At 67.5% G+C, this 56,946-nt stretch carries 53 protein-coding genes, 1 tRNA gene and 3 pseudogenes (2 of these 57 running past the window's edge); 32 read left to right on the top strand and 25 right to left on the bottom strand.

All coding sequences use genetic code 11. From position 1 onward, the window contains the following. Positions 1 to 783 carry the 3' portion of an ArsA family ATPase gene (locus J2X34_RS17345; protein WP_114721121.1) on the top strand. It extends 357 nt beyond the left edge of the window, so 783 of the gene's 1,140 nt are visible here — the last part of the coding sequence; its start codon lies beyond the left edge, outside the window; its stop codon occupies positions 781 to 783. A gap of 126 nt (positions 784 to 909) precedes the next feature. On the opposite strand, the gene J2X34_RS17340 is transcribed toward J2X34_RS17345, so the two are convergent. Beyond that, positions 910 to 1,233, bottom strand: coding sequence for a WhiB family transcriptional regulator (locus J2X34_RS17340; RefSeq protein ID WP_114721123.1), 324 nt, complete (start codon positions 1,231 to 1,233; stop codon positions 910 to 912). Positions 1,234 to 1,549: 316 nt separating this feature from the next. Here J2X34_RS17340 and J2X34_RS17335 point away from each other — a divergent pair, with 316 nt between their 5' ends. From J2X34_RS17335 to J2X34_RS17320, 4 genes are all read left to right on the top strand, one after another. Further along, entirely contained in the window at positions 1,550 to 3,856 is a 2,307-nt protein-coding gene (locus tag J2X34_RS17335; protein ID WP_429518658.1) for a penicillin-binding protein, read from the top strand. A 97-nt stretch (positions 3,857 to 3,953) separates the two neighbouring features. Next, positions 3,954 to 4,109: a DUF6131 family protein gene (locus J2X34_RS17330; protein ID WP_181818738.1), complete on the top strand. Its 156-nt coding sequence runs from the start codon at positions 3,954 to 3,956 to the stop codon at positions 4,107 to 4,109. Between the two features lie 66 nt (positions 4,110 to 4,175). Next, entirely contained in the window at positions 4,176 to 4,817 is a 642-nt protein-coding gene (locus tag J2X34_RS17325) for a DUF2231 domain-containing protein (RefSeq protein ID WP_114721125.1), read from the top strand. After that, positions 4,814 to 5,377: a type 1 glutamine amidotransferase domain-containing protein gene (locus J2X34_RS17320; protein ID WP_114721127.1), complete on the top strand. Its 564-nt coding sequence runs from the start codon at positions 4,814 to 4,816 to the stop codon at positions 5,375 to 5,377. Before J2X34_RS17325 ends, J2X34_RS17320 begins: the two co-directional genes overlap by 4 nt. Before the next feature lie 3 nt (positions 5,378 to 5,380). Here the strand turns inward: J2X34_RS17320 and J2X34_RS17315 are convergent, their stop codons facing one another. Together J2X34_RS17315 and J2X34_RS17310 are read right to left on the bottom strand one after the other, a co-directional pair. Further along, entirely contained in the window at positions 5,381 to 6,166 is a 786-nt protein-coding gene (locus tag J2X34_RS17315; protein WP_114721384.1) for a hypothetical protein, read from the bottom strand. Positions 6,167 to 6,264: 98 nt separating this feature from the next. Beyond that, positions 6,265 to 6,741, bottom strand: a complete 477-nt coding sequence (locus J2X34_RS17310) for a GatB/YqeY domain-containing protein (RefSeq protein WP_114721129.1) — start codon at positions 6,739 to 6,741, stop codon at positions 6,265 to 6,267. Positions 6,742 to 6,805: 64 nt separating this feature from the next. Between J2X34_RS17310 and J2X34_RS17305 the strand changes: the two genes are divergently transcribed. Further along, positions 6,806 to 7,786: a metallophosphoesterase gene (locus tag J2X34_RS17305; protein WP_114721131.1), complete on the top strand. Its 981-nt coding sequence runs from the start codon at positions 6,806 to 6,808 to the stop codon at positions 7,784 to 7,786. 54 nt (positions 7,787 to 7,840) lie between these two features. Beyond that, a tRNA-Pro gene (locus J2X34_RS17300) sits at positions 7,841 to 7,914 on the top strand. Between the two features lie 48 nt (positions 7,915 to 7,962). Here J2X34_RS17300 and J2X34_RS17295 read toward each other — a convergent pair. Beyond that, positions 7,963 to 8,191: pseudogene (locus J2X34_RS17295) on the bottom strand (tyrosine-type recombinase/integrase); the annotation flags it as partial. A gap of 248 nt (positions 8,192 to 8,439) precedes the next feature. Here J2X34_RS17295 and J2X34_RS17290 point away from each other — a divergent pair. The 9 genes and pseudogenes from J2X34_RS17290 (at position 8,440) to J2X34_RS17250 (ending at position 14,488) form a co-directional block, all read left to right on the top strand. Continuing rightward, the gene (locus J2X34_RS17290) at positions 8,440 to 8,664 is read left to right on the top strand and encodes a hypothetical protein (RefSeq protein WP_429518603.1); all 225 of its coding nucleotides are present in this window, start codon (positions 8,440 to 8,442) and stop codon (positions 8,662 to 8,664) included. 159 nt (positions 8,665 to 8,823) lie between these two features. Further along, positions 8,824 to 8,967: a hypothetical protein gene (locus J2X34_RS17285; protein ID WP_174907836.1), complete on the top strand. Its 144-nt coding sequence runs from the start codon at positions 8,824 to 8,826 to the stop codon at positions 8,965 to 8,967. Between the two features lie 196 nt (positions 8,968 to 9,163). Further along, on the top strand, positions 9,164 to 9,469 hold the full coding sequence (locus J2X34_RS17280; protein WP_429518601.1) for a hypothetical protein: 306 nt from the start codon (positions 9,164 to 9,166) through the stop codon (positions 9,467 to 9,469). After that, positions 9,470 to 11,164, top strand: a complete 1,695-nt coding sequence (locus tag J2X34_RS17275) for an alpha/beta hydrolase (protein WP_429518599.1) — start codon at positions 9,470 to 9,472, stop codon at positions 11,162 to 11,164. After that, positions 11,161 to 11,724, top strand: a complete 564-nt coding sequence (locus J2X34_RS17270) for an LppA family lipoprotein (RefSeq protein ID WP_429518598.1) — start codon at positions 11,161 to 11,163, stop codon at positions 11,722 to 11,724. Before J2X34_RS17275 ends, J2X34_RS17270 begins: the two co-directional genes overlap by 4 nt. A 65-nt stretch (positions 11,725 to 11,789) precedes the next feature. Further along, a complete protein-coding gene (locus J2X34_RS17265) occupies positions 11,790 to 12,188 on the top strand; it encodes a YbaB/EbfC family nucleoid-associated protein (RefSeq protein ID WP_429518596.1) in 399 nt (132 codons plus the stop codon). Between the two features lie 28 nt (positions 12,189 to 12,216). Next, positions 12,217 to 12,750 (top strand): annotated as a pseudogene (locus J2X34_RS17260) (integrase core domain-containing protein); the annotation flags it as partial. A 357-nt stretch (positions 12,751 to 13,107) separates the two neighbouring features. Beyond that, positions 13,108 to 14,148, top strand: coding sequence for an ABC transporter substrate-binding protein (locus J2X34_RS17255; protein WP_429518594.1), 1,041 nt, complete (start codon positions 13,108 to 13,110; stop codon positions 14,146 to 14,148). Between the two features lie 64 nt (positions 14,149 to 14,212). Continuing rightward, positions 14,213 to 14,488 carry a hypothetical protein gene (locus J2X34_RS17250; RefSeq protein ID WP_114721138.1) on the top strand — a complete coding sequence of 92 codons (276 nt, stop codon included), beginning with the start codon at positions 14,213 to 14,215 and terminating at the stop codon, positions 14,486 to 14,488. A gap of 170 nt (positions 14,489 to 14,658) precedes the next feature. On the opposite strand, the gene J2X34_RS17245 is transcribed toward J2X34_RS17250, so the two are convergent. The 3 genes from J2X34_RS17245 to J2X34_RS17235 form a co-directional block, all read right to left on the bottom strand. Continuing rightward, a complete protein-coding gene (locus tag J2X34_RS17245) occupies positions 14,659 to 15,093 on the bottom strand; it encodes a MepB family protein (RefSeq protein WP_429518591.1) in 435 nt (144 codons plus the stop codon). A 131-nt stretch (positions 15,094 to 15,224) separates the two neighbouring features. Then, positions 15,225 to 16,979: a cholesterol oxidase substrate-binding domain-containing protein gene (locus J2X34_RS17240; RefSeq protein ID WP_429518589.1), complete on the bottom strand. Its 1,755-nt coding sequence runs from the start codon at positions 16,977 to 16,979 to the stop codon at positions 15,225 to 15,227. A gap of 185 nt (positions 16,980 to 17,164) precedes the next feature. Continuing rightward, positions 17,165 to 17,980, bottom strand: a complete 816-nt coding sequence (locus tag J2X34_RS17235; protein ID WP_174907824.1) for a metal-dependent hydrolase — start codon at positions 17,978 to 17,980, stop codon at positions 17,165 to 17,167. A 166-nt stretch (positions 17,981 to 18,146) separates the two neighbouring features. Between J2X34_RS17235 and J2X34_RS17230 the strand changes: the two genes are divergently transcribed. Genes J2X34_RS17230 through J2X34_RS17220 form a run of 3 tightly spaced genes read left to right on the top strand, consistent with a single transcriptional unit; the run spans position 18,147 to position 22,062 of the window. Continuing rightward, positions 18,147 to 19,517, top strand: a complete 1,371-nt coding sequence (locus J2X34_RS17230; protein ID WP_174907823.1) for an MFS transporter — start codon at positions 18,147 to 18,149, stop codon at positions 19,515 to 19,517. Then, a complete protein-coding gene (locus tag J2X34_RS17225) occupies positions 19,517 to 20,980 on the top strand; it encodes a pyridoxal phosphate-dependent decarboxylase family protein (protein ID WP_429518587.1) in 1,464 nt (487 codons plus the stop codon). Before J2X34_RS17230 ends, J2X34_RS17225 begins: the two co-directional genes overlap by 1 nt. 47 nt (positions 20,981 to 21,027) lie before the next feature. Further along, on the top strand, positions 21,028 to 22,062 hold the full coding sequence (locus J2X34_RS17220; RefSeq protein WP_429518585.1) for a hypothetical protein: 1,035 nt from the start codon (positions 21,028 to 21,030) through the stop codon (positions 22,060 to 22,062). Positions 22,063 to 22,247: 185 nt separating this feature from the next. On the opposite strand, the gene J2X34_RS17215 is transcribed toward J2X34_RS17220, so the two are convergent. Together J2X34_RS17215 and J2X34_RS17210 are read right to left on the bottom strand one after the other, a co-directional pair. Then, positions 22,248 to 23,714, bottom strand: coding sequence for a catalase (locus tag J2X34_RS17215; RefSeq protein ID WP_114721155.1), 1,467 nt, complete (start codon positions 23,712 to 23,714; stop codon positions 22,248 to 22,250). 19 nt (positions 23,715 to 23,733) lie between these two features. Further along, complete coding sequence (locus J2X34_RS17210; protein WP_429518583.1) at positions 23,734 to 24,264, bottom strand: Fur family transcriptional regulator; 531 nt, start codon at positions 24,262 to 24,264, stop codon at positions 23,734 to 23,736. A 373-nt stretch (positions 24,265 to 24,637) separates the two neighbouring features. Between J2X34_RS17210 and J2X34_RS17205 the strand changes: the two genes are divergently transcribed. Further along, positions 24,638 to 24,844 carry a hypothetical protein gene (locus J2X34_RS17205; protein WP_147283496.1) on the top strand — a complete coding sequence of 69 codons (207 nt, stop codon included), beginning with the start codon at positions 24,638 to 24,640 and terminating at the stop codon, positions 24,842 to 24,844. 30 nt (positions 24,845 to 24,874) lie between these two features. Then, a complete protein-coding gene (locus J2X34_RS17200; RefSeq protein ID WP_429518581.1) occupies positions 24,875 to 25,261 on the top strand; it encodes a TraR/DksA family transcriptional regulator in 387 nt (128 codons plus the stop codon). Between the two features lie 32 nt (positions 25,262 to 25,293). Here the strand turns inward: J2X34_RS17200 and J2X34_RS17195 are convergent, their stop codons facing one another. Next, positions 25,294 to 25,731: an SRPBCC family protein gene (locus tag J2X34_RS17195; protein ID WP_114721161.1), complete on the bottom strand. Its 438-nt coding sequence runs from the start codon at positions 25,729 to 25,731 to the stop codon at positions 25,294 to 25,296. Between the two features lie 52 nt (positions 25,732 to 25,783). Then, complete coding sequence (locus J2X34_RS17190; RefSeq protein WP_429518579.1) at positions 25,784 to 26,413, bottom strand: TetR family transcriptional regulator; 630 nt, start codon at positions 26,411 to 26,413, stop codon at positions 25,784 to 25,786. Positions 26,414 to 26,535: 122 nt separating this feature from the next. Here J2X34_RS17190 and J2X34_RS17185 point away from each other — a divergent pair, with 122 nt between their 5' ends. Then, a complete protein-coding gene (locus tag J2X34_RS17185) occupies positions 26,536 to 27,312 on the top strand; it encodes an SDR family oxidoreductase (RefSeq protein WP_429518577.1) in 777 nt (258 codons plus the stop codon). Positions 27,313 to 27,348: 36 nt separating this feature from the next. Here the strand turns inward: J2X34_RS17185 and J2X34_RS17180 are convergent, their stop codons facing one another. The 6 genes from J2X34_RS17180 to J2X34_RS17155 form a co-directional block, all read right to left on the bottom strand. Continuing rightward, positions 27,349 to 28,224, bottom strand: a complete 876-nt coding sequence (locus J2X34_RS17180; RefSeq protein ID WP_397484644.1) for a formylglycine-generating enzyme family protein — start codon at positions 28,222 to 28,224, stop codon at positions 27,349 to 27,351. Positions 28,225 to 28,301: 77 nt separating this feature from the next. Further along, positions 28,302 to 29,243, bottom strand: coding sequence for an HAD family hydrolase (locus tag J2X34_RS17175; RefSeq protein ID WP_114721167.1), 942 nt, complete (start codon positions 29,241 to 29,243; stop codon positions 28,302 to 28,304). Between the two features lie 5 nt (positions 29,244 to 29,248). Next, positions 29,249 to 30,787 carry an arylsulfatase gene (locus tag J2X34_RS17170; RefSeq protein WP_114721169.1) on the bottom strand — a complete coding sequence of 513 codons (1,539 nt, stop codon included), beginning with the start codon at positions 30,785 to 30,787 and terminating at the stop codon, positions 29,249 to 29,251. A gap of 123 nt (positions 30,788 to 30,910) precedes the next feature. Beyond that, positions 30,911 to 32,104: an AI-2E family transporter gene (locus J2X34_RS17165; RefSeq protein WP_429518574.1), complete on the bottom strand. Its 1,194-nt coding sequence runs from the start codon at positions 32,102 to 32,104 to the stop codon at positions 30,911 to 30,913. A 31-nt stretch (positions 32,105 to 32,135) separates the two neighbouring features. Beyond that, positions 32,136 to 32,624, bottom strand: coding sequence for a DUF1269 domain-containing protein (locus tag J2X34_RS17160; RefSeq protein ID WP_114721173.1), 489 nt, complete (start codon positions 32,622 to 32,624; stop codon positions 32,136 to 32,138). A 157-nt stretch (positions 32,625 to 32,781) separates the two neighbouring features. Next, positions 32,782 to 34,638: a multicopper oxidase family protein gene (locus tag J2X34_RS17155; RefSeq protein WP_114721175.1), complete on the bottom strand. Its 1,857-nt coding sequence runs from the start codon at positions 34,636 to 34,638 to the stop codon at positions 32,782 to 32,784. 257 nt (positions 34,639 to 34,895) lie between these two features. Here J2X34_RS17155 and J2X34_RS17150 point away from each other — a divergent pair, with 257 nt between their 5' ends. The 4 genes from J2X34_RS17150 (at position 34,896) to J2X34_RS17135 (ending at position 37,994) form a co-directional block, all read left to right on the top strand. After that, positions 34,896 to 35,819, top strand: a complete 924-nt coding sequence (locus tag J2X34_RS17150) for a hypothetical protein (protein WP_114721177.1) — start codon at positions 34,896 to 34,898, stop codon at positions 35,817 to 35,819. Between the two features lie 9 nt (positions 35,820 to 35,828). After that, on the top strand, positions 35,829 to 36,422 hold the full coding sequence (gene shbA / locus J2X34_RS17145) for an RNA polymerase sigma factor ShbA (protein ID WP_429518571.1): 594 nt from the start codon (positions 35,829 to 35,831) through the stop codon (positions 36,420 to 36,422). 275 nt (positions 36,423 to 36,697) lie between these two features. Further along, positions 36,698 to 37,243, top strand: coding sequence for a hypothetical protein (locus J2X34_RS17140; protein WP_114721179.1), 546 nt, complete (start codon positions 36,698 to 36,700; stop codon positions 37,241 to 37,243). 295 nt (positions 37,244 to 37,538) lie between these two features. Continuing rightward, on the top strand, positions 37,539 to 37,994 hold the full coding sequence (locus J2X34_RS17135; protein WP_429518569.1) for a DUF6069 family protein: 456 nt from the start codon (positions 37,539 to 37,541) through the stop codon (positions 37,992 to 37,994). Between the two features lie 4 nt (positions 37,995 to 37,998). Here the strand turns inward: J2X34_RS17135 and J2X34_RS17130 are convergent, their stop codons facing one another. Next, complete coding sequence (locus J2X34_RS17130; protein WP_429518567.1) at positions 37,999 to 39,519, bottom strand: acyl-CoA carboxylase subunit beta; 1,521 nt, start codon at positions 39,517 to 39,519, stop codon at positions 37,999 to 38,001. Positions 39,520 to 39,680: 161 nt separating this feature from the next. On the opposite strand from J2X34_RS17130, the gene J2X34_RS17125 reads away from it, so the two are divergent. Then, a complete protein-coding gene (locus J2X34_RS17125; protein WP_114721181.1) occupies positions 39,681 to 40,022 on the top strand; it encodes an Imm51 family immunity protein in 342 nt (113 codons plus the stop codon). 69 nt (positions 40,023 to 40,091) lie between these two features. Here J2X34_RS17125 and J2X34_RS17120 read toward each other — a convergent pair whose 3' ends face one another. Both J2X34_RS17120 and J2X34_RS17115 read right to left on the bottom strand, forming a co-directional pair. Then, positions 40,092 to 41,126 (bottom strand): aspartate-semialdehyde dehydrogenase, encoded by a 1,035-nt coding sequence (locus J2X34_RS17120; protein ID WP_114721183.1) that lies wholly within the window; start codon positions 41,124 to 41,126, stop codon positions 40,092 to 40,094. 6 nt (positions 41,127 to 41,132) lie between these two features. Continuing rightward, positions 41,133 to 42,398 (bottom strand): aspartate kinase, encoded by a 1,266-nt coding sequence (locus J2X34_RS17115; protein WP_114721185.1) that lies wholly within the window; start codon positions 42,396 to 42,398, stop codon positions 41,133 to 41,135. A gap of 138 nt (positions 42,399 to 42,536) precedes the next feature. Here J2X34_RS17115 and J2X34_RS17110 point away from each other — a divergent pair, with 138 nt between their 5' ends. The 3 genes from J2X34_RS17110 (at position 42,537) to J2X34_RS17100 (ending at position 44,884) form a co-directional block, all read left to right on the top strand. After that, positions 42,537 to 43,736 (top strand): low temperature requirement protein A, encoded by a 1,200-nt coding sequence (locus tag J2X34_RS17110; RefSeq protein WP_258557816.1) that lies wholly within the window; start codon positions 42,537 to 42,539, stop codon positions 43,734 to 43,736. 120 nt (positions 43,737 to 43,856) lie between these two features. After that, positions 43,857 to 44,183 (top strand): putative quinol monooxygenase, encoded by a 327-nt coding sequence (locus tag J2X34_RS17105; protein WP_114721189.1) that lies wholly within the window; start codon positions 43,857 to 43,859, stop codon positions 44,181 to 44,183. 95 nt (positions 44,184 to 44,278) lie between these two features. After that, positions 44,279 to 44,884 (top strand): LamG domain-containing protein, encoded by a 606-nt coding sequence (locus J2X34_RS17100; protein WP_254622768.1) that lies wholly within the window; start codon positions 44,279 to 44,281, stop codon positions 44,882 to 44,884. A 4-nt stretch (positions 44,885 to 44,888) separates the two neighbouring features. Here the strand turns inward: J2X34_RS17100 and J2X34_RS17095 are convergent, their stop codons facing one another. The 5 genes from J2X34_RS17095 to J2X34_RS17075 all read right to left on the bottom strand — a co-directional run bounded on the left by J2X34_RS17095 (position 44,889) and on the right by J2X34_RS17075 (position 52,750). After that, positions 44,889 to 45,470, bottom strand: a complete 582-nt coding sequence (locus J2X34_RS17095) for a hypothetical protein (RefSeq protein ID WP_258557818.1) — start codon at positions 45,468 to 45,470, stop codon at positions 44,889 to 44,891. A gap of 9 nt (positions 45,471 to 45,479) precedes the next feature. Next, positions 45,480 to 47,126, bottom strand: a complete 1,647-nt coding sequence (locus J2X34_RS17090; protein ID WP_258557837.1) for a SulP family inorganic anion transporter — start codon at positions 47,124 to 47,126, stop codon at positions 45,480 to 45,482. Positions 47,127 to 47,145: 19 nt separating this feature from the next. Further along, positions 47,146 to 48,534: a DUF1254 domain-containing protein gene (locus J2X34_RS17085; RefSeq protein ID WP_429518560.1), complete on the bottom strand. Its 1,389-nt coding sequence runs from the start codon at positions 48,532 to 48,534 to the stop codon at positions 47,146 to 47,148. Between the two features lie 34 nt (positions 48,535 to 48,568). Then, positions 48,569 to 50,932, bottom strand: a complete 2,364-nt coding sequence (locus tag J2X34_RS17080; RefSeq protein ID WP_429518558.1) for an arylsulfatase — start codon at positions 50,930 to 50,932, stop codon at positions 48,569 to 48,571. A gap of 102 nt (positions 50,933 to 51,034) precedes the next feature. Then, complete coding sequence (locus J2X34_RS17075) at positions 51,035 to 52,750, bottom strand: SulP family inorganic anion transporter (protein WP_429518556.1); 1,716 nt, start codon at positions 52,748 to 52,750, stop codon at positions 51,035 to 51,037. A gap of 109 nt (positions 52,751 to 52,859) precedes the next feature. Here J2X34_RS17075 and J2X34_RS17070 point away from each other — a divergent pair. Continuing rightward, a pseudogene (locus tag J2X34_RS17070) lies at positions 52,860 to 55,041 on the top strand (arylsulfatase). A 178-nt stretch (positions 55,042 to 55,219) separates the two neighbouring features. Next, positions 55,220 to 56,946, top strand: the 5' portion of a protein-coding gene (locus J2X34_RS17065) for a LuxR C-terminal-related transcriptional regulator (protein ID WP_429518554.1). The gene runs 829 nt beyond the window's last position; the window shows 1,727 of its 2,556 coding nt (coding positions 1-1,727); it begins with the start codon at positions 55,220 to 55,222; the stop codon falls past the right edge of the window.

Genomic DNA, 56,946 nt, shown 5'->3' with positions numbered 1-56,946 from the left:
CCCTTCTATCAGACCGTCGCGACCTCGTTCTCGGGAACGCAGGAGTACATGGCGATGGAGAAGCTCGGCCAGCTGGCGGCCGACGACCGGTGGGATCTGGTGATCGTGGACACCCCGCCGTCCCGCAACGCGCTGGACTTCCTGGACGCACCACAGCGGTTGGGCGCGTTCCTCGACGGCCGCATGATCCGGCTGCTCACGGCGCCGGGCCGCGGCATCGGTCGCCTCGTCACCGGCGCGATGGGCCTCGCACTCAAGGGCGTGTCCACCGTCGTGGGCAGTCAGATGCTGTCCGACGCGTCCGCGTTCGTGCAGTCCCTCGATTCGATGTTCGGTGGGTTCCGGGAGCGGGCGAGCCGCACGTACCAGTTGCTCCGACAGGAGGGCACACAGTTCGTGGTGATCGCGGCCGCGGAGCCCGACGCGCTGCGCGAGGCCGCCTTCTTCGTCGACCGCCTCTCCGGCGACGACATGCCGCTGGCCGGTCTGGTGCTGAACCGGACGCATCCCACGTTGTGTTCGCTGCCCGCCGATCACGCCCTCACCGGTGCCGATCTCCTGGACGAGAGCGAACCCGTGGAGCCGGCGGACGAGCTGACCTCGGCTGTCCTGCGGGTCCACGCGCATCGCGCGGTCACGGCGAAGCGGGAGATCCGGCTGCTCGGGCGATTCACCGCAGCGCATCCACGGGTGCCGATCATCGGCGTGCCGTCCCTGCCGTTCGAGGTGTCCGATCTCGAGGCATTGCGCGCCGTCGGCGACCAGCTCGCACGACAGGGCTGAGAGGCACCGATTCATCAGGCCTTCAAAGCCGCGAGCAGCGGCGCCTGCACGCCGCTGCTCGCGAACAAGTTGCGCTACAGATCGGACCTACTCCCCGACGAGGACCGAACTTCTGTGGTCTGAGCTTCAGACCGCCGACTGGTGCTGGCGCTGCGCCTCGAAGAACTCGGCCCAGGACTCCACCTCCGGATGCTGCTTGAGCAACGCGCGCCGCTGACGCTCGGTCATGCCACCCCACACACCGAACTCGACGCGATTGTCGAGGGCGTCGGCACCACACTGCATGAGAACCGGGCAGTGCCGGCAGATGGTGGCCGCCTTCCGCTGAGCCGCGCCACGTACGAAGAGCTGATCGGGATCTACTTCACGGCATCGGGCCTGTGCGACCCACTGAATACGGGCTTCCGCTTCCTCATAGTCGAGCCGTGTGGCTGTGGTGGTCATGTGCATTCGGTTCCCCTTCAGTCCGAACGCCGTTCCCCACGGCGTTCAGGATGTTCGCGCAATCGCTCTCGGTAGCACGTGAGGACTGCACCACATTCCTAATCCAGTGTTAGCTGTATCACACTGACTTCAGCTAATTTAGGTAAAGAACGCGCGGTGCGCAAGATCAGCTACCAAATTTCTGGTACGCCCGTGCATGCTTCGCGGCAATTGCCCGAGTCGATCCGCACCTTCACCCCCGATCTCTCACGCCCGAGCGACTGTCCACCGGGGCAATCGGTTCGTTCGACGTACTCTGTAGGGCGTGTCGAGAGCCAAAACGATCGCCAAGCTCGCGGGGTGTTCCGCACTCGCAGGTGTCCTGCTCGCCGGGTTGATGTTTCCGCTGGCAGGAGGCTTCGGATTCGCGTCCAACCGCGCCGCGGACGCCGTCAACAACGTCTCGGCGGAATTGGTGGAGGGCACCGTCCCCGCCGTCTCGACGATGACCGACGTCGCCGGCAACCCGATCGCGTGGTTGTACGAGCAACGCCGATTCGAGGTCCCCAGCGATCAGATCTCCAACGAGATGAAACTCGCGCTCGTCTCGATCGAGGACAAGCGCTTCGCCGACCACCACGGTGTCGACTGGCAGGGCACGCTGCGCGCGTTCATGACGAACACCACCAGCGGCGAGGTCCAGCAGGGCGCCTCGACGATCGACCAGCAGTACGTGAAGAACTACCAACTTCTGGTGGTCGCCCGGAACGACGCCGAGCGCCGCGCCGCGATCGAGACGACGCCGGCCCGCAAGATCCGGGAGATCCGGATGGCGCTCACGTTGGACAAGAAGCTCACGAAGGACGAGATCCTCACCCGGTACCTCAACCTGGTGCCGTTCGGCAACGGCTCGTTCGGCGTGCAGGACGCTGCGCAGACCTACTTCGGCGTCGACGCCAAGGATCTGAACCTGACGCAGGCCGCGATGCTCGCGGGCATGGTGCAGTCCAGTTCGGCCCTCAATCCGTACACCAACGAGGAGGGCGTCCTCGAGCGCCGGAACACGGTCCTCGACACGATGATCGCCAACATTCCGGACCGGGCCACCGAGATCCGGGCGGCCAAGGACACACCGCTCGGGGTGCTGCCCGAGCCCAAGGCGCTGCCGCGCGGCTGCATCGCGGCCGGCGACCGCGGCTTCTTCTGCGACTACGCGCTGCAGTACCTCGCCGCCTCCGGCATCAGCCGGGAACAGATCAACAAGGGCGGCTACACGATCAAGACGACGCTCGACCCCGCTGTCCAGAACTCGGTCAGGTCCGCCCTGGCGGCGAACGCCGACCCCAAGCTCGACGGCATCGCGAACGTCATGAACGTCGTCCAGCCCGGGCAGGACCAGCATCGTGTCCTGGCGATGGGTTCGAGCCGCGACTACGGCCTCGACACCTCGGCGGAGCAGACCGTGCAGCCGCAGCCCTACACGCTCGTCGGACACGGCGCGGGCTCGATCTTCAAGATCTTCACGACGGCCGCCGCGATGGAACAGGGCCTGGGCACCAACGCGGTGCTCGACGTCCCCCGACGGTTCGAGGCCCGCGGCATGGGCAACGGCGGCGCGAAGGGCTGCCCGGCCGCCACCTACTGTGTCGAGAACGCGTCGCCCAACTACGCCGCGAAGCTGTCGGTCACCGACGCGCTCGCCCAGTCGCCGAACACCGCGTTCGTCAAGCTGATCGAATCCACCGGCGTCACGCCGACCGTGGACATGGCCGTCCGGCTGGGTCTGCGCTCGTACACCGCCCCGAGCTCGTCCGGCTTCGGCGACGAGAGCATGGCCGAGATGCAGAAGTCGCAGAACCTCGGCTCGTTCACCCTCGGCCCCACCTGGGTCAACCCGCTCGAGCTCGCGAACGTTGCCGCGACCCTCGCCTCGCACGGCAAATGGTGCCCGCCGACGCCGATCGACTCGATCACCGACCGTGAGGGCAAGCCGGTCTCCATCACGCAGGACGCGTGCGAGCAGGTGGTCGCGCCGGGCCTGGCCGACACCCTGTCGGTCGCGCTGAGCAAGGACGACCAGCCGGGCGGCACGTCGTTCGCGGCGGCGAACGCGGCGGGCTGGAAGCTGCCGATGTCGGGCAAGACTGGCACCACCGAGTCCCACATGTCGTCGGGCTTCCTCGGCTTCACCAACAACCTCGCGGGCAGCGTGCTGGTCTACGGCGACTCCACGACGCCGGGCGAGATCTGCTCCGCGCCGCTGCGCCCGTGTGGTGACGGCAACCTGTACGGCGGCACCGAACCGGCCCGAACGTGGTTCCAGGCGATGACACCCGTCGTCGGGAACTTCGGTCCCACGGCGCTGCCTCCGGTCGACGACAAGTACGTCAGGGGATCCCAGAACGCCCAGGTGCCCGACGTCGTCGGGATGACCCAGGACGCTGCGACGGCGGCCCTGAAGGCGGCCGGTTTCACGGTGAACGCGGTCGGCACCAAGTCGGACGCGCCCCAGGGCAGCATCACCGGCAGCGCGCCGTCGGGGCTGGCGGTTCCCGGTTCCGCGGTGACGATCTACGTCAGCGACGGCTCGGTGAAGGCGGCACCGCCCGGCTCCGCGGCACCGCGGCCGAACACGACGCCCGGCGGCTGATCAGCCCGCACGGAGGCGGTTTACGCTCCCCGCGCCCGGGGTAAGCGTGGTGCGCGGGGAGCCGTCCGGGTCCCCTCGACCGGATCGAGGTCCCGTCATGATTGTTCTCGGCTTGATTCTGCTGGTGGTCGGGTTCCTGACGAACATCTCGATCCTGTGGACCATCGGGATCGTGTTGATCGTGGTCGGTGCGATCCTGGCACTGCTCGGTGCGACGGGGCGCGCTGTCGGCGGTCGGCGCTACTGGTACTGAGCGTGATATTGAGCGGCCACTCCCCCGCGGCGTTTGCCGGTCGCGATTCCCGGGTAGCCGGACGGGATGAACCTTCGTCATCTGTACAACCGGGCCGAGTCCGCGTCGTTCCTGGACGGCCTGAGCGCCGGGCTGCAGCACCGACTGCAGAACGGGCTGGGCCGCACGCCGGTCGGCGACCGACTGCGGGGCGACTGGCTCGGACACCCGGTGCATCCCGTCCTGGTCGCGATTCCGATCGGAGCCTGGACCAGTTCGCTGATCTTCGACGCGGTGCTGCGTGACCACCGCAGCGCCCGCCGTCTGATCGGCGTCGGGCTGGTCGCGCTGCCACCGACCCTCGCGACCGGCTGGGCGGACTGGAGCGAGCGCGACGTCCGTCAGCGTCGGGTCGGCCTGCTGCACGCCGGCGCCAACGCGGTGGGGATCACGCTGATGCTGGCGTCGTTCCGTCGCCGTCGGCGAGATCCCGCCGCATCTGACACCCTGGCGGTGGGGCTGTCCGTGGCCGCGCTCGGTGCGGTCGGGGCGGGCGGCGCGCTGGGCGGGCACCTGGTCTTCGGGCAGGGTGCGGGCCTGGCGATGACGCCCGCCAACGACGGTCCGGCGTTCGACCCGGTGCTCGCCGAGGTCGATGCCCGGACCGAGCCGGAACACTCGAACGGCCACCTGGCACACATCGGACTGCACAGGAGGGAGCACCCGTGACCGGCAAGGGAACACTCACCGGACGCACCGTCGCGATCCTCGCGACCAACGGCGTCGAGGAGGTCGAACTCGTCGAACCGCGCAGGGCCGTCGAAGAGGCCGGGGCCACCACACGACTGGTCTCACTGTCGGGCGGCCGGATCCAGGCCATGCGCAGCGACGTGCACGAGGCCGGACAGTACGACGTCGACGTCACGGTCGGTGACACGTCGGCGGCCGACTACGACGCTCTGATCCTGCCCGGAGGGACCACCAATCCCGATCACCTGCGGATGGACGCGAATGCCGTTTCCTTTGTTCGGGGTTTCGTTCAGGCCGGCAAACCCGTCGGCGCGATCTGCCACGGTCCGTGGACGCTCGTGGAGGCGGACGTGGTGCGCGGCCGCACCCTCACGTCGTACCCGAGCATGCGGACGGACATCCGCAACGCCGGTGGCAACGTCGTCGACCGCGAGGTGGTGATCGACGGCGCGCTGGTGTCCAGCCGCAATCCCCGCGATCTGCCGGCGTTCTGCGACGCGATCGTCGACGTCTTCTCGTCGACCTCGACGCGCGTGTGAGTCCTACCCGCGGCCGACGGTCACCGCGACCCCGCCCGGCACGGCGACGGCGTCGTTGACGATGCCGCCGAGGCACGTGAGGTTCGGCCTGCGCGGCGCGACCAGGACCGGTTCACCCGTGTAGTCGATCGGCGTCGAGAACGACACGGGCGTGCCGAGACGCACACGGGCATGTGGAACTTCTGCGCACGATCCCGACGGACCGTAGTACCCGACAGACTGGTGACCGAACGGCATCATGCGGCGCAGCTCGTTGGTGATCTGGACCCCGCTGATCGACCGCTGCATCGTGCCGTCTCCGACATAGGCATGCCAGTAGTTGGATCCCATCTGTTCGACCCGCAACGTGTACGTCCTGCCGAGTGCGAAGTCGAAGAACTCGCCGCGACATGTCATCCCGCCGGGTCCGGGGACGATGGGGCCGCATCCGGCGTGCTGGACGTCGGGGCCGTAGTAGCTGAAGACCGTGCGGGCAACGAGCGGCGCGTCGATCGCGGGGCGCTGGACCTCGAGCCCGATGTAGCCGCCCTGCCAGTTCTGGAATCCGAAATGCTGCCCGACGGACAGCGTCTGCCCGGGTCCGGTCACACCGATCTCGTCGATCGTCACCGGGAATGCGAACTCGGAGACGCCCTTCGTGCCGCCGTTGGCGGCAAGCCAGTCGATCTGGACGAGTTCGCCGGGCACCACCGCAGCGGTGGCGGTGGCGGGCGACGCCATCACCACCGCTGCCGCGACACCGAATAGTGCGACGAGGGAACGTACTGTCCTCGAACCGATTCCACCCATCTCGACCTCCACCCCGTGGGAGGACCCCCACGGCCCCCGATCATCATGGTCATCATGCGCGGAGGTCCGGGCGTTACGGACGAAATCGGCTCACAGCACTACAGACGGTCCTTGACCGCCTTGGAGACGCGCGATCCGTCGGCCTTGCCGCCGGCGAGTGCGGTCGCGGCCTTCATGACCTGACCCATCTGTCGCGGGCCGGGGCGCTCGCCCAGCTCCTCCGCGACCTGTGCGATCGCGGTGTCGGCGACATCGGCCAGTTCGGCGTCGGTGAGCGGGGTGGGCAGGTAGCCGTCGATGATCTGGGCCTCGGCGCGCTCGGTGGCGGCCAACTCGCCGCGTCCGGCCTCGGTGTAGACCTCGGCGGCCTCACCACGCTTCTTCGACTCCTTGGCGAGAACCTTGAGCACCTCGTCGTCGGTGAGCTCGCGGGCCTCCTTGCCGGACACCTCCTCCGTCTGCACCGCGGCCAGGATCATCCGCAGCGTCGACAGGCGCAGCGGATCCTTCGCCTTCATCGCGGCGGTGAGGTCGGCACGGAGCGTGGACTTGAGCGTGGGAGTGGTATCGGCCATGCGCCGAACGGTACGCGCCCAGCGCGGTGTCCTGCACCTTCATTGCGTGCACCCGTATTCTGAAATGGTGTCTGATCTGTCTCGCAATACCCCGACCCGCCGCACCCTGAACCGCGCTGCCCTGGCCACTGCGGGCGCCGCCGCGCTGGGCCTCGGCTACGCCTCGCTGATCGAGCGCAACGCGTTCGCCCTGCGGGAGGCGACGATGCCGGTACTGGCACCGGGCTCGGCGACGCTGCGGGTGCTGCACATCAGCGATCTGCACATGATGCCGAACCAGAAGCTCAAGCAGAACTGGCTGCGGGAGCTCGATCGACTCGAACCGGATCTGGTGGTCAACACCGGCGACAACCTGTCGCACCAGAAGTCGGTCCCGGCCGTGGTGCAGTCCCTCGGCGGCCTGCTGGCCCGTCCGGGCCTGTTCGTGTTCGGCAGCAACGACTACTTCGCACCCAAGCCGAAGAACCCGCTCAAGTACTTCAAGAAGGAGCACCGCCGGGTGCTCGGCGATCCGCTGCCGTGGGCCGATCTGCGGGCCGCGTTCACCGAGCGCGGCTGGCTCGACGCCACCCACGTGCATCGCGAGATCGAGGTCGGGGGCGTGCGCATCGCCGCGGCCGGTGTGGACGACCCGCACCTCGAGCGCGACCGGTACGACACCATCGCCGGCCTGCCGAACCCGCTCGCCCACCTGAAGCTGGGCATCACCCACTCCCCCGAGCCGCGCGTGCTGGACCGCTTCGCCGACGACGGCTACGACCTGGTCCTCGCCGGGCACACCCACGGCGGCCAGCTGTGCCTGCCGTTCTACGGCGCGCTGGTCACCAACTGCCAGCTGGACCGGTCCCGGGTGAAGGGCCCATCGCGGTGGGGTGCGCACACCCGGTTGCACGTGTCGGCGGGCATCGGCACGTCGCCGTACGCGCCGGCCCGGTTCTGCTGCCGCCCCGAGGCGACGCTGCTCACGTTGGTCCCCGCACCGCGTGACACCGTGACGGAAGCTCGCGGATCGGCCGCCGTGGAAAGCGCCGTTTTGGGGCGCTGACCAGCCGATTTAACCCCTGAGGAATCGGTCATGTAAGCTAACCGAGGTTCAACACGGGGTGTGGCGCAGCTTGGTAGCGCGCTTCGTTCGGGACGAAGAGGTCGTGGGTTCAAATCCCGCCACCCCGACAGTGTTAGAGCAGGTAGAGGCCCTATCCGGGAGATCGGATAGGGCCTCTACTCGTTTCCGGTCCGCAGTGGGTCCGCAGTAGTTTCACTGGGCTGCACGCACCGCGACATCGAGGGCCTCGGCCACGGCCTCGAGGTCATCCTCGAATAGGTCCGGGTACACGTCGAGGGTCATGCTCGCCTTCGCGTGTCCGAGCATCTTCTGGACCGCCTTGGGGTTGGCGCCGGCACTGATCGCCGGCGACGCGGCCGTGTGCCGCAGATCGTGCGGGGTCACATGGGCCGACCACGTCACCCGACGAGTTGCATCGGTCGTCGCTTTGACGTGCCCGTTCGCAGCAAGCCACCGGGCGCCAAGCTCCCCGACAGTCCCCTTGCCAGCAGAGGGCGCGACATGGGATCCCTGCACCAACGACGCCGTGGCCGTATCGAGCCACGACTGCGCGTCGACCTTCTTGCCGAATGCCTTGGAGTGTTCACGGCCAGTGTCATCGACATACCGGGCCCGCCAGCACGCCGCCGCAGATGCAGACGTTGGACTGGGCGCAGGCCTACTCGACCAAAGCGAACGACTACCTCCGCGAAACCAGAACGGAGATCCTCAACGAGCTCGGCGCCGACGCGTTCGGGTTCGCCGGGGGTGTCCAGGTGGGCACCATCATCACTCAGGACGTGCCGGCGGCCATGACTCGGCTACATCGCCTCGCCGACATGCATGCCCGCGGCTACAGCCGGACAATAGGCCGCTAACCGTTCCAGCCAACAAGAACTCCCGTCCCGCCAGATAGCCTGGCGGGGCGAGCCTTGTCGCGTTCAGCCAGGGCCGATAATCGACGAGGCATGTCAGAAGGCCTGCGAATGCGGTGGAGTCGCAAGAGAACTCACCGGGAGCCTCTCCGGACCACCAAGATGACCGTGGAGCTGCCCGACACCGACGTCGAACTACTCGTCGAAATGGCCGAGCACCAGGCGTCGACCATGACTGCCGCCCTCGCCCGCTCCATCCGCATGACCTCGTTCGTCGAGAAGCACGCAAGCGCGGAGCGACCGTGATCCTGCAATAACAAGACGGCGCCCAGAGCCAGATCGTATTCACCTGACCACGACCGAACAGGCATCGCAACCTGCAGTAATTGTGATGGAACCGTTCACGGCTGGGCTGCGTCAAACCAAACAGGGCTCCGCTGTGAGCGCCGTATGAGCGGCCATGCGCGGTACCGCGCATGGCACAGAAGGAACTGGGGGTGCTTTGGGAGATCAGCTGGGTGTCGATACAGAGGCGTTGCGTTCGCTCGCTGCATCGTTGACGGTCGAAGCCGATCGGATCTCGGGTATCGACCCGTCCGGTCCGATCGACGCCGCCACCGCCGCAATGCCAGGGTCGTCGGTCGGTGCGGCCGCGGCCCGCGCCGGGGCCCCGCTGCTCCGGTCCCACCGCGACACAGCCGAGCGGCTCCGCGACATGTCCGCGAACTCGGAGGCGAACGCTCGCGTCTACGACGAGACCGACGCCACCTTCCGGCGGGACCTTGCGGCCACTGGTGGGGAGAATTAGATGGTCGGGCTCTCACAACTCCGCGCCTGGCAGCCGGACCTGCTCGCCGCTGCCGGCACCGCGGTCGCCGCCGCGAACCGTGCCTTCGGCGACGCGATGCAGTCGGCCGGATCGCATGTCGACACCGCCATATCGAGTTGGCACGGCACCGCCGCCGAGGCCGCCTCGTCGCGGTCCGCCTCGGAACAAGAAGCCGGACGCCGCATCACGACAGCAGTCACCGCCCAGGCCGACGCGTTGACGAACGCCGCGGCCTCGATCGGTCCTGCCCGGCTCACCGCCCTCTCGATCGCCGACGAGGCGATCGCCTCCGGATTCGCGGTCGCCGACGACGGACGGGTCAGCGCCCCACCGTTCGTCAGCGGCAACCCGGTCGCCGACATGCTGATTCAGGCACAACTGGGCGAACAAGCGACCGTGCTCGAGGCCCGGCTGATCCCCGCCCTCGCGACAGTCGGCGAACTCGACGCCCGCGCCGGTGCCGCCCTGGACGCCGCGACCGCCCAGCTCGGCGACGCCGGCGAGGCCCGAGCGGGCAACCTCGGAACCGGCGCGCTCCCCGAGCCGGCACCCGGCGCCACCGCCGCCGACAACAAGAAGTACTGGGACTCGCTCACCGAGGAACAGCGACGTCAGATCATCGACGAGCACCCGGACTGGGTCGGCAACCGCGACGGCATCCCCTCCGCCGTACGACACGAGGCGAACGTCAACCGGTTCGACGACGAACGCGCCCGTCTCGAAGCCGATCGCGACCGCCTGCAGGCGAATCTCGACGACAACCTCTTCGGCGGCACGTTCACCAACGACGACGCGGCGCTCTGGTACACCGAGCAGAAACTGCGTGACCTCGACGAAATCGAGGGCATCGTGGCCGACAACCCAGACGGCCGTCTGATGCTGCTCGATCTGCAGTCCGGCGAACGCGGCATGGCCGCGTTCGCCGTCGGGGACCCCGATACCGCCGACCACGTCTCCGTCACCACCCCCGGGCTGAACACCAACATCGACGACTCCTTCAACGGCATGGTCAATGAAGCGACATACCTGCAGTCCGAGGCGGAGGAACAGCTCGATCGCGCCGGCCGTGCTGACGAGACAGTGGCGAGCATCGCGTGGTTGGGATACGAACCACCGCAGCTCGACGGGCCGTCGAACGTGGTCGCGGACCACGCACGCGGCGGACTGGACGTCGCCCAGACGGACCGCGCGAACGCGGGCGCCGCGAAGCTCGCCGGGTTCTACGACGGCCTCGACGTCGCGTCCACGCAGCCGGACCCGCACATCACCGCGCTCGGGCACTCCTACGGGTCCCTGACCACCGGTCTGGCACTCCAGGACCCCGGTCCCGGCCAACCCATCGACGACGCCGTGTTCTATGGATCGCCCGGCATCAACGCCGACGACGAATCCGACCTGGGCCTCGCCGAAGGACACGGCTACGTGATGGAGGCCGACGAGGACCGCGTCGTCACCGAAATCGGCAAGACGCACCGGTTCGGACCCGACCCCAGCACCTCCGACTTCGAACAGCTCTCCACCAACGCAGGCACCAGCCCCGACGGCGTCACACGAGACGGCGTCCACAAGCACAGTCAATACTCACAGCAAGGCGACAACGGGGAGCTTCGAATGTCGGGATACAACATGGCCGTGATCGTGGCCGGACTACCCGAACAGGCGGTGCGCTTGTGAACCGACACACCCTGCCGCTGCTGGCGGCGATCGCAACAACCGTGACAATCCTGACCACCGGATGCGGAGACCTCGACACCATGGGCAACCCTTACAACCACACCGACGAGGAAATCGCCGCCGCCGCAGCCCTCCTGCCCACCCGACCCTCACTCGAGGACACCGAAAAGCAGATCACCGACGCGGTGGTGCAGATCGCCAACGCCGCAACAACCATCGCACCAGAACTGCAGTGGGAATGGCGTCGCCAGCGGACCCAGTCCAGCTGCGGCGGCGCCTTCGGCAAAACCGACGGACTCGAGATCGACTTACCGAACTACGTCTCCGCCACCCCGATTCCCGACGCCGACTGGCCCCGCGTGCTCCAGGCGGCCCGTGACGTCGCCGCGCCCCTCGGGATCACCCAGCTGAACGTCCGCGTCGACAAGCCGGGCGATCACGACGTGGTACTCACCAGCGACGACGGCAGCCAAATCCACCTCGGCACACAGGTCGCCGCACTCGTCAGCGCCCGGACCGGGTGCCGACTCCCTGCCCAGCGGACCGAACAGACGCCGTAACGCGTCGCCCTCCCCCGATTGGCGCCCACCCAGCACACCCGACCGATTACTCCGGGAGCGACACTATGACCAGCAGCGCACCGCTCGACGACCTCGCCGCGAAAGCACGCCGAGTCCACGAGTCAGTGACACTCGTGCGCGGCCGGGCCCAATCCGCGGGCGGGCACGTCACCGCCGAAGTTGATGCTGCCGGCCGCATCACCGCACTGACCATCACCGACACCGCCCTCGCCGGCGGCGCCGCCGCGCTCGCGGCGATCGTCACCGCCACCCACCGTGCAGCATGCGCCGAAGCGGAAGAAGCGGCCCAAGCCCTTCGTGACGAGCTGGCCGCCGACCCCCGAGTCGCACAGATCGTCGCCGGAACACGCACGACCGCCCCCGCCGCGCCTCGCCACCACCCTGGACCTGAAGACGATGAGGACGCGTACTACGCCACCAGGTCGATCCTCCGGAGCATCTGACAACAGCGACCTGGCCGCAGACGAATTGTTGGTGCACATGGATGTCAAAAAGCTCGGCCGGATTCCCGACGGTGGCGGATGGCGTGCCCATGGCCGAGAGCACCGGATCCGGGACGACTCGACGAAGGTGGGGTTCGACTACGTCCACGCCCTCATCGACGATCACTCCCGGCTCGCCTACTCGGAGATCCTCCCGGACGAAAAGGGTTCCACCTGTGCGGGTTTCCTGGTCCGTGCGATCGACTACTTCGCCCGCCACGGCATCACCGGCATCGAGCGGCTGATGCCCGACAACGCCTGGGCCTACCGGTGGTCGCTACGGGAGGTCTGCGCTGAGCACGGCATCCGACAGAAGTTCATCACACCGCACTGCCCGTGGCAGAACGGGAAGGTCGAACGCCTCAATCGGACCCTGCAATCCGAGTGGGCCTACCGGCAGGTCTTCACCAGCAACACCGAACGCGCCGACGCGCTTGCACCCTGGCTCGAGTACTACAACACTCGACGACGCCACAGCGCACTCGGAGGACTACCGCCGATCAGCCGACTGCAACCCACCTGATGGCCGGGTACACCCAGCCGCCCGCATCCTCGTGAGTCGCTTTCGATCGCAGGTAAGCGAGTGGGTCCGCAGTGGGTCCGCAGCACTGCCATTACTCGGCACATCTCACTCACGAAGCTGACCATCCAGTTCGCTGGTTACGGCGTTTTCACTCATGCAGCTCACGCCTCCATATCCTGTCGTCTGCCCAGGTGAGGTCGTTCGGGACGAAGAGGTCGTGGGTTCAAATCCCGCCACCCCGACAGTGAAGAACAGAAAGACCCGGTCCGATTATTCGGACCGGGTCTTTTTCGTTTACAGGACCGCTCCCGCCGTCCCACCGGAAAGCCCCCCTGGATCACAGGCTAGCCTGACCTAATGTTCAATCGATCGTCCCTGCGCAAGCGGACCTCCGTCCGCGTCGCGATGGTCGCCCTCGCGACCATGTTCGCCGCCACCGCATGCGGCTCCTCCGACAGTGCGACCGACGCTCCGGCCGGCAACACCGACGTCGCGACGGGCGGTCACCTGTTCGCCACCGCCGACGCCGCGACCGCCGAACTGGGCAGCGACGCGCAGCCCGGCGCGTTCCCGCGGACCGTAAAGCATGCGCTCGGCGAGACCGTGATCGAGAAGAAGCCGGAGCGCGTCGTCGTGCTCGACGGCGGCGAGCTCGACGACGTCCTGTCGCTCGGCATCACGCCGGTCGGTATCGCGAATCCGGAGGGTGTGTCCGGACAGCCGTCGTACCTCGCGGACAAGCTGAAGGGTGTGCCGGACGTCGGCACCTCCAACAACCTCAATCTCGAGGCGATCACCGCGCTGCAGCCGGATCTGATCCTCGGTAGCAAGCTGCGTTCCGACAAGCTGTACCCACAGCTGTCGCAGATCGCGCCCACGGTGTTCGGCATCCGCCCGGGCTTCCCGTGGAAGGAGAACTTCCTCCTGGTCGCCGACACCCTCGGTGAGGAGACGAAGGCCGAGTCCGTGCTCAACGACTACCAGACCCGGGCGAAAGAGGTCCGCGACAGCATCCAGGGCGATCCGTCGATCTCGCTGGTGCGCTTCATGAGCGGCAAGACCCGCCTGTACGGCAACCTGTCGTTTATCGGCGTGATCCTGCAGGACGTCGGACTGCGCCGCCCCGACATCCAGAACATCGAGGAGCTGGCCGTCGAGGTCAGCCCCGAGACCATCACGCAGGCCGACGGTGACTGGATCTTCTACTCGACTTACGGCAAGCCCGACACCACCGCCGAGGGCGAGGTGCTGGGCGGCCCGCTGTGGTCGAGCATGAACGCAGTGAAGAACGGCAAGGCCGTGCAGGTGTCCGACGAGACATGGTTCCTCGCGCTGGGTCCGACAGGCGCGATGATCGTGCTCGACGACCTGGACAACCTGCTCGGCGGCAAGCAGTAGACGTTCGACCCGCGGCGAGGCCCGGCACCGATTCGGTGCCGGGCCTCGCCGTTATCGTGGCCGCATGGACGAGTCGCTGACCCTGCAGAAGGCACTGCTCCAGCTCGACTACGGCCGGGTCGAGAAAGCGGAGGTCACGCTGCGTGAGCTACTCGATCGCTCGCAGCCCGGCGTGTTGCGGGTCCGCGCGCTCGTCGTCTACGGCGACCTTCTGCACCAGCTGGGACGGGCCGACGAGGCGACGGCGCTCCTCGAGTCCGCGGTGCGGGAAGCCTCGGATCTCGATGTCGACGACCTGCTCGACATGGAGCTGGAACGGGCCCGGGACCTCTTGGGATGACCCTGGAATAACCTCGGCGGGGTCGTGGTTGAATGGTTCGGATCGGCGGTTCCGTGTCCCCCGGGCTCAATTTCACCGCCTTCGCAGAGTTCCGTTCGGCTGGAGCTGCGTTGCGCCTTTCGCCGTGAGGCGACCGAGCCGCCGGTCCACCTTCTTCCCTCCCCGCTGCTCTAGATCACCGCGAGGAGGCGACCGGCCCGCTGCAGATCGACGGCCGCTCGGTCACTCAGGTCGAGGAACCGGTCGCACTGCCAACCCTGGGACCGCTTCGCCTGCGGGTTGCTGGTCGCCGACCACGGCGGATACACCCGGAAACCCCGCTTCCCACCGGCACCACGTACCGACACAACGATGCCGCGGGTGGCCAGCACCTCCGTCGGGAAGACGAACGCGCCGAAGCGGTCCCCCTCGCGGGCGGTGACGACCAGCCCGTCCACGTCGCCCTCGGTCGGGAACGGTTCCGTCGACCCACCGGCCGCGCGACGCCACACCGAGACGAACAGCCCCACCTTCGTCGGGGTCAGCTTGCCGACCCGAAACCGAACCGTCGACCGGCCGACCTCCGAAATCGCGGCACCGTACTCGGCGTTGTCGGGCTCGGACACAGCCGGCGAACACCCGACCCCGAGGCCAGCGAAGAGACGCATCACGAGGGCCACATCCGGATGGACCGCATCAGAAACCACAACAACTCCAAGCGAAATCGACCCCGCCCGAAACTACCCGACGGCGCCCTCTACGGCAGTAGCCGGTCGTGGAAGCTGTTGGCGAAGACGCGATGCGGGTCGTGCGCGTTGAGGGACTTCCGCGCCGCCTCCCAGTTCCCCGATGCCGGGATTCCTGTCGTGTAGGCGGCGGGCAGGGTCTGCGTCAGCCACTCCGGGTCTCGGTAGCCACCCTGACCATCGAAGCCCCAGCCCTTGGCCCACTCGGAGCGGAACGTGGCGTAGTCGCCCGAATAGTTCTGCGCCATCCAGCGTTCCATGTCGCGGAAGTAGTCCGCCGCGCCCGGCGTGCCCGGCAGCGTGACGACGTTCATCCAGATGCAGGTGTCCCACTCGGGGTGGTCGGGGCGCGGACGCACGGCCGAGAGGTTCGGCGGCCCGGCCGATTCCACCAGCACCTCGTCCTGGTCGTCGACCTTGCACATGCGAACCTCGAACGGGCCGTTGATCGGGTACCTGCCCTGCGCCGCCAGGTCCGTCATCCGCGCGTTGTGCCACGTGGTGAACTCGTTGATGACCCGCTGGATGTTCGACCGCTTCGTCACGACGACACCGCCGCCCGCGGTGACACGCATCGTGGTGTGCCGCAGGTAGAACAGGACATCCTTGGACCAGCCCCACAGGTCGTCGGTGTCGGTGAGCGCGAGGCCCGCCTGTACGGCCGCCAACTGCCCGATCCCGAAGGCGGGGGTGGCGGCCTGGATGCCCGACGCCACCTGCCCCAGCAGATCGGTGAGCGGCTCGGGCAGGTTGTCGGTGAAGAAATAGTTGTAGGGACCGAACACCTCCCGGGACTCCGGCGGCCTGACCGGCGTTGGCGTCCAGATCTTCAGCCACGGCTTGTCGGTGAACGGGAACCAGATCGCCTCGACACGGCCCGACGTCTCCACGAAGGTCTCGTACGTCCGGCCCGGCGCTCCCGGCTGCGCGAACATCTCCTGCCACGGGATGTCCATGATGCTCTGGCAGCGCAGGCGGGCGTTGACGCCGGCCTGCAGCGTCACCGCCGTGACGAAGCTGCGGCCCAGATGTGTCAGCAGCGCGGTGATCTCGGGATCGGCGCGGGTGAAGTCGCGCAGCACGAAGCGGTCGGTGGCGTCGTCCCACACCACCACGGTCATCGCGGTGACGAGGTTCGACAGCGAGCCGAACGACTGGCCGGGCGTCACCGTCTCCCCCGCGGCCGGGTACGTGGCGCCGTGGGCTCCGATGGCGAGGATCCCGGCGATCGAGAGATCGCCGATGGCCGGCGAGTTGGCCCACCCGAGACCGTGCTGCTGCAGCGCGGTGAGGATGGCCTCGAGGCTGGCACCGCCGCCTGCGGTGACGGTGGCCGGTGACCCGACGGGGTCGACGTTCACCCAGTTCAGGTGGGTCATCGTGTCGACGAGCAGGATCTTCTCGACGTTCTCGCCGGGCACGACGGTGAGCGGACTCCACCCGTGCATGGTGCCCTTCGCGCGCACCCGGAAGCCGTTGTCCTTGGCCCAGTTCGCGATCCGGAGCACGTCGTCCGGGGTCCGCGCGGTCGCGGTCCACACGGCGTCGAACCGGATGTCCTTGGCCCAGTTGACGTAGCCCTGTTGGGACAGCGGAATGTCCTGGGGGAACGCGGGCGGCGCCGGAAGGTTCGACACCGGGCCACCGCCCGAACCGGTCGAGCCCGCCGCCGGCAGCGCGAAGGCCGGAGACCAGCCCATGCCCGCCGCGGCGGCGGCGCCCGCCGCCGCCCCGGCCGCTCGGCCGAGGAATCCCCTGCGCGACATCCCGTTACGCGATCCGCCTGTCGCCATCTCGCTGCCGTCGACACTCACCGGTTCGACTCCGATCCACTCGTCGGGGTGGCGGCACCGTCGAGTCCGCCGCGCACGATCTCGAGCCAAACTAGAACAAGTTTCGTTCCGATGCCAGTGGTTCCGTAATTCTGGTCGAGGGAATCTCGGAGGCGGCCCTACTTCTCGGTCACCTGCACCGAGGTCCGCAGCGCATCGGTGATCGCCTCCGGCGCCCCGTCCACCGACCAGACCGCGAGGCCGACGGCCAGGATCGTCAGTGCCGGACCCAGCACGGCCTTCTCGAAGCCGCCGCCCGCGCGGATCGCCAGGAACGAGGGCAGCCGCAGTTCCCACCATCGTCGTCCCCCGAACGGGACGAACGGCGCGAGGAACGGCACCCCCTCCTTGGTGATCATGTCGCCGAGACAGTGCGTGGCGCAGCCGAGCGCGACCGCGACGCCGAGCCCGGTCGACCCCACCTGATCCGGGAACCACTGCCACGTCAGGATCGACAGGAACGCCGCGGCGCCGGTGACGACGAGCCACCCCTTGTCCCGCGCCCAGTCCCCGACCAGACCGCGCAGCGCCAAGCCGAGCGTGAAGAACAGCGTGACGATGATGGCGGGCCGGCCGAACTGGCCGACCAGCGCCGAGATCCCCGCGCCCAGCCCCACCGCGAACAACGCGGTGTGGGTGAGGGTGCGGTGCCCACCGCGCCGGTTGGGATCCTTCCGCCCCTTGGTCACCCGATACACCCCGAGGGACAGGGCGTCGACGCCCGCGGCGAGGGTCCTGCTGATCGGGCCGAACGACCGCGCGACGGTGGACTGGGTGGTGTCCAGATCCGGCAGCAGCGCGGCCCCGGCGCACACGCCGGCGAACGCGAAGGTCTCCGCGGTGGACGTGGGTCCACCCCAGTCGGTGGGCAGCAGGTCCGCGACGGCTAGGCCGACCACGGCACCGGACATTGCATGGGTAGCACCCATAACCATGGGAGACAGCACCTTTCGAGCAGTACAGCAGATCACCGACAGCGAAGGGGTCCGAAGCGGCAGCCCCGGACCCCTTGCCGGGAACGCTAGCAATGACCACCGACACGACGCTCCGACGGCCGCGACCGGCCCCCCGCCGGCCTGCGGCTGGCCTAGATTGACGCGCATGACGGCCACGAATGTCTCGTCCACCGCGCCAGGTCGGCTCAGCGCCGCCACCATTCGTGGCTACGCGCTGGGTTCGGTCGGCACCGGCGGCTTCTCGACCCTTCCGGGCCTGGTGCTCGCCTACTACCTCACCGACACCTTGGGCGTCGCGGCGGCCGTCGCCACGTTCGTGGTGTTCGCGCCGAAGGCGCTGGACGTGGTGCTCAATCCGGCGATCGGGGCGTGGAGCGACTCGTGGGCCCGTCGGACCGGGAGCCGACGGCGGTTCCTCACGATCGGCGCCGTGCTGCTGCCGGTCTTCTTCGCGCTCACCTTCGCGGTGCCCGACGGGGTCGACGCCGCCGGCGGTGCGGTGTGGGTCGCGGTCGCGTTCATCGCATCCGCGGTGGCGTTCAGCATGTTCCAGGTTCCGTACATCGCGATGCCCGCCGAACTCACCGACGACTACCACGAGCGCGCGCGTCTGATGGCGTGGCGCGTCGCGGTTCTCGGCATCGCGATCCTCCTCTTCGGCGCGGGTGGTCCGGAGCTGCGCGAACTGGGTGGCGGCGGCCGCTGGGGCTACCTCGTCATGGGCATCGTCGCCGGCGCGTTGCTGGGACTGGGCATGTTCGCGGCGTCCCGTGTGGCGCCGCGCCGGGCGGCGTCGGAGCCGTCGCTCGGCGAGGACGCCTCGTTCTCGGCCTCGTTGCGCGTCGTCCGATCCAGCAGGCCCTTCCGGATGCTGCTGACGGCGTCCGCGCTGCAGGCCTTCGCGACGGGCACCATGCTGGCCGCAGCGCAGTACGCCGCCACGTATGTGCTCGGCAACGAGCGGTCGGTGTCGATCCTGTTCGCCGCGCTGGTCGGTCCGGCGGTCGCGGTGATGCCGCTGTGGTCACGCTCGGTGCGGGCGTGGGGCAAGCGGCGCGCCTACCTGCTGGCGTCGAGCCTGTTCCTCGCCGCCACCGTGGCGCTGCTGGGGTTGCTCGTGGACACCGGGTGGTGGGTGTACGCGGTGGTCGCGGTGGCCGGTGTCGGCTACGCGGGCATGCAGATGCTGGGCATGTCGATGCTGCCGGACGTCATCAGCGACCACGAGAAGCGCGAGGGCGGCACGGTTCGCGCCGGGGCGTTCAGCGGCGTGTGGACGGCCGTCGAGACCATCGGCCTGGCGCTCGGTCCCGCTCTGGTCCTCGCGATCCTCGCGATCACCGGGTTCGTCTCGTCCACCGACGACCACCACGCCGACCAGTCCGAGACCGCGATCAACGGCATCGCACTGGCGATCTCCGCGGCTCCTGCGATCCTCACCGCGCTCAGCATCGTCGCGCTCGCGCGCTACCGCCTCGCCGCCGAGGACTCCTACTCCCAGAACGGAAGCCACTGATGCAGTTCCGCAACGATCCTGCCGACGTCCTCGCCCGCCTCGATGCCCTTCGCGCGGCGGATGCCCCGACGTCGGGCGGACGCCTGCTGTCGTACGTGTACGACCCGGGCGTCGCCGAACTCGCCGAGCTCGCGGGGGCCGCGGCGTTGCGCGCGCAGTCGCTGAACGGGCTGGACCCCACCACGTTTCCGTCGATCGCGGCGATGGAGCGCGATCTCGTCGAACTGGGGCGCGGCGTGCTCGCAGGTGGCGACCCGGACGTCGTCGGCTCGGTCACGAGCGGCGGCACCGAAAGCTGCATGCTCGCCGTCAAATCCGCACGGGACACGTGGCGGAGGCGAACGGGGGCCGAGCACCGCCCGACACTGCTGATCGGCGCCACTGCGCACGCGGCCTTCCACAAGGCGGCGCAGCATCTCGATCTGCGGCTCGAGGTGCTGCCGGTGGATCCCGTCACCGCGCGGCTGCGGCCGTCGGACGTCGCCGCGGCCTTGTCGCCCGACGTGGCCCTGGTCGTCGCGAGCACGCCGTCGTATGCGCACGGCGCCCTCGATCCAGTCGAGCAGATCGCGGAACTGTGTGCAGCCCAGGATGTCCCACTGCACGTGGACGGCTGCATCGGCGGCTGGGTGCTGCCGTGGTGGCCGGGCCTGACACGGCGGTGGGATCTGACGGTGCCGGGCGTGAGCAGCCTGTCGGTGGACCTGCACAAGTACGGGTACGCCCCCAAGGGCGTGTCGCTGCTGCTCTACCGCGACCGCGACCGACACCGCGCACACTGGTTCGCCACCACGTCGTGGCCCGGCTACTCCGTGGTCAATCCGACGCTGCTGGGATCGCGCAGCGTCATGCCGATCGCGGCCGGCTGGGCGGTGACACAGGCCCTCGGCGAGGAGGGATTCGCAGCCCTGGTCGCACCGATGGCGCGCGCGACCGAACGGATCCGCGGCGCGATCGCGGGAATCGTGGGCCTGCGGGTCGTCGGCGATCCCGTCGGCCCCCTGCTGGCGATCGCCACGGACGAGTCGGTGTCGCCGGAGCGCCGCGTCGATCCGCACCGGTGGTCCGACGCCGCGGGTGACGACGGGTGGGCGCTGCAGCCGCAGCCCCGGTACACCCAGTCGGACGGAACGGTCCTGCCGCGCACCACGCATCTGACGATCACGCCGGTCACCGAGCGGGTCGTCGACGACCTGATCGCGGCGCTGCAGAAGGCGGCGGACCGTACCCGCGGGGTCCCGGGCGCGGACGCCCCCGCCGATCTGGTCGCGGCCGCCGCGCAGATCGATCCCGCCGATCTCACCAGCGAGGTCAGCGCCGCCGTGCTGGGGCTCGCCGGGCTGGATCCGAAGGCCGGGCTCACCGGCCCCCAGGCCGACGTCCTCGCCCTCGTCGAGGCACTGCCCGCACCGGTCGGCGAGCGGCTGCTGATCGAGTTCCTGGCACGCTTTCTCGAACCGTGACGTCGAGAACGTCCACCGCGCCGCCGTGATGTGGGCACACTCGATGTATGGCAGCGACGTCGACGCGGTCAGTAGACGATTCGGAGCCGGATCGGTCAGCCGAGCACTCGGAGCCGGAGCGCGACACGGTCGTGCGGGGCACCGTGGTCCCGATGCTGGTCGGGTTGCTGATCGGCGCCATCTTCGTCGCGGTGTTCCTGGCCGCCTTCCACGATCCGAAACCGCACGATCTGCCCGTCGCAGTGGTTGCGCCGCCACCGGCGGTCGCCGCGATCGAGGCCCAGTCAGCGGCCGCCGGCGACGCCTTCGACGTGCGCGTCTACCCGTCCGCCGACACGGCCCGGCAGGCCGTCGAGTCGCACGATGTCTTCGGCGCGTTCGTCGCCGCCGGTGCGCCCACCGCGGAACTGCTCGTCGCGGGCGCGAACGGGCCGGCGGTCACCGAGGTCCTGTCCCGTGCGTTCGGGGCGGCCGCCGCGGCGACCGGCACGCCGCTGACCGTGACCGACGTCGTCCCGTTGGCGTCGGGCGATTCCCGCGGACTGTCGGTGTTCTACGCCGCCTTCGGTGTCGTCCTCGCGGCGTTTCTGTTCGGCCTCACCAGCATGCAGGCCGGTCCGCGACTGCCCGTCGTCTGGCGTGCCGTCAGCGCAGTGGCCTTCTCGATCCTGGTGAGCCTCGTCGTCGCCTGGCTGGTCCAGCCCGTTTTCGGGGCGCTGCCGGCGTCGTTCCTCATGACCGCCACGCTCGTCGGTCTGCTCGCGTTTGCCGTCGGCGCCTCGACCGTGGCGCTGCTCAAACTCTTCGGGCCGCCCGGGATCTTCGTCGCCGCCGTCGTCCTGCTGGTGTTCGGAAACGCGACCAGCACCGGCATCCTGCCCGCACAGTTCCTTCCGGGTTGGTTGGAACCGCTGACGAACATCCTGCCGGTCGGCGTCACCGTTCGCGCGCTGCGCGGCACCGCGTACTTCGACAACGACGGCCTCCCCACAGCGATCGCGGTGCTGGAGGCCTGGATCATCGGGGCGGTACTCGTGTACGGAATTGCCGTGTTTGTTCAGAGCCGACGCCGAGGGGCATGATGGAGGCAGTCCTCGAATGCTCGGGAGGCGGTTATGGACACTCTGATTCTGTGGCTGGCAGCAACCTTCATCTACTGGTGGGGCCTGCTCCCCTGACGAGTCGATGAGGCCGACAGGTTCGTGAAAGCCGATGGGCCCGTTCCGGAATTGTCCAATTCCGGAACGGGCCCATCGGGCTCATCGGTCTACTTCTGGCCGGCGCGCACGCCTACCTCGACCTTCTTGCCGAGTTCGGCGTCCACGTTCTTCCAGTACTCGAACACGCGCTGCAGCACGGGTTCGCTGACACCACCGAGCGCATGGCCGACGATGTTGCTCACCAGACGCTCGCGGGCGGCGTCGTCGAGCACCTCGCGGACCAGGGTTCCGGCCTGCGTGAAGTCGCCGTCCTCCGGGTGCTGAATGTACCCGGCGCGCACCGCCTGGCCGTCGAACGCCCACAGGCCCTCGTCACCGGCGGCCGACGGATCCGCGTGCGGCCCGCCGTACGAGTTGGGCGCGTACACCGGAGTGTCGGCGGAGTTGAAGCTGTAGCGCATCGCGCCCTCCTTGGAGTAGGAGTTCACGGGGCACTTCGGCGCGTTCACCGGCAGGTCGGCGTAGTTGGTGCCGATCCGGTAGCGATGGGCGTCCGCGTAGGAGAACACCCGGCCGAGCAGCATCTTGTCGGGGCTGAACCCGATGCCGGGCACCACGTTCGACGGTTCGAACGACGCCTGCTCGATCTGCGCGAAGAAGTTCTCCGGATTGCGGTTGAGTGTCCACTTGCCGACCTCGATGAGCGGGTAGTCCTTCTGCGACCACACCTTCGTCAGGTCGAACGGGTTGAAGCGGTAGCCCTCCGCCTCGGCGACCGGCATGACCTGAACCTTCATGGTCCAGCTGGGGAACTCGCCCCGATCGATCGCGTTGTACAGATCGGCGCGGTGGTAATCCGGGTCGGAGCCGGCGAGGGTGTCGGCCTCGGCCTGCGTGAGGAACTCGATGCCCTGGTCGGTCTTGAAGTGGTACTTCACCCAGAAGCGCTCACCGGCAGCGTTGACCCACTGGTAGGTGTGCGAGCCGAACCCGTCCATGTGCCGCCACGACTTCGGGATACCGCGGTCGCCCATCAGCCACGTCACCTGGTGCGCCGTCTCGGGACGCAGCGTCCAGAAGTCCCACTGCATGTCGTGGTCGCGCAGACCCGAACCCGGCAGACGCTTCTGCGAGCGGATGAAGTCGGGGAACTTGATGGGGTCCTTGATGAAGAAGACCGGGGTGTTGTTGCCGACGAGGTCGTAGTTGCCCTCTTCGGTGTAGAACTTCATCGCGAACCCGCGCGGATCGCGCCACGTGTCGGGGCTGCCCTGCTCGCCGGCGACGGTGGAGAAGCGCACCAGCGACTCGGTCTTCTTGCCGGGCTGCAGGAACTTCGCCTTGGTGTACTTGCTGACGTCACCGGTGATGACGAGTTCGCCGAACGCGCCGCCACCCTTGGCGTGCACGATGCGCTCCGGCACCCGCTCGCGGTTGAACTGCGCGAGCTTCTCGATCAGGTAGTGGTCGTGCAGCAGGATCGGCCCCTGCGTACCCGCGGTCAACGACTCGTCGTCGCTGCTGACCGGGATTCCGAAGTTGTTCGTCGTCGGACGTGACTGTGCGGACGTCATTTTGCGAAGCCTCCTGGCACTAGTGGGCTGTGGCTGTCTTCGAATGGTTCGACCCGCCCGATCCGGGCACATCGTCTTGATTCTGTGAGCTGGCAACGGTCTCTGCTGTGGTTTTCGCCGAAACACTTCGGCAACCGCCGCACAGACCCCAGAACACCACCTCGGCCTCGTCGATCTCGAAGCCGTGGTCGTTCGAGGGCTCCAGGCAGGGAGCGTGGCCGACGACGCAGTCCACGTCGACGACCGTGCCGCACGAGCGGCACACCAGGTGGTGATGGTTGTCCGCGGTGCGGGTCTCGTACCGTGCCGACGAACCCGCAGGTTCGATCCGGCGCAGCAGACCCGCTCGGACACAGGCCCCCAGCACGTCGTAGACGCCCTGAGTGGAGACGGTCCCGAGCTGACGACGCACCTCGGCAGCGATCTCCTCCGCATCCGAATGCGGATTCGCGGCAACAGCATTCAGAACCGCAACCCGGGGAGCCGTGACACGTAGGCCCGCTTCCCTCAGCAGGGTGCGGGGTTCGATGCCGTGCTCTCCGTGTTGCATGGTTCCCAGTATGCCCCTTTTCTGGAATAAGTCAAAAGAACGACAACCTCCAGGATGGGGTGGTCGCGCGGAAGTCGGCCGTCCGGCGAGGACCGGAGGCGGGGCGACCCTCCGAGCAGAGGCAGCCCCCGTCCGGTGCGCGCGACGAGCCGGCCGCACCGTCAGCGGCCGTGCGGGCGCAATGGTCCGCACCCGGCACCCGGAGCGGGATGGATTCGCCCGCAACCACATCCGGGCAATCGATTCGGCCAGTCTCTGCACCGCAGTACAATTCGGACGATTCCCCACACGTCCCCGCTACCACTCCGCTACCGTCGAGTAAGTACTGCACGGCACAGACGACAGGAGCGCACCACAGCTCACGGGAGACGACATGCGCGAGACTCCACAATGCGCGCGGCGGGCCGGGATACGAACCACGTCACTGCGATTGGCATGGCTGCTGTGCATCGCACTCATCGTGTTCGTGCCCGGATTGTTCGCGCTGATGGTCGGCACCACGCTGCTCGAGGCCGTCTTGATCACAGCCTTCACCCTGGCCTGCGTGTGGATGGCCGGGCTACTGATCAACTTTCGGTGACCGCATACCGGCTTCGATGGAGGAACACCCATGCAGGACGATGGTTCCGCAGGAGCCGACGCGGACGCGACCGCCTCCCGGCATCGGGCCCGGATCGCCCGGGAACGCGCCGACACGGAGCGCCGCATCGCCGCACTCACCCGGCGTTTCAGCGAAACAGTGGAGGGATCGGAGTTCACCACGGACGACGACGAGCACGATCCCGAAGGCTCGACCATCGCCTTCGAGCGTGCCCAGGTCTCGGCCCTTCTCGACGACGCTCGCCGCGACCTGGAGGACCTGTCTGCGGCAACACAGCGCCTCGAGAACGGCAGGTACGGCGTCTGCGTCCGATGCGGAACACCGATCACCGAGGCCCGACTCGATGCGGTGCCCGCCGCCACGATGTGTATCGACTGCTCGGCTCGTCGCCACTAGCAAGCGACGACGAGCCGGCGGTCGGTGCGCGGCTAGTCCGCGAAATACGTTGCCACAGCGTTGAGTCCGGTGACATAGACCCCGTCGCCGAACATCTGCTCCACCGTCGCGACCGCCGCGTCGTCGGCGGCCTGATACTCCGCGCTCCAATGAATCTCGGTGCCGCCGGCGTGCGGCCGCACCGCGAGGGTGGCGATGTAGTCGCTGATCGGCAGCATCGGGTCGAGCACCTGGTAGCTGTACGTGCGCGCCGCCGCGTCGCGGCCGACGAGAAGCTCCCGGGCGACGACGCGCCCGTCGATCGAGAAGACGCGGATCGCACCGACCTCGGTCGGCTCCGTGTCGCCCTCGAGCTCCGAGGGCGGGACGCCCGGATGCCACGCGCCGAGCCCGTCGAAGTCGCCGATGTGGGCCCAGACCCGATCGGGATCTGCCGAAACCACGACGCTTCTCACCAGTGACCGAACCATGATTGTCTCCTTGTCTGCCGAAACATGTTGTCTGTCGAACGGATTCGTCGAGCTAGTCGCTTCGCGCCGGAATCTGGACATCGAGGCGTAGGACGGACAGCGCGGACGCCGCCAGCTCACCCACGTCCGCCGGCCCCGCAGGATCCTCCGGATCGCACGTCACCCAGTACTCGAGTGCGACGGTGAGGGCGCCGATCAGCGTGTGCGACAGCAGGCGGGCCTCGAGACCCGCCGGATCGAGCCCGGCCCGACCTGCCAGCAGCGGCCGCATCTCGTCGGCCAGATCGTGCGCCGCAACCATCCAGCGGGCGCGGATGCCGGATACCGACGTCAGAATGACGAAAAGTTCTCGTGTAGAGATCAGTTCGGCGTAGCGATCCCGCCGTAGACACTCCGCGAACGCCGCGTGGACCGAGGCCTCGACGGACTCGCGAGCAGGCCGCGCCGCGAGATAGCCGGCGAAGTCGCGGATACCGGAGGTGAGGACCGGGGTGAGCGTGTCCTCCTTCGCGCCGCAGTGCCGGTAGAACGTGCGCACCGAGATGTCCGCGGCGCGAGCGATGTCCTCCACCGACGTCGCATCGAAGCCGTCGGCGACGAACAGGTTCGCGGCCGCCGCGGCGATGTCCATGCGCACCGCGTCGCGTCGTCGTCCGGACAAACCCGGCGGGTCTCGGTCCACGTGCCACCTCTCGAAAGTGTGTCTTGACACACATTAACAGCGTGGCACAAACTGGCAACCTGGCACAGATTGGCACCCCGCGATCGTGCACTCGCCTCCCTCCCCCACGAAAGGGCCGGACCATGCCCCGTACCTTCCTCGTCACCGGCAGCGCCTCCGGAATCGGCGCCGCTACCACCGCGTACCTCCGTGACCAGGGCGCCCGGGTCATCGGCACCGACCTGCGCGACGCCGACATCACGGCCGACCTGGCCACCGAGCACGGGCGGGCGGACCTTGTCGAGCAGGCCCGCGAACTGACCGGCGGCCGCCTCGACGGCGTGATCGCATGCGCCGGCGTCGCTCTGTTCGATCCGCTCACCATCAAGGTCAACTACTTCGGCGCGGTGGCGACCCTCGAGGGTCTGCGCCCGCTGCTCGCCGCCGGCACCGACCCCCGCGCGGTCGTGATCTCGTCGGTGGCGTCGCTGCACCCGAACGATCCGGCGATCGTCGACGCCGCCCTGGCCGGTGACGAGCCCGCGGCGGTCGAGGCCGCGCGGGCCGCGGTCGAGCGCGGTCACGGCGCCCTCGTCTACGGGTCGTCCAAGGCCGCGATCGCGCGCTGGGTGCGACGGACCGCGATCACCGCCGAGTGGGCGGGTGCCGGTATCCCGCTCAACGCGATCGCGCCGGGCACCATCGTCACGCCGATGATCCAGGCGATGCTCGACACCCCGGCGGGCCTCGCCGCCATCGACGGCGCCGTCCCGATGCCGCTGCACGGACACGCACGTCCCGAGCAGATCGCCCCGCTGCTGTCCTGGCTTGTGTCCCCGAAGAACTCGCACGTGACGGGTCAGGTCGTCTTCGTCGACGGCGGCGCCGACGCCGTGCTCCGCGGCGACTCCGCCTGGTAGCCCGACGCGTCGCGGAACGCCGCCGATCGGGTTCGACTACGCGGTGCCCGCCACGCAGCGGAACCCGATGTGGCTCATCCCCGTGTCGATCATCTGGGGTCGGCGCGCCGCGGGCCGATAGCGGCGGCAGTAGCTGTCGGCGCACAGGAACGAGCCGCCCTTGATCACCTTGCGGGGCACCTGGAACTGGGGCTGACGGCTGTCGAAGCTCTGCGACACGTCCGGCCCACGCGGATTGAGCGGTGCGCAGCACGAGTCCGCCGAGTCGGCATGTCGGTCCGAGTACCAGTCAGCCGTCCATTCCCACACGTTGCCCGCCATGTCGTGCAGGCCGTACCCGTTCGACGGATAGCTGCCGACCGCTGCGGTGGTGCCGTACCCGGAATCCGCTCGCCAGGGGAAGTCGCCGTGCCAGAAGTTCGCGAGACGCTCATCGTCCGCCTCGCCGTCCTTGCCCCACGTGAAGTCGGCGCCGTCCAGCCCGCCCCGCGCAGCGGCCTCCCACTGCGCCTCGGTGGGCAGGGCCCGTCCCGCCCACTGCGCGTACGCCGCTGCATCCTCGTGCGCGACATGAACGACGGGGTGGTCCCCGAGCCCGGCGGTCGACGATCCGGGGCCTGTGGGGCGCTGCCAGGACGCCCCGATCGTCCAGATCCACCATTGACTGAGGTGCCGGAGATCGACCGGACCGGCGGTGCGTGTGAAGACCATCGATCCGGGCTGCAGGTTCTCTACGGGCGCCCCCGGGAAATCGGCGGGGTCCAACGGCCTCTCGGCCACCGTGACGTAGCCGGTGTCCCGCACGAAACGCGCGTACTGCGCATTGGTGACCTGGTGGGTCTCGATGGCGAAGGCATCGACCTTCACACGGTGCGCCGGGCCCTCCTCCGGGTAGTGCCGATCCGAGCCCATCGTGAATGTCTGCGCCGGTACGTCTCGGAGGTCGGAGAATGCCGAATCACCCACTGGGCCTTTGCTCCTCTTCGGGGTCAGGTGACGGCCGTCGAGAAGACGTTCGTCCAGTCGTTCTTCATGCTTACCACGGTCCAGGCCTTCTCTCGCGCCTGATCGAGAGCCTGTTCGGCGCCGGCGACGTAGTCGAACTCGCGTTCGGCATCGTCGTGCAGGATCACCATCCGCAGGGACGGGCGGTCGGGTTGCCCGGAGAACGCCAGCATCGGAAGGTCGCCGTTGGAGTTGCCGACCGACAGGATCGGCCGCCGCCCGATCCTGCTCCAGATCCGGACGGGCTTCTCCGGTCCGTCGTCGAAGAAATCCATCGCGGCCTTGTAGAGCAGATCGGTGGTGTCCTCGCCCTCGCGGTACGACAGACCGAGCGCGCTGCCGATGATGCGTTCCGGCGGCAGCCCGTAGAGCCTTCCGGCGACCGGGCGCATGAAGTCGCGGTCACCACCGGACGCGATGTAGGTCGTGAAGCCGTTCTCCTCGAGGTAACGCAACAACTCGACCATCGGCGTGTATCCGCACCCGTAATAGGGGCGGCCGAGCGTCGGGTGATCCGCCCCGGCGAAGAAGGCCCGGACCCGCGCGTCGTAATTCTCGACGGTGACCGAGTCGAACGCGGCGGTGACCGCGCCCATCAGCAGCTTCAGATCGCCGTCGTCGCCCTGATAATGCTTGACCATCGCCGTGCCGAGCCACTGAAGGTCGTTCTCGTAGGCCGCCTTCCACGGCTGTTTCTGGCGCAGATCGGGTTCGCCCGTAGCCATCTCGGCGAAGCGCCGCACGGTGAAGTCGAGTTGGATGGGCATCGGCTTCTCGCACCAGAGTGTGCCGTCGTTGTCGAAAACCGCCACCCGGTCCTCGGGTTCGACGAAGTCCGGTCCGCCGACCGCCGTGACCCGATCCACGAAATCGACTATGGCGGATCTTGTTCCCCCGTCGGCCCACGACTCGAGTGCATTCACCATGCCGGTCAGTCCCGCGACAGAAAGGCGTGCAGCTTCTTCACCGCATGATCGATCGTGAAGGTGGCTGGCTCCTGCCGCGGCGGAAACTCCTTGAACGTGTCGAGGAAGGCGGTAGCGATCGCGGTGCCGTAGAGGGCGATGTAATCGTGGTCGAGGAACCAGTCCCAGTACGTGTTCGACGTCGAGTCGGCCCGCTCGAACGGATCGGTGCGGAGGTTGAACAGCTTCGGTACCCGCAGTTCCGTGAACGGCTCCGCCCAGATCCCCAGTGTGCCCTGTACCCGCTGCTCCATGAAGACGATCTTCCAGTTCTCGAACCGCACACCCAGCACGTCGCAGTCGTCGGAGAAGTAGACCATGCCCCGGCGCGGGCTCCGCTCCACCTCCCCGGTGAGGTAGGGCAGCAGGTTGTAGCCGTCGATATGGACCTTGTAGGTCTTGTCGCCGGCGGCGTGCCCGGACTTCAGCTTGTCGACGATGTCCGTGTCACCGGCCGCCGCGAGGAACGTGGGGAGCCAGTCGTGATGCTGGACGATGTCGTTGGAGACCGCCCCCGCTTCGATCCTCCCTGGCCACCGGATCACCTGCGGAACCCGGAAGGCGCCTTCCCAGTTGGTGTCCTTCTCACTGCGGAAGGGTGTGGTCGCACCGTCCGGCCACGTGTTGGCGTGCGGGCCGTTGTCGGTGCTGTAGATGACGATCGTGTCCTCGGCGAGGCCGAGCTCGTCCAGGACATCGAGCACGGAGCCGACATTCTTGTCGTGGTCGATCATCGTGTCGTGGTACGGCGACTGCCAGATGCCCGACTGCCCCAGGCTTTCCGGCTTCGTGTGCGTGCGCAGGTGCATGTGGGTGAAGTTCACCCACAGGAAGAACGGTGCCTCCGCTTCGTGCTGGCGCCGGATGAAGTCGACAGCCGCATCGGCGATCTCGTCGTCGATGGTCTCCATCCGCTTCTTGGTCAGCGGACCGGTGTCTTCGATCCGCTGCTTGCCGACGCGGCCGAAGCGCGGATCCTCGGTGGAATCGTCCTCATCGGTGGCCCAGGAGCGCAGGACGCCCCGCGGCCGTTGCAGGTTGTACAGGCGGGGATACAGATCCGCGTCGGGATAGTCCGGGAGTTCCGGCTCCTCCTCGGCATTGAGGTGATAGAGGTTGCCGAAGAACTCGTCGAAACCGTGCACGGTCGGCAGGTACTTGTTCAGGTCACCGAGGTGGTTCTTACCGAACTGACCGGTGGCATACCCGAGCGGTTTGATCAGTTCCGCAATGGTCGGGTCCTCAGCCGAGAGACCGATCTCGACGCCCGGCATGCCGACCTTGCTCATCCCCGTCCGGTAGACGCTCTGGCCGGTGATGAATGAGGCGCGGCCGGCGGTGCAACTCTGCTCACCGTAGGAGTCGGTGAACTTCATGCCCTCGTCGGCGAGACGATCGATGTTCGGCGTCCGGTATCCCATCAGTCCGTCGCTGTAGCAACTGAGGTTGGAGATGCCGATGTCATCGCCCCAGATCACCAGAATGTTCGGCTTCGAGTCCGGCATCGCACATCTCCTCGTCCGCTCCGCATGTCGTTGAGTCCGTGCCCCCATCAGGGTGCGCCCTCCGCCGGCCGTCCACATCACCCGTTCGGGATGAGGCTCGGGCGACCGACGAGGACACAGATGTCACGTCGCCGGCACGACCGACTCCGGCTCAGGACTCGGATCATCGACTTCCTTTGCAGGAGAGAGAATGTCGGGGTCCGGCGGAACCGCAACGTCCTCCGCCTTCTCGCCGATCAGGACGTTCACCCAACGGGTGGCGGGGTCTATGTCCAGCAGCATCGCCTTGACCAGAAGCGTCATCGGAATTGCAAGCAGCGCGCCCAGCGGGCCGAGCACCCAGGCCCAGAACACCAGCGCCAGGAAGGTCATCGTCACGCTGATGCCGACGGCGTCGCCGACGAACTTCGGCTGGATGATCGACTGGATGACGAAATTGATCACGCAGTAGACCACGATCACCCACACCATGAGACCCGGCCCGCCGTCGAGCAGCGCGAGAAGCGCCGGCGGGATCACACCGATCACGAAGCCGATGTTGGGAATGTAGTTGGTGATGAATGACAGCAGCGCCCACAACACCGGTAGCGGAACGCCCATCAGCCACAGCGCTCCGCCGTCGAGTACCGCCACGATCAGGCCGAACACCGTGGAGACGACCAGGTACTTGCGGGTTCCCGCAGCGAAAGTCGATAGGGCATACGCAATCTCGGGCCTGGTGCGTGCGACGACCTGCATCTTCTTCCCGATACTCATCCCGTCGAACGCCATGAACAGCAGCAGAGCCAGGATGAAGAAGAGGTTGGAGAACACGCCGAGGAGACTCTGTAGCGCGGATTCGATCAGCGCGACGACCTTGCCCACGTCGATGCTGCTCAGCGCGTTGTGGATCTGGTCGGAGTTCACGCCCGCTCCGGCCAGCGCCGAGCGGAGACCGTCCAGGAGGTCGTCGACGGTGTCGGCATACTGCGGTAGCTGAGTGGCGAGTTGCGCGGCCGACAGCGCCAATGCGCCGACCAGGCCGATGAGGATCAGGTACACCGCGATCACGGCGGTGATCATCCCGAGCCATGCGGGAAGCCTGCGGCGCTGCATCCAGGACTGGATCGGTTGCACCGCGATGGTGCGCATCAGGGCCAGGAACACCGGCCCGAGGATCCCGGCGAAGGTCTTGATCCCGGCGATCGAAACCACCGCGCCTGCACCTGCGAGTAACACGATCAAGCCACGGGGTATCGCCCACGGTGCCGGTGTCAATGTCGGCACCGGCACCGTGGACACGGCCCGGTCGGATCGTGATTTACGTGAACCCGTCATCGTCCCTCCCGGACCGAGAAGCCGTTACCGGTCAGTCCGCGAACACCTCGCGAAGGTGCGCCTCCTGCTCATGGGACAGGTTCGTGGAGATCAGTTCGGCGTGCTGACCATGGAACTCGTCGTGCACGCGATCGACCGTCGCGTCGGACGTCAACACGAACAGGGCCGAGGTTCCGGGGGTGATCTGTTCCTTGAGCCGCTTGATGAAGTCGTCGTCGATTCCGACGTCGGTCAGCGCCCCTGTCAGTGCGCCGACGGCGGCACCGACGGCCACCCCGATCAGTGGGATGAAGAACAGAATGCCGAACAGCAGCCCCCAGAAGGCGCCGCCGAGCGCGCCCGCGCCCGCGAGATCGGCGAGCTGGTGAGTCTTCGGCTTCTTCCTCCCCTCCGGCCAACTCACCACTGCCGCATCGTGAACGGTGATCAGTTCCTGCTTCTGCAGGTCTTCCAACGTCGCGACGGCGGTGTCCGCTCCGGACGGAGACGCGAACTTCCAGACGGTCAGCGTTCCTGCCATGGGAAACTCCTCGAGATGGTGGGATCCAGCCACATCGGCCTCTCAGGCACCGTACGAACAGAATCGCCTCGGCGGCCTCACACCCATCGGATGAACTGCCCCGCGGACACTTCGGTCCGCGGGTCCCCAGAATCTCGAATCGGCTCTCGCCTACTCCTCATCCCCCGGCGACGGTGCGGAAACCCAGCATCATGTCGTGGTCCTCGTGGTCGAGCATGTGGCAGTGCCACACGTACCCCTGCAACGGGCCCGCCGCCGGCACGGCATCGTGTCCCGCATGGGCCGGCATCCGATGGTCAGGCATCTGAGGTGAGGCCTCCACCGGGGCGGAGATCTCTCCCACCCCGAAGGTGGCATCGGGGTCGAAACCGAGGCGCTCGGCGGTCGGGAACACCGCGACGATCCGGGTGATCGTCCCCGGATCCGCGATGACTGTGTCCTTCGAACCGGTCTCCCACGGCTCCGGCGGTGCGAGCGGGGAGGTGACGAAGTCGTCGGCCGGCGGCGTCCACTTGGTACCGATCGGCGGCTGCGGGTACTGCCTGGTGTACGCCGCGACATCGATGTTCTGCCGGCCCAGCACGCGGAAGTTCACCAGGTGGAGGTGAATCGGGTGCGGCTCAGGCGCGACGTTGACGATGTTCCACTGTTCGACGGTGCCCTGCCGAGGCATCTCGATGTCGGGGTCGCCGAACATCAGGTTGTTGAGCGACATGATCGTTCCACCGGTCGACTGGTCGATCAACTGCATCACAGTGACCGTTCGCTGCACCTGCGGCGTCGGCACCGGTTCCAGATCCGCGGGCTGCCCCGACCCTCCGCGCAGCGTCTCCGGAACCCGCCCGGAGAAGCCGCGTCCCGCCGACATCCGGAACCGGCAGAATAGCGGCATCGCCCGGGCACCGCGCTGGGACGCCCCTAGCGGCGGGGGCTCGTCGTTGCAGAGTTCCACCGTCGCACCGGGTTCCAGTGCCCCGAAGTCGACGAGGAGATCGACCCGCTCTCCGGGTGCGAGCCGCACGCGGTCGGAGGCTACCGGCGCGGGCAGGAGCCCGCCCTCCATGCCGAGAATCCAGAACCGCATCCGGTTGCCGAAGAACAGATTCCACACGCTGAAGGACGCGGCGCTGACGATACGCAGGCGGTAGAAGCCCCGCGCCACCTCGAGTTCCGGCCAGATCTTGCCGTTCACCACCCCCACGTCGCCCGGGGTTCCGCCGTCCCACCGCCCCTGCGGCACCAGCGGGGTGGCCCGGATGCTCTGCCGTCCGTCCGCGGTGAAGATCTTCTCCTGCAGGACCAGCGGAATCTCGAACTCCCCCGACGGCAGCCCCCACGCGTTACCGGTTGCACCCGTGTCGAATTCGTCCCGCAGCAGGAACATCCCGGCGAGTCCGGCGTACACGTTGAGGCGGGTGATCCCCATCGCGTGATCGTGGTACCAGAGTTGGGTGGCCTCGTGGCCGTTCGGGTAGTGATGGACGTGCCCCTGTCCCGGCCGCTGCAGGAACGCGGGGTGCCCGTCGTGCTCGGGGGGTGTCACGGCGCCGTGCAGATGCATCGACGTGGGCACCGACGTCCGATCCTGCTCGGTCACGCCGTGCAGTGTGGTGTCGAAGTCCGCGGCGAGGGGATGGACCCCGATCTCGTTGCGGTAGGACACCGTCAGCGGGTCGTTGCTGTGCGACTCGATGGTGGGACCGAGATAGTCCATGCCGCCGTACGCGAGCGCCGGAGAGGGGTCGAGGTCGCGGTGGAACCGATGTGTCGTGCTCGTGGCGCGCAGCTCCAGTTGCGAGCCGGACAGCACCGGAATGCGGGGCAGTTCGTCGACGAAGGGCTCGATACGCGGCGACGCGAACAACTGCGGGCGGGACGGGTCGATATTGCCGAGATCGCCCAGATCCTGCGCCCGCACCCCCGGCACTCCTGCGGTGATCGCCCCTACACCCACGGCGCCGGCCGTCCACGCGAGGCCGCGGTTGAAGGCTCGCCGCGAGATCCGTCCGCTCATGTCACACTCCCTGTGGTTGCCCGCCGGAGCCCGTTCGATCGCGTCGCCCCGACGGTACGCCGACGACTCCTGAGGCCCCGCCGGTTTCCCCGGATCCGTCCCGATTCCGACGACGGTTGCGGACGAGCAGGACGAATCGCGCGGACCCGCCGTGTTTCGTCGATTCGGCAACCCGATTCGGCTGCGCGCGTCGCCTACGCTGTCGGAATCATCGAGACCGGCACGGCCGGCTTCTCATCGGGCATGAGCGGGGTGCTGTGAAGTCGTCGAAGTTCAATGTGGCGCTGGCCAAGGAAGCCCTCGCGGCCCGCTCGCAAACGGCGCAGGGCTGGCTGCGCGGCACCGCGCCCGGCCGTACGGTGCAACGCGTCTTGTCGGGGCTCGTCGACATCGAGTTGGTCGACCGCTCGATGACCCTGGCGGCACAGTCGTTCACGTCGGTACTGCCGGTCGTCATCGCGGCATCGACGATCGGCAGCCACGACAACTTCACCAAGGGATTCTTCGACCAGTTCGGTGTCGATATGGACGCCGTCGACTTCTCCCCGGACAGCCTCTCCATCGATGATCCGTCGTTCGCCGCGTTCGGGATCGTCGGGCTGCTCATGGTGATACTCAGCGGCACGTCCTTCGCCCGCGTGCTGGGCCGGTTGTACGGGCGGGTGTGGCACGTCCCGACACTCCGCCTCGCGAGTTGGTGGCGGTGGGTGGCCGTGCTGCTGTCGGTGGCGGCGTCCGCCGCACTGGTCGGCGGGACCCGGATACTGCGGGACCTCGCGTACGTCGGCGGTCCGCTCGCACTGGCGGCACAGTTCGCGGTCTGGATGGGATTGTGGACCCTGGTGCCGCACCTGCTCACCGAGCGTCGCCTGTCGGCCCGGGTGCTGTGGTCGACCGGGGCGATCACCGCGGTGGGCCTCACGGCGCTGCGGATCGTCGGTAACGTCGCTCTCCCACGGATCGTCGCGTCGGCGGAGACCAAGTTCGGCGACCTGGGGCTGGTGTTCACGGCGATCGGCTGGATGTTCGTCGCGTGCGGCATCATCGTCGGTGCGACCGTGGTCACCAAGGCACTCGCGCTGGACGAGGGACCGATCGGACGGTTCCTGCGGGGACCCGCGGAAGAACTCCCAGGAAGTTCACCGGTTGTCGAGAGCAAGGCCCCAGTCGGCACCAGTTAGCTGTGCAGGGTGAGTACCCGGTACGCCTCGCCCCCCACCGACCTGAACGACGTCGCGGTCGCCGCCGCTCTCGGAGACCGCGCGGCGATGTCCGCCGTCCTGGTGCGCATCCGCCCGATGGTGCTGAGTTTCTGCCGGTCGCGGATGCAGGGGATGCGCTACCCGTCCGCCGAGGACATCACCCAGGAAGTGTGCATCGCGGTGCTCCGGGCCCTGCCTCGTTACGAGAATCGCGGACGGTTCATCGCCTTCGTCTACGGCGTCGCCTCGCACAAGGTGGTGGACGCGGTGCGCGCGGTGGGCAGGGACCGGAGCGTCCCGGTCGAGACCGTCCCCGACGTCCCGACGCGGGACGACGGACCGGAGGAGCACGCACTGCGCTCGGAGCAATTGCAGCGCACCGAACAAATGCTCGACGTGTTGAGCGCACAGCAGCGGACGATTCTGCACCTGAGGATCATCGACGGCCGTACGGCCACCGACACCGCGGACGCACTCGGCATGACACCGGGCGCCGTTCGGGTCGCGCAGCATCGCGCGCTCACCCGACTCCGCGAGGAATTCGCGACGGACTCTCGAAACACCAAGAGTCGCAACGCCTGATCCACACCGGGAGCGATACCGTTATCGTATCGTTATCTATTGCGGGGCGTCGTGGATCGACGCTGCTCATCGGCGAATCGGGAAACCGTCACATCACTGCGACACCGGCACGGACGCCGCCGATGTCGCATTTGCCCGACCCTTCTGTTGCAGCCCCGGCGCCGAGCCCCGATGGTGGAGTGGTGATCTTGGTTTCGAGATCCCGACATGGAGATCCCGCCGCGATCCCGACACCCCGATCATGCCCAGCGTCCCACCTTCGGAAGGGGTTCTACATGCAGTTGCGTAACCGGAAAGTGTTCTCCCGCACGGTCGGCGGCGCCGCGATCGTCGCCGCCTCGGCGCTTGCGGTACCCGCCCTCGCATCCGCCGAACCGGTCGAGCTCACCGGCCCGACGGTCACGACGAACGTGGAAGCGAACACACTGAACGTCACGCTGAAGAACACCAACAGCGAGCCCACCAGCACGTGCGGCGCCTTCGCCCTCGAGTCATCCAAACTGGCCGAACTCGAGGCAGATCCCGGCAAGATCGACGACCCGGGATTCCTGTCGTGGCGCACCGACATCGCCCAGCGCGTCGGCCCCGGCGACGAGGACACCTTCAGCGCGGAGCTCACTGACGGCCTCTACGCCGTTGTGGGCGAATGCGTTTCGCCGAACAGTGAGGAACCGGCGGTGAGCCGGCCGCAGATCGTGTCCGTCCCGGACGGCGGACTGCTCGGCAGCGTCGATCTCGGCAGTCTCGAGGATGGAATGCTCGACGGCATCGCCGAATTCGTCCAGGGCCTTCTCAGCGGGTCGGCCATGCCGGCGGCCTGACCGCCCGCCCGTCATGCACCGGCGTCGGCACCCGTCGGGGGGTGCCGGCGCCGGTGACCGGTGCTCGCCGACGTGGCGGACCACAGGAGCACGATCTGCGCGTCGATGTCGGCGATGCGGTCCGCGAACGTGGAACCACTATCGCGTCCAGCGAATCGTGACACGTCCACATCGGGAGCGGCACAGACACCCGGCGTCCGATGTTTCACCCGCCACGGGTGACGGCGTCGGGATGGTCGCCGACCTACGTTGTCCACAGGACGGTTCCCCGACCGGCGACCGGAAGGAACACTCGATGACCGCATACCCGCCCGGCCCTTCGCCGGCACCCACTCTCGATGCGAAGCGTCTGTGGGCCGGCGGGGCCGCCACCGCGATCGTCGCGGCCCTCGCCGCAGTGGTGGGGCTCCTGCTCGTCCGCGGCCTGCTCGACATCCCGGTGATCACCCCCGCCACCGCCTTCGGCGATTCGCAGGTCACCACGCTCGCCGGGTACGCAGCTGTCGCGGCGCTGCTGGCGACGGCGCTGCTGCACCTGCTGATGATCTCCACACCACGCGCACCGACGTTCTTCGGATGGATCTGCATGCTCGCGACGATCGCGGTCGCGTTGTGGCCGTTCACCGTCTACGCCACCACCGAGTCCAAGATCGGCAGCTCACTGATCTACCTCGTGGTCGGGATCGCCATCGTGACGCTACTGTCCGGCGTGGCGGCTACCGCACGTACGACGGCACCGACGCACCCGTGAGCCGCTAGCGCAGGTAGCCGTGGTGCGCGACGGGTTCGATCCCGCTTCCGTCGCGGGTGGATGTCCGCAGGCCGCAGATCAGGATGTTGCGGAGTTCGCGTGGGTCGATGACGTCGTCGTAGAACAGCGTCTGCGCCAGCGCCCACGGTCCGGAGGCCTCGTTCTCGACCAGCGCGCGCCGGGTCTCGTCGTCCTCCTTCGCCGTCCGGCCCCCGACGTCGGCGGGGATGCCGCCGAGGGTGACGGCGGGAAACGCGAGCGTCATGGACTGGTCGTCGTACGGATTCATCCCCATCACCGAACTGCCGAACCCGAACGCCTTGCGGACGGTGATGTGGAACTTGGGGGTCCGCAACCGGTGCTGCGCGGCGAACATCCGGGCGCTGGCCTTGAGGATGCCCGCCTTCTCGGACGCACTGCCCGCCATCACCCCCGGATTGTCCGCGAGGAACACCACCGGCAGGTGGAACGCCCCCACCAGCTGCAGGAAGCCCGCGGCCTTGTCGGCGGCCTCGACCGTCACCGAACCCGCCATCACACTCGGCTGATTCGCGACGACCGCGACCGAGTGCCCGCCGATGCGCGCGAGCGCCGTGATGATCGATTTCCCGTAGGTGGGCTGGATCTCGGTGACCGTGCCGGCGTCGGCCAGTCGGTCGATGACGGCACGCATGTCGTAGGGGCGCTTCTGGTTCACCGGGACCAGGTCCAGCAGTTCCGGTAGCGCCCGCTCCCCCACGTCGTGGTTGCCGCCCTCGGGACCCACCCACGGCGGCCGCTGCCACGCGCTGCTCGGAAAGTACGACAGGTACCGGCCGGCGAGAGCGAGCGCGGCCTCGTCGGAGTCGGCGAGATTGTGGGCGACACCGGAGGCGTCGATCGCGACCTGCGGCCCGCCGAGTGCTTGTTTGTCGATCTGCTCGCCGGTGGACGCCGCCACCAACGGCGGCCCGGCCGTGAACAGCGCGCCGTGCCCGGCGATCATGATCACGAAGTCGGACAGCGGCGCGGCGAGGGCCCCGTGACCGGCCGACGGTCCCGTCACGATCGCGACCGTCGGCACCAGCCCGGAGAGCTCCGCCATGGCCTGCAGGTCGTTGGGTGCGGGTCGGTTCCGCTCGAGCGCGTTGGTCGCGCGATGCCCCGCGCCCTCGAGCATCATCACCAGCGGGACCCGGTTGCGCAGTGCCAGTTGGGCTGCGCGCGTCCGCTTGGAGGCGGCCGCGGTGCCGATGGACCCGCCGGCGACGGTGAAGTCCTCGGCGCCGACCATGATCGGACGTCCGTCGACCAGACCCGATCCGGCGACGAACGCGTCGGAGGGAATGCCGTCGCCCGCGAGCAGGCCGAGTTCGTCGAACGACTGCGGGTCCAGCAGGTACTCGATCCGGGCGCGCGCATCGAGTCGTCCCGTCGCCCGGTAGCGGGTGACCTTCTCGCTGCCGCCCATCGCCCGCGCCGCCGACTTACGGTCAGCCAGACGTTCCAGGAGCGGCGCCCAGTCCCGACTGTTCCCAGCGTCCATCGTCGATACCCTCTCGATCCCGCGCGTGAGCCGGACCACCATCGGCCACCGTCGAGGCCAACCTACGTCGAATTACACTCGGCGGCATCAGGACTCGCCGACCGAAGCGATCCGGCGGCCGACGAGACACACCTGTCGGTCGGTTCTGCTTCAATGCACCCATGACATCACCTTCGATCGAGCCACTGCAGCTTTTCGAGACGTCACCGGGTAACTGGTCGCTGATGCTGACGGACCAGCATTTCGGCAAGGTGGCCGCGATCTTCGAGCAGGTGGAGGGTTTCGACGGTTCCGGATACGACTGGGCCTCGGTGGCCCACGCGGTGGTGGGGCGCGACGCACCCCACCTGGAAGAACGCTTCCGCACCGATCCCGAGGCCGGAATGTTCGTCGCGTACGGTCCCGACCACGAGGCTCTCGCCGAGCTCGGCGCACTGCTGGCCAAGGCGTACTCGGATTCCGAATATCTCGGCGGGCTGGTCGCCATTTCCGAACTCGACTGACGAAGACCCCGAAACAGAAGATGCCCTGTACCGCGATCGGTACAGGGCATCTTCGGATCAGATGTGTCCCTAGCGGACCAGCAGCTCGGCGATCTGGATCGTGTTGAGCGCCGCGCCCTTCCGCAGGTTGTCGCCCGAGACGAACAGCGCCAGACCGCGGCCCTCGGGGGCACCCGGATCCTGGCGGATCCGGCCGACGAGGGAGACGTCACCGCCGGCAGCAGCCAGCGGGTTCGGCACGTCCACCAGCTCGACGCCGGGGGCGGCGGCCAGCAGTTCCTGGGCGCGCTCCACCGACAGCGGACGCTCGAACTCGGCGTTGATCGCGAGCGAGTGACCGGTGACGACCGGCACGCGCACGCACGTACCCGACACCAGCAGGTCCGGCAGGCCGAGGATCTTGCGGCTCTCGTTGCGGAGCTTCTGGTCCTCGTCGGTCTCGCCGCTGCCGTCGTCGACGAGCGCGCCGGCGAGGGGCACCACGTTGAACGCGATGGGCGCAACGTACTTGTCGGGGGCCGGGAAGTCGACGGCCGAGCCGGAGTGCACCAGCTTCTCGGCGTCGTCGGCGACAGCGCGGACCTGGCCGACGAGCTCCTCGACACCGGCGATGCCGCTGCCGGAGACCGCCTGGTAGCTGCTGACGATCAGGCGCTGCAGGCCCGCCTCGTCGTGCAGCACCTTGAGGACCGGCATCGCGGCCATCGTGGTGCAGTTCGGGTTGGCGATGATGCCCTTCGGCGGGTTCTTGGTCTCCTCCGGGTTGACCTCGCTGACCACGAGGGGAACCTCGGGGTCCTTGCGCCACGCCGACGAGTTGTCGACGACGATCGCACCGGCCGCGGCGAACCGCGGGGCCTGCGCACGCGAGAGCGTGGCACCGGCCGAGAACAGCGCGATGTCGATGCCCTTCAGGTCCTCGTCGGAGGTCGCGGATGCGTCCTCGACCACGACGTCCTCACCGCGGAACGGCAGCGTCTTGCCGGCCGAGCGCGCGGACGCGAAGAAGCGGACCTTGTCGGCGGGGAAGTTGCGCTCCTCGAGCAGGGTGCGCATGACGATGCCGACCTGGCCGGTGGCACCGACGACAGCGATGGTGGTCATCTCGAATTACCGTCCCGTTCCTGCGTGTACGACGGCCTCTTCCTCGCCGCCGAGTTCGAAAGCTCCGTGGATCGCGCGCACGGCGTCGTCCAGATCGGTGTCCTTGACGAGCACCGAGATGCGGATCTCCGACGTCGAGATCAGGTCGATGTTGACGTCGGCGTCCGCGAGTGCCTCGCAGAACTTGGCGGTGACGCCCGGGTGGCTCTTCATGCCGGCGCCGACGAGCGACACCTTGCCGATGAGGTCGTCGAACAGGATCTGCGTGAAGCCGATCTCCGACTGCAGCGCCGTCAGCTTCTCGACCGCGCGCGGGCCGTCGGACTTGGGCAGCGTGAACGTGATGTCGGTCTTGCCGGTCTCGACCTTGGAGATGTTCTGCAGCACCATGTCGATGTTGATCTCGGCGTCGGCTACCGCGCGGAAGAGCTTGGCGGCGTGGCCCGGGGTATCGGGCAGGCCGACGACGGTGACCTTGGCTTCGCCGCGGTCGTGGGCAACACCGGTGATCAGGGCTTCTTCCACGGGAATGTCCTCCATCGATCCGGACACGATCGTTCCGGGCTTGGTCGTGTATGACGAGCGGACGTGCACGGGCACGTTGTAGCGGCGGGCGTACTCGACGCAGCGCAGCATGAGCACCTTGGCGCCGCACGCGGCCATCTCCAACATCTCCTCGAAGGAGACGGTGTCGAGGCGCTGCGCGTCGGGCACGATGCGCGGGTCGGCGGTGAAGACACCGTCGACGTCGGTGTAGATCTCGCAGACGTCGGCCTTCAGGGCCGCGGCCAGCGCGACGGCGGTGGTGTCGGAGCCGCCACGGCCGAGCGTGGTGACGTCCTTGCTGTCCTGGCTGACGCCCTGGAAGCCGGCGACCAGAACGATCGAGCCCTCGTCGAGTGCAGCGCGGACGCGGCCCGGCGTGACGTCGATGATCTTGGCGTTGCCGTGGCTGCCGGTCGTGATGACGCCGGCCTGCGAGCCGGTGAACGATCGAGCCTGCGCGCCGAGGGAGTGGATCGCCATCGCGACGAGGGCGTTGGAGATGCGCTCGCCCGAGGTGAGCAGCATGTCCATCTCGCGAGCCGGCGGCACCGGGCACACCTGCTGCGCGAGGTCGAGCAGTTCGTCGGTCGTGTCGCCCATCGCCGAGACGACCACGACGACATCATTGCCCGCCTTCTTCGTCTCGACGATCCGTTCAGCGACGCGTCGGATGCGCTCGGCACTCGAGACCGAGGATCCCCCGTACTTCTGGACGACGAGAGCCACGCGTGTGTACCTCCGGGTAGATGGATTGATGCAAGTCCAGCTGTCGAGCTTACCGACGAGCGTCCGATCCGGTGCAGGGCCGTCCCGGCCATCGGTTTCGGGGCGCACGTCGGCTCCGTCGGTGGAAGCATCGTCGCCGTGGACCTCACTCGACGCCTGAGTACCCGCCCCACCGAGGAACGGGCGTCCGTCTCGCCGCTGGAGCTGTTCTTCGACCTGGTGTTCGTCTTCGCGCTCACCCGGGTGACGGACCTGATGTCGGCAGATCCCAGCGGGATCAACCTTCTGCACGGCGTGCTGGTGATGGCCGTGCTGTGGTGGAGCTGGGTGGGCTACTCGTGGCTCGCGAACCTCGTGCGGGCCGACGAGGGCGTCGTCCGGGTGGTGATGCTCGCGGCGATGTCCGCAGTGTTCATCGTCGCCCTGACGATCCCCGAGGCGTTCGACGACCTACCCGGCGGCCTCGACGGGCCCGTGGTCTTCGCGATCGGCTACTTCGTGGTCCGCGCGCTGCACATCCTGATGTTCCTGGTGATCAGTCGCGAGGATCCGCAGCTACGCGGCCAGGTGATGCGGTTCGTGCCGTCGATGCTCGCAGGCACCACCTTCCTGCTGATCGCGTCGCAGCTGACCGGGCCGTGGCAGACGGTCATGTGGTTCCTCGCCCTCGCCGGCGACTACCTCGGCACCCTGATCGGCGGCACCGGCTGGCGGCTGCGATCGGTCAGCCACTTCGCTGAACGGCACGGGCTGATCGTCATCGTCGCGCTGGGCGAGTCCATCGTCTCGATCGGGATCGGTGTCGCAAGCCTGCCGATCACGTGGGCGATCATCGTCGCGTCTCTCCTCGGCCTGGCGGTGTCGTCGCTGCTGTGGTGGGCATACTTCGACGTCACCTCGCTCATAGTGGAGCACGCGTTCGAGGAATCCGACGGGCGCCGACGCATCCTCATCGCCCAGGGCTGCTACAGCTATGCGCACCTGCCGATGGTGATCGGCATCGTGATGCTCTCGCTGGGGTTGAAGAAGATCCTCTACTACGTGGGCGACGGCAACCATCACCGGTTGACGGACCCGCTGACCGGGTGGCCACTCGTGGCGCTGTTCGGTGGTGCCGCGCTGTACGTCGCGGCGTTGGTGTTCTTCAAGAAGTACGGAGCCGGGCTGCTGAGTGTGCCCCGGATCGTGACGGTGATCGTCTTGCTCGGCCTCATCCCCGTCGTGTGGCACCTGCCGGCCCTCGCGACGCTGGGCGTACTCACCGCGGTCCTGCTCGCGCTCATCACATTCGAGTTCTTCCGGTTCGCCGAGCCACGCCGGGAATTGCGTTCGCACTGAACGCCCTGAACGCCGCGTTCGACGTTGCGGCATTGATTGCGACGCCGCTCACGACCGATACTGACTTCGTGACCGCAGGCGTGGGCCGCGTCATCCGTTGACGAGCAGACTGGAGTCATCGTGATCTTCATCGTGGTGAAGTTCGAAGTCCTCGACGAGCACCGGGACAACTGGCTCGAGATCACTCGGGAATTCACCGAGGCGACGCGGGCCGAACCGGGAAATCTCTGGTTCGAATGGACCCGCAGTGTGGACAGTCCCACTCAGTTCGTCCTGATCGAGGCGTTCCGCGACGGACAGGCCGGCGCCGACCACGTCGGTTCCGCGCATTTCAGGAACGGCTTGGATGCGATGCGTCCGGCACTGCGCGAGACTCCGCGCATCGTCAACACCGAGATTCCCGGCGTCGACTGGTCGCTCATGGGCGAACTCGAGATCGAACAGTAGATCCCGATCTGGCCGCCAGGCGACGGGCTTCGGGCGATGGAATCTACGCCACAGTCGCGCTGTCAGGGCCGCTCGACGATCGCGCTGCGGAACGAATGAACCCGGCCATCGCCGGCCGGCCGACCCTGGTCCAGGGTGACAAGCTGCGGCTGTTCGAGGGGATGACCCGGTTGAACGAAAACGTCGCGATCAACATCAAGAACCGGAGCTTTTCACTGACCGCACAGGTTCAGGTGCCTGAGACCGGCGCCGACGGTGTCATCGTCACGCAGGGCGGACGAACCGGCGGGTGGTGTCTGTTCACCGAGGGCGGGAAACTCGGGTATCACTACAACTACTGCGGACTGCAGCGCACCACCGCATTGTCCGACGATTCGCTCACGCCGGGACAGCATCAGGTCCGCGTCGAGTTCACCTACGACGGGGACGGAATCGGCAAGGGCGGCACGGCAACGCTGTACATCGACGGGGACGAATCCGGTAGCGCTCGGGTGCCGCGCACGCACCCGCTCTACTTCTCGTTCGACGAGGGACTCGACGTCGGAGTCGACACCGGGATGCCGGTATACGAGGGCTACAAGTCACCGCGCGGCAAGTTCACCGGCCGAATCGACTGGGCCGACATCGAACTCGGCGACGACGACCACAGCCACCTCATCGATCCCGATGATGCGCTCGCGGCAGTGCTCAAGCACCAGTAGCCCGTCACCGCGGTATCGGGCAGAGTTCCCGGGCGGCCAGGTCCCAGAACGGAAAGAGCTGGGGGCTGGTCGCTTCGGGGTGCTCGACGTGCGCGACGTCGAGAAACTCGAGGTAGGTCCGCCCCGGCGCCCTCGCGATCTCGCACGCCTGCAACCCCAGCTTCGCCGACGCCGGGAAGCCGATCTCTCGGCCGTACGGCCCCAGGGTGGGCGCGTCCCCGAACACGTCCAGATTCCGCCCCCACTGGTTGAACGAGGTTTGCAGGTTGAAGTCGCACGATCCGAAGAGACCTTCGCACGTGGTCGGCTGTCCGCCGATCGTGAATGTCTCCTTCACCATCGGACGACTCGTCTCCGTCTGCGGCAAATCGGACACCATCCGGTAGAACGCGAACCCGAATCCGCACAGCGCCGCGACGACGACCACGCCGACCAGGACCCGTGTCACCACGACCGCACTCCCGGCCGGACCCGCATCACCGATGATCGGAACGACATACTGCGGACGGTAGATATCCGAGCGGCCGGTGTAGCGGCGTTCGGGCCGAATGGTTGTGACATCGACACCGAACAACCCGGGCGTCACGCGCCCCGGTCAATCGCTCAACGTGCGGGCGGCCGCCTCGACCGTATCGAACATCCGACCCTGCGACTCGTAGTCGCGACCGAGGACGGTTCGGCGGACGGTCGCCAGGTTCTGCGGCGGCACTGCCGCGAAGTAGACGGTCACTCCGGCGTCGGACAGTTCCCGGGTGAGATCGACGAAGTTCTTCATAACCGTCGTCGTGACCTGGTACAGCCGCGAACAGTCCAGCACGACCGCACGCGGCGCGGTGGCCGCGGTGGTGACCCGCCTACTGATCTCGCGCGTATTGGCGCGCACGTTCGCGGTGTAGAGCCCCAGATCTATCCGGAGCACCAGCGGATCCGACGCGATCGGTGGCCCGTCCGGATCGACCGCGGTCCAGATGCCGTCCAGATCCCTCACCAACTGCGAAATGTGGGGACGGTTGAGCTCGCGCAAAACGAGATACAGCGTCATGACAACGCCCACGAGCACCGCCGGCAGCAGTCCCGCGGTCAGACCGATCACCGCAGTCACCGCGGCCACCCAGAACTCGATGCGGCTGACCCGCCAGAAGCGCACGAACGAACCCGGATCCACCAGGCCCAGCGTCGCGACCACCACCATCGCGCCGAGAGTCGCCTGCGGGAGATCGCTGAGCACGGGTGCCAGGAACAGTGCGACGAGGACGGCCAGAACCGCGGTGACGATGCCGCTCAGCTGGGATCGTGCGCCGGAACGCAGCGCGACCGCGGTCTGCGAGAACCCGCCCGCCGGCGGCAGGGTGTGGAAGAAGGCGCCCGCTACCGACGCGGCACCGTTGGCGAGAAGCTCACGGTCGCTGTCGATCTGTGGCTCGTCCGCCCGGCGGACACCGCGCGCCACCGCCACCGTCTCCAGGAACGCCATCACCGAGATCGCCAGTGCCCCCGGCAGCAGCGCACCGATGTCGTGCAGGGAAGGAATCCCGGGCAGCGGAATGCCCCGTGGAACCTCCGCGATCACCGCGACCCCGCTGTCACGCAGGCCCGTGAACGCGATCAGTGCAATGCCCACCGCCACCACGACGAGGGGACCGGGCACTCGCGGCGCCACCCGAGCCATTACGAGAAGTGCCGCGATCGACACGACCGACAGCACCACGGTGGCGCCGTTCGCGTCGCCCAGTTGACGTACCACACCCCCGAGCACGTGGAAGAAACCGGTGGCATCCGGGTCACCCGGAACCCCCAGCAGCTTCGGCAACTGGCTCGCGGCCACCGTCAGGCCGACGCCGGCCTTGATCCCGGACAGCGTTGCCTCGCTGATGTTCTCGATGATCGCCCCGAGCTTCAGCACCCGAGCCGCGATCAGGATCACGCCCACCATCAGGGTCAGTGTCATCAGCGCGGTCTGGGCGTCGTCCGATCCGGATGCGATGCCCGCACCGATCAGGGTCGAGGCCGTGAGTGTCGCGATGGTCGACGTCGTGCTCACGCTGGCGGTGCGGGATCCACCGAGCAGCGCGTACACGATCATCGGCACCATGCACGTGTACAGGCCGATCTGCACCGGCATGTCCGCGATGGTCGCGTACGCCATCGCCTGCGGAATCACGACGGCACCGGCACTCAGTCCGGCAACCACGTCGGCGCGAAGCCAACTCCTCCGGTAGCCGGCGAGCGTCGGTGCGAGCACTGCGGTCAACGCGCCTCCACTACAGTCCGGTGATGTCGCCGAGTTTCCAGCTGCGGTCGAAGTACGGCTCGAGCGGGCCGTACAGCCGGAAATAGCAGAACCAGTGACGGTCGGGAATGGTCTGCACCCAGTTGGATTCACGGCTCGGAGGCGCGGTGGGCCCGAAGTACAGGTCGACGGAGCCGTCGTCGCCGACCACCAGGTCCGTGTCCCGCGACCCGCGATCGCCGTGGCCCTGCTCGTTGTCGACCAGGCACCGGGTATCGACGTCGTACACCGTCGCGGACCAGAACAGCTTCGCCGGCACACCGGCCGGAACGTGCAGCGTGTACGCGCGTCCGCCGTCCAGCCAGTTCCCGTCGGCGTCCGAGTACGCGCCCAGGTACGCCTGTCCGAGACCCGACATGGTGCTCTTCATCGCCATGGAGAATGACACGGCCTCGTAGAACCACGACGCGCGTTCGAGCAGTTCGTCGTGGTATCGGCCCCGCTGGGTGGGACTGTCGAGCACGATCGCGGTGTCCCACTTGCGGTCCGGCCAGTACTGCGACCCCGGGAACCGCTTCGCGAACGCATTCGCCCGGGCGAACATCTCGCCGGCGTCGATCGCCCGCTGAAGGATGCTGCTCAGGCGTTCGTCCGGCGCGAACGGTTGTCCCTTCTCGATGCCCAACTGCTTCAACCAGGCCATCGGAAATCGGTCGCGTTCCTCCACCGGTTCGGACTGCAGGACGTCGTGCAACAGTTCCCAGAACCGGAGGTCGCGGGGTTGGATCCCGGACCATTCCCGGCCGTCCGGTGACACCAGCCGGGTCGGGGGCGGATTCTCGCGCTCCGCATACGGGTAGACGCGAACCGCTTCCACGAGCGTCCGGGACCGCTCGTGGTCGGGATCGAGGGTGCGGAAACCGAAGAACACGTGCATCATCGGCGACTGCAGCACCCGGAATCCGTCTCCCGGGGGTGACTGCTGGCCGGGCCCCACCACGAGATACTTCCCGCCCTCTCCCCGGTCGGGACCCATCTCCCCCATCGTCGCGAACTCGCGTTGCCAGAAGTCGGCGCAGCCACCGGCGGTCGGCCCCGGCGGAAGCTCGATCACCATCGGTCCGGTCCGGTTCAGTTCGAAGAAGGTGAGAATGTACGGCGTCGTCGCGTTCGCGGTGATGAGACCCAGCCGATCCCGATACGTCCGGTACACCACGAGATCCGAAGGTGCGGTGCCGAATACGTTCTCGTGCACGCTCTGCCACTGCGCCCACGACACCAACGGCAACGCCCACAGATAGGACTGGGTCGCGAACTGGAAGTCCAGCTCGTCGAACACCTTTCCGACGTCGTCCCGGGCGGGTAGTTCGCCGTCCCGCGCAATGGGCGAACTCTGCAGGTACAACTCGATGTCACTCATTCCGCCGCCTCTCCCTGGATCCGTCGTCGGTGCTCTACTGCTGCATCATCGCGATGTTCATCAGATGCTCCGGGTCGGCCAGGTGCGCGTGGTCGTCGTCGCCGAGATCGATGCGCACCCGGTCGATGGTTCCGGTGAACGCGTTGCCGGTTGCCCCGTAGTCGGGCGACACCGGTGAGGCGAGATCCGCTCCGACATCGACGGTCTCGTCGAAGGTGAACTGGAACGGGATGGTCCGCTCCACGCGGCCCTCGCCGACCTTCTGATCAGCGGCGAAGAGTGAGACCGTGCCGCCCTTGCCGAGTCCCCCGCCGTCGTACGCGAAATGCGCCCGCAGTTCCTGCTTTCCGGGTGCCACCGAAGTGTCCGAACGGACGATGGCCGTGTCGATACCGAGCAGGTTGTAGGCGAAGGCGAGCTTGCCGTCGAGCGCGTAGAACGACCAACCGCCGTAGGCGCCGCCCTGCGCGATGATCACCCCGTTGACGCCGTTGTCCGGCACCTCGGCCGATGCTGTGACCGTGAAGGACTTGTTCTTGATGTTGATGGCCGAGTTCTCGCTCAGGCGCCGCATGCCGCGGTAGAACGTCTGGCTCTGCGCGGTGATCAGCGCCGGCCGCCCCGCGATGTCGGGGTTCATCCGTTCCGCCGAGCGGATGTCCATCGGCAGCACGTTGAACCTTGCGGCCTGGATGAGGAACAGCCGTTGCAGGTGGGCGAGCTTGTCCGGGTACTCGGCGGCCAGGTCATGCGACTGCGTCCAGTCCTCCTCCACGTTGTAGAGCTCCCACACGTCGTCGTCGAGGCCGTGGTCCGACGCGACCCAGGGGTCCTTGTGCTTCGCGACCGCCGTCCAGCCCTTGTGGTAGATCGCCCGGTTGCCGAGCATCTCGAAGTACTGCGTCTCGTGCTGCTCGGCCGCGTCGGCGTCGGCGAACGAGTAGTTCATGGCGACGCCCTCGTAGGGGCGCTGGGTGACGCCGTGCACCGTCGTCGGCTCGGGAATCCCCGCGGCCTGCAGGACCGTCGGGGCAACATCGATGGCGTGGGTGAACTGGGTGCGAATCTCTCCGCGCGCCGCAATACCGTTGGGCCAGCTGACGATGGTGCCGTTGCGGGTACCGCCCCAGTGCGAGGCCACCTGCTTGGTCCACTGGTAGGGCGTGTCCATCGCGTGCGCCCAGCCGACCGCGTAGTGGTTGTACGAGCTCGGAGTCCCGATGTCGTCGATGTGCGCGGCGACGTACTCCTCGGTCTCGATCTCGTTCATGTGGTTGATCGTGAAGCCCTCGTTGGTGGTGCCGTGCATCGACCCCTCGGCGGATGCCCCGTTGTCGCCGATGATCACGTAGACGAGGGTGTCGTCGAGCACGTCGAGCTCCTCGAGCGCGTCCAGGAGACGGCCGACGTGGTGGTCTGCGTAGTCGAGGAAGCCCGCGTACACCTCCATCTGACGGACGAGGGCCGGCTTGATGGTCTCGCTCATCTCGTCCCAGGCGGGGATACCGGGGCTGCGCTCGGTGAGCACCGCGTCCTGCGGGATGACGCCGAGCGCCTTCTGCCGTTCGAATGTCTCCTGGCGCAGTACATCCCAGCCCTGGTCGAACTGGCCGCGGTACTTGTCCGCCCACTCCTTGGGAACGTGGTGCGGGGCGTGCGTCGCACCGGGCGCGAAGTAGGTGAAGAACGGCTTGTCCGGAGCGAGGGACTTCTGCTGACGCGTCCAGTCGATGGCCTTGTCCGTCATGTCACCCATGAAGTGGTAGCCCTCTTCGGGGGTGCCCCACGGCTCGACCGGCGCGGTGTTCTCGTAGATCGCCGGGTACCACTGGTTGGTCTCGCCGCCGAGGAACCCGTAGAAGTACTCGAACCCGCCACCGGGGTGCGGCCAGTGGTCGAACGGACCCACCGCCGAGGCCTCCCACACCGGCACCTCGTGGCACTTGCCGAACTGGGCGGTGTTGTACCCGTTGAGCTTCAGGGTCTCCGCGAGGGGCGCGCAGTTGTTGGGCCGCAGCGAGTTGTAGCCCGGTGCGCTGGTGGCGATCTCGGTGATGCCACCCATGCCGACGGTGTGGTGGTTGCGACCGGACAGCAGCGCCGCGCGGGTAGGCGAGCACAACGCGGTGGTGTGGAACCGGGTGTACTTGAGGCCCTGCGCGGCCACCCGCTCGAAGTTCGGTGTCTCGATCGGACCACCGAACGCGCTCGAGGCCCCGAACCCCACGTCGTCGATCAGTACGACCAACACGTTCGGCGCGCCCTCGGGAGGCAACAGCCGCCGGATCGGCGGGAACTTCGTGTCCGGATCGGTCGCGTCATAGGTGACGGTGCCGGTGTACGCGAGATCGGGAATCGGAAGCGTCCCTCGCTGAAGATCGTTCGGATCGAAGCTCATCGTGTTGATCCCTCTCCGTATATGTTCGCGCACGTACCGTGACCGTAGGCACCGCGTCACGTCGTCGGCTTCATCCACCGCGGGTGAGTGTCCGCACCTCGTTCAGGCGTCCGCACCGGTCCCGGCCAGGGCGGCGGCGACGGTCGGGTACACGGACACCGACCGGCCTTCCGTCGCAGCCCGGCCGAGTGTGTCCCGGAACTGGCCGATGTCGCGTGCGACGCGAAGATCGATTCCCTTCCGACCGAGCGCATCCCGAAGCTCCATCAACATCTTCGCGGCGGTGACGTCCACGAAGGGCGAGGTCTCGGCGTCCAGCACCACGACACGGGTGCGGTCGGTGCACAGATCCTCGATGCGGGCCTTCACGTGGTCACAGTTCGCGAAGAACAGGCCCGCCTCGACCCGCACGACCACAACGTCGTCCCGGGTCGGGATTTCCGAGTGCCGTTCGGCATCCACCCACAGGGTGTCCTGCTTGACGAGTGCAGCCACATGGGGGCGGGACACTCGGTATAGCAGCAGCAGCATCGACACCCCGATTCCGATCACCAGGCCCGGCAGCGTGTCGAACAGCAGCACGCCGGCCATCGCGGCGATCGCCGCGGCGAAGTCGGCCCGCGCCGCATAGCCGTAGATGCTCCCCAGCCGCTCGGTCCACACCCCGTAGAGGCGCCGCAGCGCCGCGAAGTCCACCAACTCGATCACCGCGGCGATCACGACCGCGGCCAGCGTCGCCTCGGGCAGGTTCTCGAACAGTCCGGTCAGGAACAACAGCGTCAAGATCGTCAGCGCGGCCACCATCAACCCACTGACCTGCGACTTGGCACCAGCGCCGCCGTTGACGGCGGTCTTGGACAGGCTGCCGTTGACGACCATCCCCGACGCCAGGCCGGCACCGAGGTTGGCGGCGCCGAGACCCATCAGTTCCCGGTTGGCGTCCACGTCGTAGCCGGCCTTCGCGGCATAAGTCTTGGCAGCGCCGAGCCCCTCCGCGAACCCGATGAGCAGCACCCCTACTGCCGGCCCCAGCAGGTCGATGTAATCGTCGAAACCCACGCCGGACGGCAGTCCCAGCGACGGCAGACCCGAATCGATGTGGCCGACGATCGTCACGCCCTTGCCGGCGAGGCCGAAGACGCCGACCGCGGCGATACCGATCAGAACGGCGAGCAGGGAACCGGGAACCAACGGTAGCCACCGTTTGAAGCCGAGCACCACCGCCAGACTCAGCACACCGACCACCAGCGTCCGCCAGTCGGTGTCGCCGAGATGCCGGATCACGCCCCACGCCTGCTCGAAGAAGTTGCCGTCGGACTTCTCGACACCGAACAGCTTGGGGACCTGACCGATGATGATAGTGAGCGCCAGGCCGACGATGAAACCCTTGAGCACCGGCTCGGAGATGAAAGACGCGATGAATCCGAGGCGGATCAACCCGGCCAGTAGCCCGACGATTCCCGTCGCGATCGCCAGGACCGTCGACAGGGCGATGTACTTGCCACCGTCGGCACCTGCCAGCGGCGCGATGATCGCTGCCGACAACGCGGCCGTGGCCGACATCGGCCCGACTATGAGGTGACGCGAACTGCCCGCTGCCGCATACAGGATCAGAGCCGGGACGGCGGCGTACAGACCGACTACCGGGGGAACGCCCGCAATGGTGGCGTACGCGAGGGCTTCCGGCACCAGCACGGCCCACACCGTCAGCCCGGCAACCACGTCCGGGCGGATCCACTCACGTCGGTAGGACTGCAACGAGCCGAAGACGGGCCATGTCCGTTTCGTAGGCGTCACGTCGCCATGCTCCGTCGCCATCACCAGTTCCTCTTCACACACGACGGGTGAAGAGGAAACGCACCGTAACGCCCACTATCTCGACAACGGACCTGTACCGAACCATGACCGCACTGTGCTGGAGGATCTCATGGCCAAGGAGTTCGAGGGCATCATCAATGTCGACATCCTTGATTCCCAACCGGATTGGAGTGCATTCACCGCCGACAAGGCTCCCGAGGGTGCACCCAACGTTCTCGTCGTACTGTTCGACGACACCGGCACCGCCGCCTGGTCGCCGTACGGCGGACGGGTGAGCATGCCGACCCTCGACCGCCTCGCTACCGACGGACTCACCTACAGCCAGTGGCACACCACGGCACTGTGCTCCCCGACCAGGTCCTGCTTCCTGACCGGCCGCAATCACCATCTCAACGGACAGCCGGTGCGTCGAAGAAGGAATGGCCCCTGGCCCAGGGTTTCGACCGGTTCTACGGCTTCATCGGCGGAGAGACCAACAACTGGTACCCGTCCCTGGCCGAGGACAACCACTACATCGAGCAGCCCTACCTGCCCGAGGACGGTACCACCTGTCGAAGGACCTCGCGGACAAGGCGATGGCCTTCATCGGGGATTCCAAGCAGACGGAGCCGGACAAGCCCTGGTACCTGTGGTTCTGCCCGGGCGCGAACCATGCCCCGCACCACGCGCCGCAGGAGTACATCGACAAGTACAAGGGCATGTTCGACGACGGCTACGAGGCGTACCGGGAATGGGTGCTGCCCCGGATGATCGAGCGTGGCATCGTTCCCGCGGACACCGAACTCACCGAGATCAACCCGATGCCGCCGGGCACGTTCTCCGAGGGTGATGCGGTCCGGCCGTGGGACACACTCAACGGCGACGAGAAGAGACTCTTCAGCCGGATGGCGGAGGTGTTCGCCGGATTCTCCGAATACACCGACGCCCAGGTCGGGCGGATCATCGACTACCTCGAGGAATCGGGCCAGCTCGACAACACTCTCGTGATCTATGCCGCCGACAACGGTGCGTCCGGAGAGAGCAGTCCCAACGGGTCCGTCAACGAGGGGAAGTTCTTCAACGGCTACCCCGACACGATCGCGGACAACCTCCCGCTCATCGACAAGCTTGGCAGCCCCGACACCTACAACCACTATCCGACCGGGTGGGCGGTCGCATTCTCCACGCCTTACCGGATGTTCAAGCGATACACGTACCAGGGCGGCATCTGCGACCCGCTGGTGATCTCGTGGCCGAAGGGCATCGCGGCACGCGGCGAGGTTCGCGACCAGTACCACCACTGCACCGATATCGTTCCGACCATTCGCGAGGCGTGCGGTGTCGCCGTGCCGGACGTCGTGAACGGTGTGAAGCAGAGTCCCCTGTCCGGGGTGTCGATGCGATACTCGTTCGACGACGGGGATGCGCCGACCCGCAAGCGAACGCAGTACTACGAGATGTTCGGCAACCGCGCAATCCGGCACGACGGATGGAAGGCCGTCACCGAACATGGCCCGATGAGCGGCATGAGCAACTTCGACCGGGACAAGTGGCAGCTCTTCCACACCGACCAGGACCGCTCCGAAGCGCGCGACCTGTCGGCAGATCATCCCGAGATGGTGCAGGAGTTGTCCGCGTTGTGGGTGGAGGAGGCGAAGGCCAACAAGGTACTGCCCCTGAACGATCTGCTCGTGGTGGGTAAAGACCTCGAGACCTTCCTGAAGCTCGAGTTCAACGTCCCGGTGCCGCCGAGTGGCCAGTACATCTATTACCCCGACACCAGCGAGATCCCAGAGCGATCGGCGGCGAACACGCACGGCGTGTCGTTCAAGGTCCTCTCCGAGGTACACACCGAGACCGACACCGAGGGCGTGATCTTCGCGCACGGTTCGCGGTTCGGCGGCCACGCGCTGTACATCAAGGACGGCGCGGTCCGGTACGTCTACAACTTCCTCGGCGTGGGAGACGTGCAGGTGGTGGAGGCACCGGCGCCTCAGGCCGGCCACCACATCATCGGGGTCGACTTCCGCAAGGAACGGACGGGTGAACATCACGAGTCCTACGGGCCCGCCGCCCTCCATATCGACGGCACGGAGGTCGCGTCCGCGGAGATTCGCACGATGACCGGCCACTTCTCCCTGTGCGGTGAGGGCCTGTGCATCGGCTACGACAGTGGCGATGCCGTGACCAGCGACTACACCGGCCGCTTCGAGTATCGAGGTGGCCGGATCGTCAAGGTGGTCTTCGACGTCGCCGACGACGCGTATGTCGACGTCGAAAAGCACCTGCAGGCCGCAATGTCCAGAGATTGAGAGACATATCGCGCGAAAAATCGCCTGCCCGCGTTAAGCTTCGGGCGCTACGTGGGGTTCACCCGGGAGCCCTCTCGGGTGAGGGCTCGTTATGTGGGAGGCATGTCGGGTGTCGATCGCGCAGGACAGGAGTTGCGCTGCGGGCGCTGATATTCCAGCGTTCCGGAGCGATCGGATCGTGTTTCGGGAACGGCTCGCGGATGCGCTCGACGCCGCCTTCGAGGGTCCGACCGCCGTGCACGTCGCTTTGGCCTGCGCCCCTGCAGGTTCAGGGAAAACCACCCTACTGTCCGGCTGGGCTCGTCGAGCGCGCAGCGACGGTGGACAACCGATCACCGCCTGGGCCACGGTCGACGACCACGACAACGACTCGCACGTACTACACGACACGCTCGTCGCAGCGCTCGTCAACGCGGGCGATCCCCAGTTGCGCCGCATCTGCCGGGGATTGCCGCCGCCGTCTCCCGCGCAACGGTTTCCGATCGGTGAGGCGCTGAGACAGTTCGCCGATCCGATCCGCCTCGTCATCGACGACGCACACCTGCTGCACGACCCCGATGCGCTCGCGGATCTCGAGTCGTTCCTGCGCGCTCCCCCTGCCCGCCTCCGAATCGTCATCGCCGGCAGATTCGAACCACCCCTTGCCGTTCAGCGCCTGCGACTCGACGGCAAGGTGTTCGACCTCGACTTCCGGGATCTCGCCTTCACCGCCGACGAAGCTGCCGAACTGCTGACCGAACACGATGTGCACCTTCCTGATACTGATCTCGCCGCCCTGATGAAACGCACCGAGGGGTGGGCGGCAGGATTGAGACTGGCGGGAATGTCGCTCGCAGGCCACCCCGATCCCGCCGGACTGATCGCCAACTTCACCGGCGATCGACGCGCGGTGGCGGACTACCTCTTCGAACAGGTCCTCGAAGGGCTCGAACCCCGAGAACGCGAGTTCCTGCTCTACACATCGGTACCCGCCACCTTCACTGTCGCACTGGCCGAACAGCTCACCGGCTACACCGATGCACACGACATCACTGATCGACTCGAGCATCAGAACTGCCTCCTCAGCCGGATCGAGGAGTCCCCCACAGTCTTTCGATACCACCCGCTCCTCCGAAGCTACCTGCGCGCGGAAACGACGCGTCTCGGCGCGAAGGCTGTGGCACAACTGGAGCAGGCAACCGCCCAGTGGTACACCGAGTTCGGCGATGCTCTGCTCTCACTCGAACACGGCATCAACGCCGGCGATCACGACCACGTAGTCGGGGTCCTGTCCGAATCCGGCCTCACCCTGGTGCAGAACGGCCATGGTGAGGCCGTCCAACGGCTCCTCGCGCGAGCGTCGAGGTCGGTGCGGGATCATCCCGCGGCCCGGCTGGCGGACGCCGCGGCCGCCCTTGCCATCGGCAACACACCTGCCGCCGAGTCCACACTTGCAGCGCTGGAACCGAGTTGGCCGCCGCTCGATGGAACCGCGGATCGTCAGCGTCTGCTCCACGAATCCCTGCGCGTGCAGGCGGCGATCCGGACCGGCGACCTCACTCCCGCACTCGCGCGCCTGTCCCTCGTCGATGCCGGGACCACCGGCGATCCCGAACTGGACGCGTTCGTCCTGCTCCAACTGGGGCGTGGGCGGCTCTACCAGGGAGACGCCGCTGGGGCCGAAGGCCCGCTGCGCCGAGCGCTCGCGCACGCGCGGGCCGGCCGAAGCCCGCGCACGGTACTGCATGCTCTCGCCGCCCTCGCGGCGGCATCCGTCTGTCGCGGCAGGGTTTCCGAGGCAGCAGAATTCGCTGACGAGGCAGTCGAACTGGGCCGCGACGCGGAGCTGACGCACGATGTCGAGACCCACCTGGCAGCCCTGCTCGGCGCGTGGTGCCGATGGATCCGGCTCGAGGACGCGACCGA

It is taken from the genome of Rhodococcus sp. BE178 (assembly GCF_050433545.1).
Lineage (GTDB): Bacteria > Actinomycetota > Actinomycetes > Mycobacteriales > Mycobacteriaceae > Prescottella.
Note: the sequence above shows the minus strand (reverse complement) of the source record. Positions and strands in the feature narration are given on the sequence as shown.

Excerpts from the sequence above, each read along its gene's own strand:
- J2X34_RS17340 (WP_114721123.1), bottom strand. The coding sequence starts at position 1,233 with ATGCACATGACCACCACAGCCACACGGCTCGACTATGAGGAAGCGGAA.
- J2X34_RS17330 (WP_181818738.1), top strand. The coding sequence starts at position 3,954 with ATGATTGTTCTCGGCTTGATTCTGCTGGTGGTCGGGTTCCTGACGAAC.
- J2X34_RS17325 (WP_114721125.1), top strand. The coding sequence starts at position 4,176 with ATGAACCTTCGTCATCTGTACAACCGGGCCGAGTCCGCGTCGTTCCTG.
- J2X34_RS17315 (WP_114721384.1), bottom strand. The coding sequence starts at position 6,166 with ATGGGTGGAATCGGTTCGAGGACAGTACGTTCCCTCGTCGCACTATTC.
- J2X34_RS17310 (WP_114721129.1), bottom strand. The coding sequence starts at position 6,741 with ATGGCCGATACCACTCCCACGCTCAAGTCCACGCTCCGTGCCGACCTC.
- J2X34_RS17305 (WP_114721131.1), top strand. The coding sequence starts at position 6,806 with ATGGTGTCTGATCTGTCTCGCAATACCCCGACCCGCCGCACCCTGAAC.
- J2X34_RS17290 (WP_429518603.1), top strand. The coding sequence starts at position 8,440 with ATGCAGACGTTGGACTGGGCGCAGGCCTACTCGACCAAAGCGAACGAC.
- J2X34_RS17285 (WP_174907836.1), top strand. The coding sequence starts at position 8,824 with ATGACCGTGGAGCTGCCCGACACCGACGTCGAACTACTCGTCGAAATG.
- J2X34_RS17275 (WP_429518599.1), top strand. The coding sequence starts at position 9,470 with ATGGTCGGGCTCTCACAACTCCGCGCCTGGCAGCCGGACCTGCTCGCC.
- J2X34_RS17265 (WP_429518596.1), top strand. The coding sequence starts at position 11,790 with ATGACCAGCAGCGCACCGCTCGACGACCTCGCCGCGAAAGCACGCCGA.
- J2X34_RS17255 (WP_429518594.1), top strand. The coding sequence starts at position 13,108 with ATGTTCAATCGATCGTCCCTGCGCAAGCGGACCTCCGTCCGCGTCGCG.
- J2X34_RS17250 (WP_114721138.1), top strand. The coding sequence starts at position 14,213 with ATGGACGAGTCGCTGACCCTGCAGAAGGCACTGCTCCAGCTCGACTAC.
- J2X34_RS17240 (WP_429518589.1), bottom strand. The coding sequence starts at position 16,979 with ATGTCGCGCAGGGGATTCCTCGGCCGAGCGGCCGGGGCGGCGGCGGGC.
- J2X34_RS17235 (WP_174907824.1), bottom strand. The coding sequence starts at position 17,980 with ATGGTTATGGGTGCTACCCATGCAATGTCCGGTGCCGTGGTCGGCCTA.
- J2X34_RS17230 (WP_174907823.1), top strand. The coding sequence starts at position 18,147 with ATGACGGCCACGAATGTCTCGTCCACCGCGCCAGGTCGGCTCAGCGCC.
- J2X34_RS17225 (WP_429518587.1), top strand. The coding sequence starts at position 19,517 with ATGCAGTTCCGCAACGATCCTGCCGACGTCCTCGCCCGCCTCGATGCC.
- J2X34_RS17220 (WP_429518585.1), top strand. The coding sequence starts at position 21,028 with ATGGCAGCGACGTCGACGCGGTCAGTAGACGATTCGGAGCCGGATCGG.
- J2X34_RS17215 (WP_114721155.1), bottom strand. The coding sequence starts at position 23,714 with ATGACGTCCGCACAGTCACGTCCGACGACGAACAACTTCGGAATCCCG.
- J2X34_RS17210 (WP_429518583.1), bottom strand. The coding sequence starts at position 24,264 with ATGCAACACGGAGAGCACGGCATCGAACCCCGCACCCTGCTGAGGGAA.
- J2X34_RS17205 (WP_147283496.1), top strand. The coding sequence starts at position 24,638 with ATGCGCGAGACTCCACAATGCGCGCGGCGGGCCGGGATACGAACCACG.
- J2X34_RS17200 (WP_429518581.1), top strand. The coding sequence starts at position 24,875 with ATGCAGGACGATGGTTCCGCAGGAGCCGACGCGGACGCGACCGCCTCC.
- J2X34_RS17195 (WP_114721161.1), bottom strand. The coding sequence starts at position 25,731 with ATGGTTCGGTCACTGGTGAGAAGCGTCGTGGTTTCGGCAGATCCCGAT.
- J2X34_RS17185 (WP_429518577.1), top strand. The coding sequence starts at position 26,536 with ATGCCCCGTACCTTCCTCGTCACCGGCAGCGCCTCCGGAATCGGCGCC.
- J2X34_RS17180 (WP_397484644.1), bottom strand. The coding sequence starts at position 28,224 with ATGGGCTCGGATCGGCACTACCCGGAGGAGGGCCCGGCGCACCGTGTG.
- J2X34_RS17175 (WP_114721167.1), bottom strand. The coding sequence starts at position 29,243 with ATGGTGAATGCACTCGAGTCGTGGGCCGACGGGGGAACAAGATCCGCC.
- J2X34_RS17170 (WP_114721169.1), bottom strand. The coding sequence starts at position 30,787 with ATGCCGGACTCGAAGCCGAACATTCTGGTGATCTGGGGCGATGACATC.
- J2X34_RS17165 (WP_429518574.1), bottom strand. The coding sequence starts at position 32,104 with ATGACGGGTTCACGTAAATCACGATCCGACCGGGCCGTGTCCACGGTG.
- J2X34_RS17160 (WP_114721173.1), bottom strand. The coding sequence starts at position 32,624 with ATGGCAGGAACGCTGACCGTCTGGAAGTTCGCGTCTCCGTCCGGAGCG.
- J2X34_RS17155 (WP_114721175.1), bottom strand. The coding sequence starts at position 34,638 with ATGAGCGGACGGATCTCGCGGCGAGCCTTCAACCGCGGCCTCGCGTGG.
- J2X34_RS17140 (WP_114721179.1), top strand. The coding sequence starts at position 36,698 with ATGCAGTTGCGTAACCGGAAAGTGTTCTCCCGCACGGTCGGCGGCGCC.
- J2X34_RS17135 (WP_429518569.1), top strand. The coding sequence starts at position 37,539 with ATGACCGCATACCCGCCCGGCCCTTCGCCGGCACCCACTCTCGATGCG.
- J2X34_RS17130 (WP_429518567.1), bottom strand. The coding sequence starts at position 39,519 with ATGGACGCTGGGAACAGTCGGGACTGGGCGCCGCTCCTGGAACGTCTG.
- J2X34_RS17125 (WP_114721181.1), top strand. The coding sequence starts at position 39,681 with ATGACATCACCTTCGATCGAGCCACTGCAGCTTTTCGAGACGTCACCG.
- J2X34_RS17120 (WP_114721183.1), bottom strand. The coding sequence starts at position 41,126 with ATGACCACCATCGCTGTCGTCGGTGCCACCGGCCAGGTCGGCATCGTC.
- J2X34_RS17100 (WP_254622768.1), top strand. The coding sequence starts at position 44,279 with ATGAACCCGGCCATCGCCGGCCGGCCGACCCTGGTCCAGGGTGACAAG.
- J2X34_RS17085 (WP_429518560.1), bottom strand. The coding sequence starts at position 48,534 with ATGAGTGACATCGAGTTGTACCTGCAGAGTTCGCCCATTGCGCGGGAC.
- J2X34_RS17080 (WP_429518558.1), bottom strand. The coding sequence starts at position 50,932 with ATGAGCTTCGATCCGAACGATCTTCAGCGAGGGACGCTTCCGATTCCC.
- J2X34_RS17075 (WP_429518556.1), bottom strand. The coding sequence starts at position 52,750 with ATGGCGACGGAGCATGGCGACGTGACGCCTACGAAACGGACATGGCCC.